We start from the raw sequence: 57,671 nt of genomic DNA on the forward strand, positions 1-57,671 counted from the left end.
AATAAATATCAAGTTAGTCGTGTCAGCAAAAATACCATCAAGAAAAATAAAGAAGCTAAAACAAGTTTTGACTTCGCTGGTGTAAATGCAGTTGATACGCAAACTGTTGTTGAAGCTCAAATGGCCGCACAGAAGCTTCCAGTAATAGGTGGTATTGCGGTACCAGATGTTAGAATTAACCTACCTATTTTCAAAGGGCTTGGGAATGTTGAGTTACTTTATGGTGCTGGCACCATGAAAGATGGTCAGATTATGGGTGGTGAAAACAACTACTCATTAGCAAGCCATCATATTTTTGGAATGGTTGGTTCTTCTAAAATGCTATTTTCTCCGCTGGAAAATGCTAAAATTGGAATGCCAATCTATGTGACAGATAAAGAAAAAATTTATCGTTACGATATTAACTCAGTTAATCGCGTAACACCTGACCGAGTTGATGTCATAAATGACACACCAGGGTCAAAAGATATTACCCTAATTACTTGTACGGATGCTGAAGCAACGGAGAGAATTGTTGTTAAAGGACTCTTGAAAGAAGAAATGACTTATAATGGGGCCCCTGAAAAAATTCTTAATTACTTCAGTAAATCTTATAACCAAGTAGCTATTGAATAATCAATTTGAATTACAAATATACTTTTCACCACTGTGAGAAGTATTTTTATTTGATAAATGATAATCATACTACAAGTAATTCAATAGGAACAAAAGAAAGAGAAAGTACATTTTATGAAATTAACTGCTATTCATCATGTGGCCATTATTGTTTCTGATTATGATAAATCTAAAGACTTTTATGTTAATAAGCTTGGTTTTGAGATTATCAGAGAAAATCATCGTCCTGAGCGTCATGATTATAAATTGGACTTGAAATGTGGTGACATTGAATTAGAGATTTTTGGTAATTCAAAATCAGATCCTGAATTCACGGCGCCACCAAAACGAGTTGGTCGTCCGGAATTTGACCGCGAAGCCTGTGGCCTTAGACATTTAGCCTTTTATGTGAAAGATATTGAGTCATATATAGAAGAGTTGAAAGTGCTAGCCATTCCTGTAGAGGAGCTACGTTATGATGACTATACTGGCAAGAAAATGACCTTTTTCTTTGATCCAGATGGCTTACCACTGGAATTACATGAATAACAAACGCCCTATGCTTAGGGCTTTTGTTATGGGATTGACTCATTTTGTCATCTGGTAGTCGCAGGTTTTTAATCGTCTTCTAAATGGTAAGGTGATATAATAGTCACACGGGATTTTGATTAATTAGGAAATGACTCCAAAGGAGAAAAATAATGAAAAAAAGTAAAAAACTAATGCTTGCAGGACTAGGTCTTGCTTTAACCTCGGCTATTATTGCCACGCCAGTTTATGCGGCAACTAGTGATGTTCAGCAGGTTATCAATGAGGGCTATGTTCAGCCTGATTACGTGCTCGGCTATTCCCTTGATGAATCACAAAAGCAAGAAACACTTAATCTCTTGAACTATGATAGTGCTAATGATAATCAGGTAAAAACATTGACAACGGCTGCCTATGCTAAAATCATGAACGTAGCTGATGATGCTAGCATCCAACTTTATTCATCTGTTAAAATCAAGAAATTGGGTGCAAATGATGTGCTCAAAGTGGAAATTGTGACGCCTGATAAAATTACCAAGGTAACTCAGGACATGTACCGTAATGCGGCTGTGACGCTCGGAATTGAGCATGCTGACATTAGTGTTGCAGCACCAATTGCTGTTACGGGTGAATCAGCTCTCGCGGGGATCTATTATTCTCTTGAAGAAAACGGAGCACAGATTCCACAAGAGAACAAAGAGCTGGCGCAGGATGAATTGAAGGCCTTATCAGACATCGATGCAGCGAACCAAGGTAAAGATGGTTACGACACTGATAAATTGAATGTTGCTTTGACAGATATTAAAGCGCAAGTAGCTAAAGGTGGGTCTGATTTAACGAAAGAAGATGTTGAAAAGATTGTTACAGATACCCTTACTAAATACAAATTAGATAATGTTATCTCACAAGACCAAATTACAATGATTAATAATTTTGCCTTTAACTTATCAAACTCAGGTGTCATCACAAATGGTGACTTCACGAAGACATTGAATTCATTGAAGGATTCAATTGTTGCAAAATCGGGTAATGCCTTTAAAGGAATCAACTTAGATAGTTTGAAAAATGTTGATACAACAAAAGCAGTAGAGACAGGAAAAAATATTTGGCAACAAATCGTTGATTTCTTTAGAAATTTAATTGGATAACTAAAAAGAGGATAAGGAGACTTATCCTTTTTTTAGTTCTTAAATTATTATTTTAAAAGATTAACTTTATTAGTAGCTTTATTTCAAAACATATTTTTTATATAAGCACTTGACTAAAATAAAATTACTTTATATACTTAACTGGTTAAGTTAAATTAGTAAATGTTGAAAGGAGAACAATTGAAAATTAAAAAAATTTTTTATAGCTTATTATTTTGTATATTGTTACCGATTTGCTTAATACTTACTGGTTGTCACTCAGAAAAGCAAGAAAAGGTGGAAGGATTAAAAATTGTAACTAGTTTTTATCCAATCTATGCCATGACCAACTATGTCTCTGGTGATCTGAATAATATTAAAATGATTCATACAAATTCTGGTATTCATGGTTATGAACCGTCAGCCAATGACGTTGCTGCCATCTATGATGCCGATGTCTTTTTCTACCATTCACATACTTTGGAATCTTGGGCGGGCCAACTGGATGCTAGCACCCACCACTCAAAGGTTAAAATTATAGAAACATCAAAAGCATTGCCTTTAGACAAGGTACAAGGACTAGAAGATATGGAGGTGGGTAAGGGGATTGATCCAGCTACCCTTTATGATCCACATACCTGGTCTGATCCCATTATGGCAGCACAAGAAGTACATGATATTGCTGATAAGCTCTGCAAGTTGGACCCTAAACATAAGGATGTCTATCAGAAAAACGCCAATAGCTTTACTGAAGAAGCGGAAGCGATTGCCAAAGACTATAAAGTAAAATTTAAGTCTTTGAAAAAGAAAACCTTTGTGACGCAACATACTGCTTTTTCATATTTAGCCAAACGCTTTGGTTTAGTCCAACTTGGCATTTCAGGTATTTCTCCTGAACAGGAACCAACTGCAAGACAACTTAAGGAAATTCGGGACTTTATCAAAACTTATAAGGTCAATACTATTTTTGTTGAGAAAAATGTGTCACAAAAAATGGCCAAAACAGTGGCTAAATCTACGGGTGCAAAACTGAAAGAATTGAGTCCTTTAGAAATTGATCCAGGAGAAAATAAAGCTTACTTGAACTATATTGAGCAAAATTTAGAAATTTTATATCAAGAATTAAAATAATAGGAGTAAAAAATGAATAAGAAGAAAATGATTGGCACCGGTGCTGTTCTTGCTTTGTTATTTAGTGCTTGCGGCTATGAACTTGGTCAATTCCAAGCTCAACATGTTAAAGAAAACTCAGTGTCTTATGTTGACGCTGATAAAGCAAGTAAAAATTACAAAATCAAGCAAGCTGCAGATAAGAGTCCAGATGATATCAGTAATGAAGAAGGAATTTCAGCTGAACAGATTGTCGTTAAAATTACGGATAAGGGCTATGTCACTTCTCATGGTGATCATTATCATTATTACAACGGAAAAGTGCCATATAATGCTATTATCAGTGAAGAGTTGCTGATGAAAGACCCAAACTATGTTTTCAATAAAGCAGACGTTGTAAACGAAGTTAAAGATGGCTATATTATAAAAGTAGATGGAAAATATTACTTGTACCTGAAGGAAGGAAGTAAGAAGGAAAATATTAGAAGTAAGGAACAAATAGCAGAACAATCTAGAAAAGGAAGAAAAGAAGCAGAAAAAAATGGTTACGGATCAGCTTCAGAAAATGCTTCTAAGTCTGGTGGACATGTTGCAGCCTCTAGACAAGAGATTAAAGCTGCTAAAAGCCAAGGGCGCTACACCACTGATGATGGGTATATCTTTAATCCAAATGATGTTTTGGAAGATACTGGCGATGCTTACATTGTGCCTCACGGAAATCACTTCCACTATATTCCCAAAGCAGAATTATCTGCAAGTGAATTAGGTGCAGCTCAAGCCGTTTGGGCTGCTAAATCAGGAAAAGGAGCAGGTCATAAGGCTGGTACAGGCGGTGCATCAATACCAATTCCTGTATCAAACGGTGGCAACTGGACTCCCACTCCAAGTGGTGGAGGTCATTCAAATGCCCCTATCTACTACCCAAGCGTTCCTAACTCACCAATTCCAGCCCCACACCATACTGGCGGTGATGATCATCGTCACAAACCAAATCAGCCAGCTCCAGTAGTTGATAAGAATCATGTGTCTTATCATGAGCTCTTGCAGAAACTCTACAAACAACCTGCAAATAAACGTCACCGTGAAGACGATGGTTTAGTATTTGACCCAAATCAAGTCACTAAATTAACCAGTCGTGGTTATGTAATTCCACATGGTAATCATTGGCACGTAGTACCAGAGAGTCAATTATCACCGCTTGAAATCTACTTGGCAAGGATGCACCTTGCCGGTCAAAGCCAGGTGGACAAAGCGACAGCTGAGAAACTTCTTGGGCTTGAAACTCCAAAAAAACCTGAATCACCAAAACCTGTTGACCACAAGCCTGAATTACCAAAAGGTAAGGACGGCAAGATTAATCTAGTGAATGGCTCTATTAAGAAAACCAAACAAGGAAATGACGGCAAACCATATACGACTGATGATGGTTATCAATTTTCTGTTGATTCAATTAAATCATATGATGAAGAAGGGATTATAGCAGATCATGAAGGGCATGAACATTATATTCCTTATAGTGAACTTGAAGACAGTGAGTTAAAACAAGTTCAAGATAGCATTAATGCTAAGAATAGTAAGATTGAAAAAATTGAAGCTGGTCACTATAGCAAAGAAGAGATTGCCAAAAAATTACAATTTCTCTCACTGCAAACTAATGTACCAATTGACAAGTTTAAGGTAACCGGAGATAAGATTATTATTCCTCATGGTAATCACACTCATACTGCTGAAATGAAAAATGTGCCATCGGCAATAAATCCAGATCAGTTTGACGATCAAGAAGAGTATAAGACAACCCTCTTGCAACTTAAAATGGGCAAAGCAAAATTGGATTATCAAACAGAAGATGTCATTCGATCTGGCTCTGATTTAATCATTTATTTAAAAGACGGATCCCAAAAAACCATCTCTTTAAATGATATTAAATTACCAATAGACTACAAAGAAGTAGACTTTGTTGAAATACATAATCAAAAACAATTAGAGCAAAAAAAATACGACTATATTGCTCAACAGTATCATGTAAGCTTAAGAGATTTACATGTTTCAGGAGATGTCGTCAGTGTTGCTAATAAACCGACGGTATCTCTCAAGCTTGTCAATATAAATGATCCTATCATTTACACATTAAAAGACGTTGCTCAGCCAATGCCTGAAAATAAGGAAGGCAAAGAAACCTCATTACCAAGTCAGCCAGAAGAAACATCACCACAAGAGACTCAAGATGTTCCAATAGCTGATCCAGTTGATAAAGCTGAAGTAGCGGAGGAGAAAGTTGACATCGATAATTATGATGCGCAGATGCAAGCATTAGCTAGTCGGTATGGAATAGATCAAGCAACTTTCCAAAATCGACTCACTCAACTAGCCTTTAAATATGGTGTTAGCATAGGAAATATTCAATTTAGCCAATATTTATTATTTAATTCAAATGGTAGAGCAGTTACATATGATATAATTAATCAACAAGAAGTACAATAATTCAGTTAACTATATCAAAAAATCTTATAATAGATAATATTATATTCCCCTTCATTAGATAGAAGATCTAATGAAGGGGATTTTTAATAGATTATAGCAATAAAATGATAACCTCTCAATCAAATAGCGGTATATCAGATTTGATTAGTCATTTCATAGAATTCATTTATTAGCGACATAAGATAATCAATCAAAGAAAAAGGATTAAGTTCTGCACTGAGTAGAACTTAATCCTTTTTTTGTAAATATAAAAATCGACTTATTTGAAACAGTACATAAATGGTATTTCAGTTGATTTAAAAGTATGCAACAGATGCTGCGAAGACTAAGGCTGGTAACATATTTGCTACACGTATTCGTTTGCCAAAGACAATATTCAACCCAACACAAAAGATAAGGATTGAGCCGACCAGTGAGATATTGGCTAGTGCTCCGTCAGTCATAATAGGTTTTAAAATATGAGCAAAAGCAGTAATAGCACCTTGGATGATGAGGACTGGAAAGGCTGAAAAAACGGCACCTTTTCCAAGCGATGATGATAAGACTATAACAATGATAAAATCTAGGACACTCTTGGTTAAGAGTAAACTGATATCGCCACTGATACCATCTTGAAGCGGTCCGATAACAGCCATAGCACCAATGCAAACCGTCAAAGTCGCCACAACAAAGGCATTTACAAAATCAGGATCCTTGGAATTGCCACTTTTGACTTTCAGCCATTGACCAAATTTCTCAAAGGAGCCTTCAATATTAATGACTTCACCAATCAGAGCGCCCAAAGCTAAGCAAGCAACAACTAACATGCTACCACCACTAATTAAAGACTCTTTAGACATCTGCAACATACCCGACATAGCACCAGAAATGCCAATGAAGAGGACACTGACACCAGTAGCCATACTCAAGCTTTCTTGATGGCGCTCATTGAGTTGTCGTCCAAAATATTTACCAACAATCCCTGCAAATAAAATTGCAGATGCATCAATTAATGTTCCTAAGGCAAACATGTTTTCTCCTTTTATAAGGTTATTCCCAAGCTTTATTATATCCATAAAGAAAACGCTGTCAAGAGCTTTTGGTAAAGTGTTATGATAGAGAAAATTCAGATTATTAAATATCCTATAATAAGTATACGTTTATACATTTTGTTATTAAAAAATGAGAAGTAAAATTGATGTGAATTGACAGAAAATCAAATGAATAGCACCTATAAACATTGATAAAAAGGAATTGTCAAAATCTTTCAATCAATTTGTCAAACTATTTTAAATTATCATAAATGTATAAGTATTCTATACAAAAAAATGAAAAAATATTTATAGAAATTATGAAATCATATCTTTTTTAGACTTGACTGAAATATATTATAATTTCATTTCATACTTTTCATAAAACTTGTAACAAACTATTATAATTAGCTTCGTATCGGATTTGTTGATGTTAAATAATCCAAACTATTAAATGATATAATGGAGTAGAGGTAATTGAAATGAAAAGAAGTCATTGATCATTTTATCGGCTCTTGTATTTTAACAACTTGTTCTAACAATAATAAAGAATTGGCAAAATCTACTTTAGATAATAATGATAAAAATGTAAAAAAATAACTCTCCATTTTGGAGAGTTATTTTAGTTTTTCTTGTCTTTAATTTTGAAGTGCAAGTCGTCTTCTGTTAGTTGGACTTTGATTTTCTTTTCGGAATTGATATTTAGGATGGAAGTTAGGGCTTTTTCTGAGGATTTGATAACGTCCTCTTTTTTATCACTGAGGACAAATGCAGAGGTGTTATAGACGGTTTCGTCTGTTTTTTCTGCTAAGAATTCTTGGGCTTTGACACTTGAGGTTGCTAGGTCAACAGCTTTATCGACTAAGCCACTGGATTGATTTTTGATTTTTATTTTGCCACTTTGTTGGGAGTCAACATAAACGGTTAGTGGTTTTTTGAAGGTCACTAAATTATCCTTAATTAGGATATCATTTTTACTGATTCCGGCTAAGTCAATTTTGAATTCAGTGGTAACTGGGATCAAAACTTCCATATCTCGACCAATAAAGAATCTGGTGATGGTTTCTGTCCAGCTCGGCCATTCTGTTAAATTGTCGTTTTGAAAGGTTTGCTTACGGGTAGTATCAGTCTCGGCGTCAGCGACAACCAACTGGATTTGCTTGTCAAATCGTTTGAGGACGTAATTGTAATCAGCGGTTGTTGTTCCGCCGAAGAGGTGGGTGAGTTGATCACGGAAAAAGAAGCCGAGGCCACAGGTAAGAGCGACAAGCACCAGTAGTGGCACCAAGATTTTGGTAAGACGGTTGCGAATTTGTTTCATATCAAATCTCCTATTTAATTTGTTATTAAGAGCATTGTAATTTTTGGGATACTTTCATTATACAGGAAAGGGGGAGAATACTCTTAGATAGACACTTTTAAAAGAAAAAAGATTTGACTATATCGGGGAATAATTGAAATTTCCGACTATTAAATGTGGTATAATAGGTATATTAAGCGCTTTTATCAGTTGTAAAAAAAGCAGACCTGGTCTTTTTTTTTGAGAACAATTCTGAACAGCTTATTTCTATATTATGTTATAATGCAAGCACAGCCTAAAGGAGGGATATATGACATCACTTTATGATTTTACAGTTAAAGACCAACATGGAGAGGACATTTCCCTTAGTCAGTTTCAAGGTAAGGCACTTCTCATCGTCAATACAGCAACGGGCTGTGGTTTGACTCCCCAATACCAAGGTCTCCAGGAACTTTACGATCAGTATGTCGACAAAAGTTTTGTGATTCTAGACTTTCCTTGTAATCAATTTGCTGGGCAAGCACCTGGTAATGCCGAAGAAATTAATAACTTTTGTAGTCTCAATTACCAAACAACTTTTCCTAGATTCGCTAAGGTAAATGTGAATGGTAAAGAAGCGGACCCAATGTATGTTTGGTTAAAAGCTCAAAAGAAGGGGCTACTAGGTAAAGCAATTGAATGGAACTTCGCCAAATTTCTGATTGACAAAAATGGCCAAGTCGTAAAACGTTATTCCTCTAAGACCGCCCCTCAAGAGATTCGTCAGGATTTAGAAATTTTATTAAAGGACTAGTTTTAGTAAAAAAATCAATAGATATATTAAAAAACACCTAGTATTTCAATACTAAGTGTTTTGTTTTAATTCCCAAAATAAAACTCTTCAAAACTCTGGCCTGCTAAGTCAGCCATTTCCTTTAGGATAGTTACATTTGGTTTTGAGCGACCAATTTCCCAGTGACTAACAGAGGATAAGGAGATGTTGAATCGTTCAGCAAACTGACGATCTGTTTCGCCAAGTTCCATTCTTAAGTTGAAGATTCGATTATTAAGTTTTGATGGATCGCGTCTTTCTTTTATTTCAAAAATTGGGCCAGGACTCAACTCGAATCCTTGAGTTACTTTTTCCAGGGCCTCGTCGCGTGAGATATTCAAACGATTAGCCACTGTAATGACTTTCTTCGGTGTTGCATTTAGCTCCCGACAAGCTGCAGTGAAATTAGAATAAAGTTTCCCTAAAACTCTCACTTCACGGGACTTAGTTGGAGATGTCTCTCTCTTGCTTGGCATCTACACATCCTCCTAATTATCAAATAGTTCTCCTTAACTATATCGTAATTAAATAATCATTTCAAGCAAAAGTCGGATATTTATGAAAATAATGACTTAAAACGTTCATATAAAGGAGAAGTTAGTTTTTAGAGAAATATCATATCTAAGCACATTTTATCATTTGATAAATGAGTATGATGAGAGACAGAATGACTTAGTCGGAAAAGGTTTACAAATTAATTGGATGATGATAATGTAATCATATTAGGTGATAGTTTAATTTAAATAGGGGTGACAAATGACACAGTATGAAAAGATTGCTAACGATATTCGGAAACAGATATTGAATGAAAGCTATAAAAAAGATTGTCTTATTCCGGACCAGTTTGAATTAGCCAACCATTATCAGGTCAGTCGAATGACGATTCAAAAAGCTATTAATCTGCTTAAGATTGAAGGTTTTTTGTATACCAAAAGAGGTAAGGGAACCTATGTAACCTTTCCACCGTTACAGCAAGATAAGTATGGTACTGATGTCGGAACGATCGTAGGCACATCAAGCTATTATTCCAATCAAGGTAATATGACAAGTAAAGTGATATCTTTTGAAACACGTTTACCAGTCCCTGAAGAAATGGATAAGTTAAAACTCTTATCAGATCAAACAGTCTTTGATATTATCAGATTAAGGTATTTAAATAATGAACCATTTCATTTAGAATATTCTATTTATCCATGTCATATAATTCTTGGACTAAATAGTCACATACTAGATCAATCTATTTACAGATACATTATTGAAGAATTAGATTTACAAATTGGCTCAGGCATTCGACAGATTAGAGCAGATAAACCCGATAATTTTGATCAGATATATTTAGAATGTGCCAAGGATGATCCTGTATTAGAAATCGAACAAGTTGTCTTTCTCAAAGATGGCAGGCCCTTTGAATATTCCCAAACACGCGCAAAATATACCAAAGCATCAGTAAACTATATTGATTTCAGATAGAAGGAGAAAAAATGTTAGGAGCAGTTGTAGGTGATGTGATTGGTTCACGTTTTGAATGGAACAATCACAAATCAAAAGATTTTCAACTATTTACAGAAGATTGCCATCTAACTGATGATAGTCTAATGACGCTAGCAGTTGCTGAGGCACTAATGAAGAGCAAAGAGGACTTTTCGGATTTATCAGAAGTAGTCATTCATTCGATGCAAAAACTAGGTCGAAAATATCCTCACGCCGGATTTGGTTCACGATTTTATCAATGGTTGAATGAACAGAATCCTCAACCTTATGGCAGTTTTGGTAATGGTGCAGCAATGAGAATTTCTCCTGTAGCTCTGGCTGCCTCTTCCTTAGAAGAAGCTATCATTCTGTCGAAAGAAGTAACAAAGGTCAGCCATAATCATCCTGAGGCAATTAAAGGGGCAGAGGCAGTAACTGCCGCAGTCTATCTAGCAAAAGCAGGAAAATCGAAAGAAGATATTTTAGAATACATTTTGGATCATTACTATCAGATTGATTTTAGTTTAGATGAAATTAGAGAGTCTTATGGCTTTGATGTATCCTGTCAAGGCTCTGTCCCACAAGCATTACAAGCCTTTTATGAATCCACTGATTTTGAAGACTCTATCAGAAATGCAATCTCGATAGGAGGAGACTCTGATACAATTGCAGCCATCACGGGATCAATTTCTGGAGTCTATTATGGAATACCTGATCAGTTAATTAGTCAAACTGAAACTTATCTTGACTCCTGCTTAGGGCATATAATGAAGCAGTTTGATGCTTATATTGCGACTATGTAAACTGAAAACTGTACATGAGAAGCTAAGGCTATATACAAGCCTAGCTTCTTTTATTATACTGTAAATGTAAACGATTTCAAAAAGGGGTATAACATGGAAAAATTCTTTTGGGGTAACTCAGTTTCAAGTATGCAAACTGAAGGTGGATGGAATCAAGGTGGCAAGAGTTTATCTGTCTATGATATTCGAGAAGCTACTGATCAATTAAGTGATTGGCATTTTGCCAATGACAACTATAATAATTACATTGAAGATTTTGACTACATGAAAGAACTTGGTATGAATATGTATCGATTCCAAATTTCTTGGTCACGTGTGGTTAAAGAAGGTGATGGTGAATTTAACGAGGAGGGTATTGCATATTATTCTCAGTTTATAGATGACTTACTTGCGCGTGGAATTGAACCGATGATTTGTCTCTATCATTTTGATATGCCATTACATTTAGCTAAAGATTACAATGGTTTTATGTCTAAATATGTAAAAGATGCATTCATCAGATATGGTAAAGAAATGGTCGATCGTTTTGGGGACAGGGTTAAGTATTGGATTACTTTTAACGAACAAAACATCTTCCATTTTAGAGAAGGCTTTCACATTTCTGGATATGATCAAGGTGATGAATCTATTCAGGATCTTTACCAAATTGCTCATAATGTCATGATTTGTCATGCTGAAATAGCCAATTATATCCACGAAACTACAGATGCTAAAATAGGTGGCATGTTAGCTTATTCTGAGGTGTACCCAGCTTCGCCTCGTCCAGAAGATATCAAGGTAGCAAGGGAATGGGATGAATTTGTTAATCAGACTTTAATTGAATGTTATGTCAATGGGAACTATTCTCGTCAGCATTTGGCCTATGCCAAAGCAAATGCTATTGATTTAGGTATTATCGACGGCGAAATGGAGAGTCTGGCTAAACTTAAGAGTGATTTCATGAGTTTTTCTTATTATAGTTCTACAACGATAAGTGCTAAGAATATCCCTGAAGGGACACCGCCAAACTTTTATCTGGACTTTGGTAAGGAGGCTAACCCTTATATTGAGTCTACAGAATGGGAATGGCAAATTGATCCACTTGGTTTCAGAGATGTCCTCAATAAACTCTATCAAAGATATAAAGTACCAGTTTTCCCAATTGAAAATGGGATTGGGGTTCGTGAAACTTGGGATGGTGAAAATCCAATTCAAGATGATTATCGTATTGATTATCACAAAGATCATATCAAAGCTATGTTTGATTCAATGACGGAAGATGGTGTCGAGGTAATTGGTTACCTTGGTTGGGGCTTGATTGATATTTTAAGTTCTAAAGGTGATATGGAAAAACGCTATGGCTTAGTTTATGTTAACCGTAGCAACCATGATTTAAAAGATATGAAACGAGTTCCTAAGAAGAGTTTTGATTGGTTCAAGAATATGATTGCTAGTAATGGCTCTTCAGTTTTTGAAGATTAAAGGAGTAGTGTTATGGAAGAAAGTAAATGGGGAAATTTTTTAGAAAAATTTGCTGAGTTCTCTGCAAGATTAGGGAATCAAATTCATCTAAGAACCTTACGCGATGCTTTTACAACTATTATGCCACTGTTTATTTTGGCTGGTTTAGCTGTTCTTTTAAATAATGTCGTGTTTACTGCCTTATTTAATGGAGATGTTTTAGCTAAATTTCAAACCTATGGGAACATGTTAACAAATGGCTCCCTAAACATTGCTGGTTTATTAATTACACCAGTTATTGCTTACTTTTTGTCACAACATCGTGATTTTGATAAGCCAATCAGTTCATCAGTTGTAGCGATATCATCATTATTTGTCATGTTGCCAATGATTAAAGAAGTGATTCCAAATGGAGCTGAAAAAGCAATAGAGGTTTCCGGGCTTGTCACTTTTAAAGAAATCGGAACAACTGGATTGTTTGCCGGTATTATTATTGGGATGCTAGCAACTGAAATGTTTATCAAATTAACCAAAAATAAACATTTGCGTATTAGACTAGGCGACGATGTTCCACCTGCAGTCGGTGAATCATTTTCAACAATGATTCCTTTGATGTTGACAGTTTCATTCTTTGCTTTAATCTCCGCATTGCTATTGAATTTGTTCAACACTGATATGGTGACCTTGATTACTAATTTGGTTCAAGAGCCGCTGCGCCGTGTCAATACTTCCTTATTTGGTTACTTATTAATATACTCTACTGGTAATTTCCTTTTCACCTTGGGGATTCACCAATCAGTAATCAATGCTACATTAACTGAACCCTTAATGCTTCTGAACATGAATGAAAATATGGCTGCTGTTCAGGCTGGTAAGGAAGCTCCGCACATTTTAAATTCTGCATTCCAAACATGTTATGCTCAAATGGGTGGTACAGGTGGAACTTTTGCATTGGTCATTTTAGTCATTTTGTTTATCAAATATAAACCATTTAAAGATATCATTAAATTATCTGTTGGCCCAGGCTTATTTGAAATTAATGAACCAATCATATTTGGTTTCCCAATTGTCTTCAACCTTCCAATGATGATTCCTTTTGTTCTTAGTCCTGTTATTGGTGCTTTAATTGGTTATTTTGCAACTGTGGTAGGATTTGTTAAACCTTTAACGGTAATGGTTCCTTGGACTACACCACCATTAATCAGTGGTTTCCTCGCATCGCAAGGTGATATTAAAGTTGTTCTTGTGCAAATCATTATTTTAATTGTTACAGCATTATTTTACTGGCCATTTGTCATTGTTGCTCAAAAAGCAGCTAAAAAACAAGCTGAAATAGAAGGAATTGTGGAGGAAATCTAATGAAAAAAGTAATGATATTTTGTAATGCCGGAATGTCGTCATCTTTGATGGCTAAGAAAGCAAGTGATTTGTTAAAAGTAAAGGGAAAAGATATTCATGTTGATGCTACAACAACAAGTGATTCAAAAAATATAGTGAATAAGGATGAATACGACTTATATTTGGTTAGTCCTCAAACCAAAATGTATTTCAAACCAATCACGGAATATGCTAAGCTTCATCATAAACCAGTCGATAATATTCCATTTAATGCCTATATACCAACACCAGCTGGTTTAGAAAAGCTAACAGGAATTATTCTTTCACATATTGATTAAGACAGAAAAGCTATAACACTAAATGTTATAGCTTTAAAATTATGTGGCTCTTAGTCCGTTCCACTCCAAAGGTGTGAAGCAATTAACTACCCGCTATGGGGGTGCGTATTGAAGGCTATACCCAAAAAAATCCTCTCGCGATACAATAAGGGTGTTCAAGCCAATTGTATTGCGAGAGGAGTTAGAGTATGTACAGAAAGGCATATAGCTTATCACACACAAAGTGGATGTGTAAGTATCACATTGTGTTCACCCCTAGGTATAGACGAAAAATAATCTATAATCAATATAGAAGCAGTCTTGGTGAAATTTTTCAGAGATTGTGTAGCTAAAAAGGCGTAGAAATAATCGAAGGACATTTGATGCTGGATCATGTCCATATGTTGGTGAGTATTCCACCAAGGCTTAGTGTCTCAAATTTTATGGGATATATAAAAGATAAAAGTGCACTCTTGATGTTTGATAAACACGCCAATCTCAAATCTAAGTTTGCTAATCAATGTTTTGGGGCGGAAGGATATTATGTAAGTACTGTAGGAGTATACGAAGCCACAATAAAAAAACACATACAATATTAGGATAAACATGATATCGCACTGGATAAATTAAGTGCAAAAAAATGTGAAGGTCCCTTTAGGATAGCGGCAAATAATACAAATGGCCTTTGAATGGCCTGTGACTATTCAAGAGCAATGAAGTTTGAACAAAGTGAAAGCCAGCGTCTAAAGGCGCTGGCTTGTATTCTGGGCTTATAGCTCTTGTTCGAACCACCCGTTATACGGATGGTTATTATTCATTAATTAAGTTATCAATTTTTGGGACATAAAATAGTAATAAGAAACCAAATAGGATGGTTATACCACCAACTATTGCAAAATAGGCTATCTCAGTGTGATCTGTATAGAATTTAACGAATTGAGCATTAAGGGCCTGAGCTGATGCATTACTCAAGAACCAAATCGACATCATCTGAGCTTTAAATGCTTTAGGCGCTAGCTTATTTGTAACTGACAAGCCAATTGGTGAGATAAGCATTTCACCGACAATAACAATTGCCCAACTCATAATTAACCACATTGGACTAACTCTGGCTTGGCTTCCAAAGAGCATAACCGGAATTGCCATCCAAACAAATGATAAGCCTGAGGCCATTAAACCAAAAGAGAACTTTTTGGCTGATGAGGGTTGTTTGCTTCCAAGTTTAGCCCACATCCACGCAAAAATTGGCACGTAGAGCATAATAAAGAGTGGGTTGATACTTTGGAAGTATGAAGATGGGAAGTTGATGTGGTGGCCAAAGAAGGTGAAGTAGAGGCGAGTTTGTTCATCAGCGAATAGGGCTAAGACAACGGCGCCTTGCTCTTCAATTGACCAAAAGAGAATTGAGGCAATAAAGAGTGGAATGTAGGCAAAGACGTGTGAACGCTCTTCACTTGTAATTTTCTTACTTTTGAGAATTGACACGAAATAATAAATTGGAATGACAATTGCGACAATAGTAAAGAAATTGATGACTAAATCAACTGACAATAAACCAGTCACTTGAAGTAGAAGTAGAACAAGTGTAATAGCAACCAGAGCAGCAACTGCTTTCTTGATTAAGGAAGATTTCTCAGTTGCTGATAAAGGGTCACTTGGGACCAAACTGTCTGGTGATAGGTATTTATTGCCATCACGGACGTACTGGATGAGACCAAGTAACATCCCAACGGCTGCTAGTGAAAAGCCAAGGTGGAAGTTAACTTCTTGCCCAAGATAACCAACTAATGCAGGAGCAATAAAAGCTCCTAAGTTAATTCCAAAAACAAAGATACTGAAACCAGCATCACGACGCAAATCCTTTTCGGCGTATAGACTCCCCACCATATCTGAAACGTTTGGCTTAAGTAAACCAGTCCCAAAAATGATTAAGGCAATTGAAAAGAAAAGGGCAGTTTTGCCGAATGGCGTTGCAAGGGCTATGTGACCAAGCATAATTAAAATTCCACCATATAAAACAGTTTTACGACTACCTAAAATACGGTCACTAATATAGCCGCCCAAAACTGAGGATAGGTAAACAAGTGAGCCATAAATAGCCATAATCGATGCTGCGGTCGCTTTATCAAATCCTAACCCACCATCCGCAACACTGTAGTACATGTAATAAAGCAAAATTGCTCGCATACCATAGTAAGAAAATCTTTCCCACATTTCAGTGAAAAAAAGAGTGGACAAACCACGAGGGTGTCCAAAAAATGTTTTTGTATCTATCTGATTCATTGAACTCTCCTTTTAATAACTATTTATTAGAATACATTAATATATCAGACATGTCAATAAGATTAGAATATAAAATCAGATAATAATACCATAAACTGTGTATAAATCAATTTTATTCATGTATAGATAATGACAAAGTACTCTTCATTAATTAGACCAAGGCTACTAGTGAATTCTTTCTGTGAAAAATGTAGTAAAAAAAGCCCTTAGGCTTTCTTTGTTTTAAAGGATTGCTTCAGTATAAATGGTGCAATAATTGTAGAGAGGATGACTACAATGACCAGTTCTGAATAGGTGTGGCTTGAAATCAGTTTATCAGCTAAGCCAATTTGTACAATAATCAAAGCCATTTCTCCTCGGCTGACCATCCCTCCACCAATTGTTAGAGCATCTATTTTCGAAAATTTAAAGGAGCGCCCAACCATATAGCAAGGAATCAGTTTAGTTGCGACGGCCAGGACTGTGAAGAGGACGATTATCGGTAAGTTGCTAATGATGCCGTCTAGTTTTAATGGCAGAGCAATTGAGGCGAAGAAAATCGGAATGAAAAAGATGTAGGCAAAAATTGAGGTTTCGTGCTCAATCTCAGTAGCATATTTAGTCTGTCCGATGGCAAGTCCCGCGAAGAAAGAACCAATAACTGCAGACATGCCAACGCTATTAGCAAGTAGTGCCGTAGTAAAACAGAGGAGTAAGGCTAAGAAAGTATTTTTCTCAAAGTTATCAAACTTGTTTACAAATTTAAAAATGGCTGGAACGATGTATTTGACCAAGGCAATTAGAAATAAAAGAAAAGCAAGTTGTCCTAGTACTTCAAAAATCAGTTGATTTGATGATCCAGAATCGGATTTACTACTTGAGATAAAGAAGCTAAGAAGTAGCACTGCAATGATATCATCTGCCACAGCAGCACCTAAAATAACTGCCCCTGTATTGGTCTTGACTTTGTTATATTCTTGTAGAACTTCCACAGTGATAGAAACACTGGTCGCCGCAAATACAATACCGTAAAATATTGCAGTATGTGATTGATAACCCATTGCTAAAATTACCAAGTAAAAGGCTGCAACAGGTATGATTACACCGGAGATAGCTACAACAAGACTTGGCTTGAGGTATCTTTTAAGTAATTCTAAGTTAGCATCCATCCCAGCCAGAAACATCAGTAAGATAACACCTAATTCAGATAAAAAATGAATTAATTCCCCTTGATGGACAAGATTGAGCACAGCTGGACCAATCAGAATACCAACAAGTAATTGCCCAACAACGGCAGGAATACCGATTCGACCTGAGAATTGGGTCGCTAGGAGACTAGCAAATAAAATAATCGTAATATGTAAAAGTTCTTGCATTATTCCTCCGAGATAAAAAATTTGAGTATCGATAATATTATAGCATGATTATGGTGATACTTGAAGAGATTCATTTGTAAAGGTCCCCCAGATATAAGAAAAAGGAAACATTACTGTTTCCTTTTGTTATTCCCCTCGCTTTTCAGTTTTAGGGCTCGGGCTAAACAAGTCCACCAGACTTGTTTACTCCCATTCAACCGTTGCTGGTGGTTTGCTTGTGATGTCATAGACGATGCGGTTGACGTGGTCAACTTCGTTTACGATGCGGACTGAAATCTTTTTAAGAACATCCCATGGTAGTTGTGCGAAGTCTGCTGTCATGCCGTCGATTGAAGTGATAGCACGAATAGCAATAGTATAGTCATATGTACGACCGTCTCCCATAACACCAACCGAACGAACGCCAGTATTAACAGTGAAGTATTGCCATATATCGCGGTCAAGTCCAGCTGCGGCGATCTCTTCGCGCAAGATGGCATCTGATTCACGGACTGTTTCCAATTTTTCTTCAGTGATAGCACCCATGACGCGAATGGCTAAGCCTGGGCCAGGGAATGGCTGACGCCAAACGATATGTTCTGGCATTCCAAGAGCGATACCAAGCGCACGCACTTCATCCTTAAACAAAGTGTTTAAAGGTTCAATCAATTCAAATTGCATATCTTCTGGAAGACCACCGACATTATGGTGTGATTTGATTGTTTGGGCTGTTTCTGTGCCAGATTCGATGATATCAGTATAGAGTGTTCCTTGTGCAAGGAAGTCTACACCTTTCAATTTACTAGCTTCATCGTCAAAGACGTAAACAAATTCATTACCGATAATCTTACGTTTTTTCTCAGGATCATCAACACCAGCTAGTAAATCTAAGAATCTATTTTTAGCATCCACACGGATGATATTAAGACCAAATTTACCACCAAGCATTCCCATAACTTGGTCACCTTCATCTTTACGAAGAAGACCGTGATCAACAAAAATACATGTTAATTGGTCGCCAATAGCTTTTTGTAAAAGAACGCCAACAACTGAAGAGTCAACACCACCTGATAAACCAAGAAGGACTTTTTTGTCACCAACTTGCTTGCGAATATTATCAATTTGCATATCAATGAAGTTATCCATTGACCAGTCACCACGCGCTCCACAGATAGAAACAGCGAAGTTTTTAAGGATATCGTTACCATATACAGAATGTCTTACTTCTGGGTGGAACTGGATGCCATAAAAGTTACGTTCAGTATTTTCAATAGCTGCATAAGGGCAATCGTTTGAATCTCCCACAAGGTAGAAACCTTCTGGAATTTCTGTAACAGCATCACCATGACTCATTAATACTAGTTGTTCTTCAGGAGTACCTGCAAAAAGTTTTGACTCAGCACGTAAGCGAAGAGTTGATTGTCCATACTCACGGTTACCAGCTTGACCTGCAGGAACAACTTTACCACCCAACGTGTGAGTAATTAATTGCATACCGTAACAGATTCCGAGGATTGGAATACCAAGTTCAAAAATTTCTGGGTCAATAGCAAAAGCATTCTCAGCATAAACGGAATTAGGCCCACCAGATAGGACAATACCGATTGGATTAATCTCTTTAAGTTCTTTAGCAGTGATTTTATGGCTCTTTAATTCAGAAAACACACCAAATTCACGAATACGTCGTGCAATTAATTGGTTGTACTGACTACCATAATCAAGAACAATAATTTTTTGAATATCATTCAAAATTGAAATTTCAGTCATTGTAATCCTTTCATTTATCTTAACGATCTGTTAAGAGTTTTACATCTCATTGTAGCATATTTTTTTCAAATATTCATTATAAATTTTCCATTTTTTCTCGTTAAAGCCTAACATTCTGATGCATTTATTAAAATATGTACGTAGATTTAAACCGTATTTATATCCAGTGTTTTAAGTTAATTGTAAGTTACGAATGTAATGCTACTTTAATAAGTAAAAGGAAAATTTTAATTTCATTAAGCTATTTATTTGTTGAAAGAGGCTCATATGATTAGTAATAAGAAAAAGAGGGCCGTATTATTTTTAGTTTTCTTCATTTGCGTGCTTTCTTTTTGCCTAAAACCAAACAATTTTTATCAGTCAATTAAAATTAAGAATATACCGACCAAAATAAAACAAAGCTATTCTGTACGTGATAAAGTTACATTTAATTTTAAAAACTCCTCTCCTAAATTGGGTACAATTTATAAGATTAGACGTGCGCATAGAAAAATTCATTATTCTATATTTTATAGAACTGGCATGCACATTGTTGAAACTGAGGTGGAACAAAGTTATATTAAAAATTTAACTGGTCATTCAGCATTCAAAAAAAATGAGTTAGTAACTATTAAGGATAAAGCAGTAATAAATGACGGTAAAATAAGTTATTTTAACTCTCATCAACTATACAAAATTAAGAATGTGCAAATATTTCTTAAACTAGGTAAAGTTTATACAACTTATCATTTGCTTGCTAAAAATAATAAAAAAACAAGAGTAATAGATGAAGAACAACTCTGTAAAACCTATTTTGTTCACTTCCATTCTAAAACTAATCAAAAAGCAAATAATAAAATACTAAATAAAGCTTTTTCATATGCAAATAAACATAAACAAACAGATATATTTCTACCAAAGGGTGAGTATATGATAGGTAGTAAGTATCCAAAGAAAGATTATTTTATTTTACCATCAAATTCTTCCATAATCGGAAATCATACTCAACTCATCATTGATAATTTCTCCTACTGGTTTGGATTGGAACAGGTCCTTCTCCACGAGATGGGGTTAGTAATTTTGAACTGTCACATATTCAATTTAGGGCTAACAATCTGAAGCTTGGAGCTCAGTTGTTAATTATGGCCGACCATGGAAATAACTGGTATATTCACCATAATACTTTTAAATTGGTCCAAAAGAAAGGAAATCATATTTTTGATTTAGGCTCTCTTCAAAATTCAATTTTTGAATATAATCAATTTGTTGGCTACGCCCCAGAGTTAACCTCAATAGCAAAAATAACAGTAGATAAGAATCTTCATGACTACTATGCTGAAGCTATCCAGCTTGATGCTGCTGAAAAAAATGGTATTTGGGATGCTGGATTAATAAAAGCTATTGAACCCAACTACAGCATATATAATAATTTTAGATTCCTTAGTGATCATATAGTTATTAAAAATAATCAATTTTTACCATTCATTAATCATCAGGGCAAACTGATTGCATATGAAGCATCAATCGGTCAGCATTCTTCAAAGGTTGGTCATGTAGTAATTGAAGGAAATTATTTCCATAAGAGCTTAGTTAATGGTTTTGCTCATAAACAAATCTGGGTATTAGAACCAATCCATTTTCCTCCATCAGCGAATACCTTGGTAAATAATAATGTTATTGATTAAATACAAAAAACTAGTTCCAATTATATTTAGTATTCTTTCATTTTATTTCTCATCCAAAATTGTCAGAATTATGTTAAAATAGAGTCAATAAAAGTCTTGAGGAGAATGGGATCATGCTACCAGCCTATATAAAAATCCATGATACAATAAGAAAAGATATTGATGACGGCATTTGGCCCATTGGTGATCGTTTACCAAGTGAACGGACGCTAGCTGAAAAATTTGCAGTCAGTCGAATGACCTTAAGACAAGCTATTACTTTACTAGTTGAAGAAGGCATCTTGGAAAGACGGATTGGCAGTGGAACTTATGTTGCCAGTCAACGTGTACAAGATAAAATGCGCGGAACGACCAGTTTCACGGAAATTGTTAACTCTCAAGGGAAAAAGCCGTCTTCAAAACTGATTTCCTATCAAAAGCAACTTGCCAGTGATACTGAAATTAAAGAATTGCAATTGGAATCGACAGATCACGTGATTCGAATGGAACGGATTCGCTTTGCTGATAACGTTCCCCTCGTTTACGAAGTGGCCTCTATTCCAGAGAAGTACATCCGTAATTTTCGACGTGAAGATATTACTGAGCATTTCTTCAAAACCTTGGAGACCAATGGTTTTGAAATTGGCAAAAGCCGACAAATCATTTATGCTAGATCAGCAAGTGAACGTGTTGCATCCTATTTAGGCGTTAGCAGAGGCCACGCTATTCTTGCTATGACCCAAGTATCATATTTCACCAGCGGGAATCCATTTGAATATGTGCGTAGCCAGTATGTGGGCGACCGTTTTGAATTCTATCTGGAAAACAATTAAGTTAAAAAAGGCTTGCTTATTAGTGGTAACCTTTTTCTTTTCTGCTCAATTTGGTTTTAAGGCCACAATCGTGATTAAGTATTGTTATTATCCCTGATTATATGGTAAAATTAAGGTTATGGAAATTGAAAAAACAAATCGGATGAACGCTCTATTTGAGTTTTACGCAGCACTTTTAACAGATAAGCAAATGAACTACATTGAGCTGTACTATGCAGATGATTATAGTCTTGCTGAGATTGCCGAAGAATTTGGTGTTAGCCGTCAAGCCGTTTATGATAATATTAAGCGAACTGAAAAAATTCTTGAGACCTATGAAATGAAATTACATATGTATTCAGACTATATCGTTCGTAGTGAAATCTTCGATGCCATTACGGCAAAGTATCCGGAAGATGCTTTTATTACAGAGCAAATTTCCATTTTAACAAGCATTGATAATAGAGATTAAGAGGAGTAGTTATGGCATTTGAGAGTTTAACAGAGCGCCTACAAGGTGTCTTTAAAAATATCCGAGGTAAAAAAAAGTTATCTGATAAAGATGTTCAAGAGGTAACAAAAGAGATTCGTCTGGCTTTACTTGAAGCCGACGTTGCTTTACCTGTTGTTAAAACTTTTATCAAACGTATTCGTGAACGCGCTGTTGGTCATGAAATCATTGATACCTTAGACCCAACACAACAAATTTTAAAAATTGTTAATGAAGAATTAACTGCAATTTTAGGGTCTGAAACATCTGAAATCGTTAAATCACCAAAAATTCCAACTATTATTATGATGGTTGGTTTACAAGGGGCTGGTAAAACAACCTTTGCTGGTAAATTGGCTAACAAATTAATCAAAGAAGAAAATGCTCGTCCTTTGATGATTGCTGCCGATATCTACCGTCCGGCTGCCATTGATCAATTAAAGACTTTAGGTCAACAAATTAATGTTCCTGTCTTTGATATGGGAACTGACCACTCTGCAGTAGAAATCGTCACAAAAGGGTTAGAACAAGCTCGTGAAAATCGTAATGATTATGTCTTGATTGATACGGCCGGTCGTCTACAAATTGATGAAAAATTAATGGGCGAGTTGCGCGATGTTAAGGCTCTTGCACAACCAAATGAAATCTTACTGGTTATTGACAGTATGATTGGTCAAGAAGCAGCTAACGTTGCTGATGAGTTCAACAAACAATTAGAAATCACTGGTGTTGTTCTTACCAAGATTGATGGTGATACTCGTGGTGGTGCAGCCTTATCAGTTCGTGAAATCACTGGTCGTCCAATTAAATTCACTGGTACTGGTGAAAAAATCACTGATATTGAGACTTTCCACCCTGATCGTATGTCCAGTCGTATCTTGGGTATGGGTGACCTCTTAACACTGATTGAAAAAGCTAGTCAAGATTATGACCAACAAAAATCATTAGAGTTAGCTGAAAAAATGCGTGAGAACACATTTGACTTCAATGACTTTATTGCCCAATTAGACCAAGTTCAAAATATGGGACCAATGGAAGATCTCTTGAAGATGATTCCTGGAATGGCTGGTAATCCTGCCTTAGCAAACATCAAAGTTGATGAAAAACAAATTGCTCGTAAACGTGCCATTGTCTCATCAATGACGCCTACTGAACGTGAAAATCCAGAACTCTTAAATCCAAGTCGCCGTCGTCGTATTGCCTCAGGATCTGGTAATACCTTTGTCGAGGTTAATAAATTTATCAAAGACTTTAACCAAGCTAAAACAATGATGCAAGGTATGATGTCTGGTGATATGAATAAAGCTATGAAACAGATGGGTATCAATCCAAATAACATGCCAAAAAATATGCCTAATATGGGTGGTAGTGGTATGCCGGATATGTCAGCCTTGGAAGGCATGATGGGCCAAGGTGGTATGCCTGACATGTCGGCATTTGGTGGTGATATGGATATGAGCCAAATGTTTGGTGGCGGGCTTAAAGGTAAAGTTGGTGAGTTTGCAATGAAGCAATCAATGAAACGCCAAGTTAACAAACTTAAAAAAGCGAAGAAAAAACGTAAATAAGTGCAAAACCTAAGAATTTCTTAGGTTTTCTTATTATTAAAATTTATAAATACGGTATGGTTTAATTAGAATAATTCCATTTAATACTTTTTGAGACCCGTCATCTGCGGGACTTGCCGACTTAGCAGCTAACTATTCCTTAATTTTCTTAGCAGGTTGGTTGACCAGTCGTAGTGGTGGCATAGGAGTCGTTTCCCTTTTGTCTATTGCCCAAGGAAATCGAAATCTAGCCACTCAGTTTTATTACACCGTATTCAGATCAAGAAATCTTAACACAATTACCTCCTAAAGATAGCAATTTTGTCATTATACTGGGTGGTCCTATTCACATGGGACGCCATTGGCAAAAAGTATTCACTGATCAAGGCATCAACTCAGAACGCATCTATTTTGAAGGATTTTCATAGTAACAAAAAAGGTCCTATGGACCTTTTTTAACTTGCTTTTTCCTTTAATTCCTGACTAGTTTCAATGTAGTAGTAAAAAGCATCCTCCGCATTATCCGGACTCGGGACAATTTTGAAGTAGAAGTAGTGATCCTTTTTATCCTTAGCATTTTCTTTATTTAATTTGAAATAGCTTTGCTGAGAACTAGCCATTGTGTAGAGAATGTCATCTGTTAAAAAGGTGAGAGGAATATGCAGCGCGGAAAATTGATAGAAGTCTTCTTCGAAACGCCGATAATTCCGACTGAAATAATCAAATTGGCACTTGCTCCTGTTAAACGGATGTCTCGTCATGATTTCTGTTTTCCTCCTCCATTTCAATCCTAATCAAACTCGCCATTGGAAAGGTTCGATAGTAATTGTTAATTTTAACTTGAAACTGCTTAGGTTGGATCTCACTAATTCTACCTTCTATTTCACTCATCTGATTATCTTGAAAGATACTTAACCAAATAGGAAGCTGTTGACTGTAAGCTTGTCCTAAGAGAAGATATTTTTCAGAGAGTGATAAGTCACTTGTTATATCAATCGTTTTGCGATCTTGGTCAAGAGAATTGGTGTGTTCTGATAAAAAGAAACCCATCCATTTAGCCATTTTACGGTCCTGATAGTCACGTGCTGATTGGAAAGGTAAATAAGAGCGATCAATCATGAGCAGGTTTCCTTTCTTTGATTTGTGCAGAATGCCCTCCAATCAATTGACTCCGTTCCGCAATTCGAGAAGATTGCAAAAGAGAGGTAGCCTTTTGCAGAGACATGATACCATATCTGTTTTGAATTAAATCAATGGTTTTTTCTAGTTGGCTTTCTTTACGAAGTGTCTCAAAATCATCAAAAAGGTTAATTACCTCTATATGATCATCCACAAGCCCATCACAACGTACCCCAATTTGACGAACGGCACCACCATAGTAATGTTTTCGAAAGAGTGACAAGACAGTGTTAATGACCTTCTTGGTAGATTGCGTTGGGTCAACTTTTTGCTGACTATTGATAGACTTTATATCTTGTCCCTTAGAAAATGAAACATGAATAGCAATGACGGTTGTTTTTTTCTTACGAGCTCGCAAGCGTTTAGCGACATGCTCAGCCATCTCTGAAAGGACTAATTCAATTTCTGATTGAAAAAGATAATCTCTCGGTAGAATTTGTGAATTACCAATTCCTGTTGATCTTGGTCGATAAGGATGGTGAATATTACTTTCATCCACACCATTTGCATGAAACCAGAGTTGTAAACCAATCACACCGAATTCTTTTTTCAAGAGATCGGGATTACTATTGGCAAGTTGTTTGATACTGGTAATCCCCATAGCAAGCAGACGTTTTTCAGTACGCGAGCCAATTCCCCAAAAATCAGTCATTTTTTTGATATTCCAAACTTTTGTCGGTACATCTTCATAAGACCAATTAGCTAACATGGTTTGTGTATGTTTTGCTTCATTGTCTAAGGCCAATTTAGCTAGAAGTGGATTAGCATTACTGAGACCAACGGTCGAAATAATCTTGGTTTCTTTCCAAACCCGATATTGAATCCGTTTAGCCACCGCATCTAATTTTTCACGATTACTTTGTTCTTTATCCTTAACAAAATAATTAAGAGAAGAAGTTAAGTCTAAAAAGCCCTCATCAATAGAGTAAGCTAGAATATCTTTTGGAGAGGCAAACTCTTGAAAGATGTGTTGAATAGCAATGTTCTTTTCAATATATATATCCATCCGCGGTGGGACAACATAGGTGTGTCTAGCCCAAGCTTCAATATACTTGACCAAGGCAGGTGTGACATCCCACCCTTCTCTCTTGGCAACATGATAGTTAAAACGTCTGGTCTGAATATCAAAGGGTAAATCATAAGATCGCCCAACATTAGACTTACCAAAAATCCGTTTAAAAGTTGGAGAAGAGGCCAAAATCAAACCATTGCTATTGTCTGCTCGACTCATGACACATAAAGAGGTTGTCAAGGGATCTAAGCCACGTTCCACGCATTCCACGCTGGCATAAAAAGATTTCATATCCACAAAAGCAATATCTGACTTTGGTTCTCGTGAATAATCAATATAGGACATGAGTAAAATTACACCTCTAATGGCATAAAGTTAGCAATGATTTTACCAATGATACGTGGACCTTCATCAAATGGAGCAAATTTGTCTGAGTATTTTTTATTCAAAGATACGAGACGTAATCCGTTTTCTTCACGGTAGACTTTTTTGACGTAAGTTTGTCCATCCCATTCAACGGCATAAATGGCACCATCATAGTCAAATCCTTCTTGTTTTATGAGAACGACTTCTCCATTGAGATAAGTTGGTTCCATAGAATCCCCAAAGACCCATGAAGCAAAGTCATAATCCATTTGTTCATCATAGAAAACCACATCATAGTTGCCATCACCGAAGTAAGAGTAACCAGTACCAGCAGATAAACTTTCATAAACACGATAAGAAAATAGTTCCTTTTTCTTAGTCGGCAAGGTAATAATTTTACTTTCTTGTGCTAGTAATTTCTCTGAATAGGTCACAACCTTAGATTGATTTTGTTTAGTTAGTTGTTTGTAGGGAATGATAATCTCTTGATAGTGATTGAAGTAGTCTTGATCTGTCTCAAAAATAGAGACTAAAGCATTTAAATGCTTTTGATTAGGACTGTTCTTATCCTTTTCCCAGTTGGAAATAGTCATCTTGTTTACTCCAAGTTCCTGACCTAATTGCTCTTGACTCATCTTGTGTTGTTGACGAATTTTTTTTAATTGTTTACCTGAAAACATACCTTAGCTCCTTTAGTAAAGTTATAACTTTACTAAATTATAACAAATCCATTTGACAAATTCAAGATTTTTGTCATGAAAATTATTAGATTTTTTGACATTTTTCATCAGATAGCGTATCATTGATTTGGCTTTAAATTGTAAAAATATTCATTTTTTGAATATATACAATTTGCCAATAAAACTCTAGGAGATGTAACCATGTTAACTATTGCATATATAGGAAATGGAAAAAGTGCTAACCGCTACCACATTCCATTTGTTAACCAATTGGATGATATTAAAATAAAAACAATCTATTCACCAGTACCAAGTCCTTGGGAGCCAATTGAAGGGGTTATTTATACTAATGATATTGCTGATGTATTGGAAGATCCAGAAATCCAATTAATTGTTCTATCCATTCCTCCATCAGCTCATTACTCAGTTGCTAAACAATGTTTACTTGCTGGCAAGAATACCCTAGTTGAAAAACCATTTACAGAGACGGCAACAGAAGCCAGAGAATTATTTGCTATTGCTAAAGAAAAAGGCGTTTTTGTTCAAGCTTATCAAAACCGTCGTTTTGACTCAGACTTCCTAACTGTTCAAAAAGTAATTAACAGTGGTGTTTTAGGGGATATCCTAGAAGTGGAAATGCACTTTGATTATTTCCGTCCGGAAATCCCTGAAAGTATTGATGAGTACTCTATCAATACAAGTTACCTCTATGGCCACGCTTGTCACACAATTGACCAAGTCATTTCATATTTTGGCATGCCAGAATCAGTTCACTATGACGTGCGCCAGCTATTAGGTAAAGGACGCATGAATGACTACTTTGATTTAGACTTCTATTATGGTGCTAAGAAAGTCTCTATTAAATCAAGTTATTTCCGTATCAAGGAACGCCCAAGTTTTGTCGTATACGGCAAAAAAGGGATGTTCGTGAAAGAAACTAAAGACCGTCAAGAAGATGACTTAAAACGCTTCTATATGCCAGATAATGCTGATTTTGGTGTAGATAGTCCAGAACACTATGGTACGTTGACTTATATTGATGACAATGGTCAATATCACGAAGAAAAAGTCATTTCTGAAAAAGGAAGCTATGCCCGTATGTACCAAGCTATCCACGATAGTATCATCTTAGGTAAAGAAAAAGTCGTTAAAGACGAAGAAACCATTCGCCAAATCGAAATCATCGAAGAAGGCATCCGCCAAATGGAAGCATGGCAAGGATAATTAACGGTTATTTCGATACTAAAAAGTCCATCATTTACGATGGGCTTTTTAGTAATTGTTAGACAAGTCTAACTTTTTTCAGAACTTTTAATGCCCTTACCGTTATAATATGAGTAAACAGTAAAGGAGACAAGACCATGCAATATCAAGTAGACAGTATCGAAGATTATTTACAGGCCTTGCCTGATGACCGTAGGGACGTAATCAATCAGTTGAGACAAGTTATCAAAGATAATTTGCCGGATAAATATGAAGAAAAATTACAGTATCAGATGATTTCCTATGTAGTTCCTCACGATGTTTTCCCAGAGGGCTATCATTGTAATCCTGAAGATAATCTTGCCTTCATTACCATCGGTTCTCAGAAGAATCATATTGCTATCTATCATAATGGCATTTATATGTTTGACCATGTTAAAGAATGGTTCTTGACCCAATACCCACTCTATATGAAGACAAAGCCGGATATGGGGAAATCATGTATTCGTTTTAAAAATATGAAGACAATTCCTTATGAGTTAATAGGTAAACTTTGCCAACAGGTCAGTCAAGATGACTTCCTGAAAGCCTACCAAAAGACACTTAAATAGGAGACTATTTGTTTAAGAAAAAACCTAGTAAATTTAAATTAGTTAGACGCTTCAAACATTTGAAAAAAGATTTACCAGCCGTCTTTTTGGCTATGAAGAATCCTAATACACCAATTTTAGCCAAGTTAATGGCTCTAATTATTGTGGTTTACGCTTTGTCACCAATTGATTTGATTCCAGATTTCATTCCATTTCTGGGATATCTTGATGATATCTTTATTTTACCAGCACTCATGTATCTTTTGATTAAAATGATCCCAGAAGATATTTGGCTAGAATCACAAAAACAATCAGAGAATATGTGGATTAATGGTAAACCTAAGAAATGGTATTATGCTTTACCAATTGTTATTTTTTGGATACTAATTATCATCTTTATTATTCATTTTATTCGTATGCAACAATCATAGAGGAAAAATCATGTTAGCACACAAACTTATCTTTATGGACCTTGATGGGACCTTGCTTAATTCAGAGAAAAAAATTAGTCCTAAGACACACTATGCCTTGATTGCTGCGCAGCAAGAAGGAGCCAAATTAGTTCTAGCATCTGGTCGCCCTCTTCCCGGAATCTTACCACTGGCCAAAGCTTTGCAGATGGACATTTATGAAGGTTTTTTGATCTCATTTAATGGTGCCCAGGTCATGGACTGCAAGACCGGCCAAGTCCTATACAACAAAACAATGACAGTCGAAGAGGGTCAAGCCATTTTACAGCATGTGGAGAATTTTGATGTGATTCCGATGGTGGTCAAAGATGACTATACTTATGTCCAAAACGTTTTTGCAGGGCATTTAGACTTGGCGGGCACTGATTTTAATGTCATTGATTATGAGGCGCATAGTAATGGCTATAAATTATGTGAAGTGGATAATATTGCTGTTTTTGCTGATTTCCCGCTCAATAAAATTTTGTTGGCAGGTCAGCCGGAATACTTGGACCAGCACTATCAAGAAATTTCAGCACCTTTTGGCGATGAGGTCAATGCCATGTTTACGGCACCTTTCTATTATGAATTTACGGCTAAGGGCATTGATAAAGCCAAAGCTATTGATACCATCTTTAAGCCAATGGGCTATCAGCCTGAGGATATGATTGCCTTTGGTGATGGTCAAAATGATGCAACTATGGTTGCTTATGTTGGATTAGGATTTGCTATGGAAAATGCTGTCGATATGCTCAAAGAAATTGCCGACAAAGAGACAAAATCCAACGATCAAGATGGCATTGCTTACGCACTAGAAAATTTAATTTAAGGAGAACCTATGTTCACAGAGACATTTTATGAAGTTTTAAAACACGAAGGACCAGTTTCTATCACCAGCTGGGGTAATGAGGAGCCACACGTCACCTGTACATGGAATTCCTACCTAGTTCCTAAAGACGATGACATTATTCTAATCCCAGTGGCAGGTATGCATTCTACACAAGAGGACATTGCTGTCAACAATCAGTTAATCCTGACCTTAGCTGCGCGTCAGGTTGAAGGATTTAATGGCTATCAAGGGACAGGTTTTAGAATCAACGGCAGTGGTAGTTTTCTATCTGAGGGAGACTGGTTTGATGAAATGAAGGAAAAGTACCCATTTATCAGAGAAGTTCTCCAAGTAAAAGTCAATGAATCAATACAATTACTTTAAAAACTCCTTTTGTAGTCTATTAGACATTGAAGCAATCGACTTTCACAAGTTTGATAAAAGCAAAACCTATCAAACTATTATTTATATTGGTTCGCACTATGCTTTTGGTATTAAAGGCCTGACCCATGCACTAGGAAAGATGAATTCTTTCCATTATAGCCACTTACTCGTCGCAACAGTTGGTTTATCAGACCCAAATGTTCCAGTCAATAAAGAAAAGCGAACAGAAAATATCAGATACTCCAGTTATTAAGAGATATCAAGAAATTACAAACAAGTAAAAGAACCTATTAAAAATAGGTTCTTTTTTTAACGATCATGTTCGAGAGAGGTGGAAAGGTTGATTTTTCGAACATAGTTTCTGAAATAATCTTGTTTGAAATAGAGGGCGTAAATTGTATTGAGAATAAAAAGGATTGATTCTTCTGTGGAGAAGTTTCCGATTTTCTTTTGTTTATCTTCTCTGGTACAAATAGTAAAGTAAGCATCAGCTTGTTCTTGTAAATAGCGCCCTTTTTCACTGGTTAAACCAATAATATTAACTTTTTGTTGATGTAATTGCTCTAAATGGCGTAGTGCATCATTCTTTTTTGATTTACCAGAATAGGAAATAATTAAAGCGACATCATTTTCGGTTAAAGAGTTAGCCATCAAACCAAATTCACTACTGCTAGCAATCTCGATACTTTTACCAATAGTTAACATATTACGCTTGAAAAGATGAGCGATATAATCATTAGGACTGAGTCCAAATACAACAACACGTTTAGCTTTTCTGAGGAAAGTAACGGCTTTATTTAATTCATTCTCAGACAACTTATCAGCTGTATCTTGAATACTTTCTTTCTCAATTGTAGCTATTTTTTGAATGATATCACTGGCGCTGTCTTCTTCATTAAAAGGAAGGCTGTGATCAATATCAGAATAGTGGGTCTCAGAATAATAGCGTTCAGATAAAAGAACTGGTAAAAAATCTGTCCAACCTTTATAACCCAGAGCTTGCGCAAAACGCACAATACTAGACTTAGAACTAAAGCTAATTCGAGCAATATCATCAAGGGATAGTTGTTCAATAGTACCAAGGTTATCAAGAATCGATTGAGCTATTGTAGCTTTAGACGATTTCCCCATCTGCGCCAATTCATTTATATCATCCAGCATAAGTTTATTTATCCTTTTCACTCTATTTCATTTTTGAAGAGAAGGTTCACTAGAATGTGAAACCGTATACCAAGTGTATCTGAAATTTTAATATTTGTCTAGACAGCAGTATATAATTGACTTATATATCAAGGCCCTGATAATAAAAAAATTAAAGGAAATGGGATATGTCAAAAAAATACCATGAATTAGCACAAGCTATTATTGATAATTTAGGCGGAAAAGAGAATGTACAAGATGTCTACCATTGTCAAACGAGATTACGTTTTAAATTAAAAGACGGTCAATTAGTTCAAAAAAGTCAATTAGAAGAACTAGAAGGCGTTACTATGTACCTATTTAATGCAGGTGTCCACCAAGTTGTAATAGGTACTCATGTAAAAAATGTTTTTGAAGAAATAGAACCTTTAGTCGATTTAAACAAAGATGAAGACGGAAAGTTAGAAACAGAAAAATTATCTCCAGTACAGACTCTCATTAGTTTTGTAGCAGCGGTCTTTCAACCAATCATTCCAGCATTATCTGGAGCTGGTATGGTAAAGGCAGTACTTGCATTATTAGTCGTTTTTAAATTAATTTCTAATACCTCTCAAACTTACGTCATGCTTAATACATTTTCAGATGGTGTCTTCTACTTTCTACCCTTACTATTAGCATTTACGACAGCTCAAAAATTAAAAACAAATCCCATTCTAGCAGTTGGAGTTATTGCAATGATGCTACATCCTAATTGGATTACATTTTTGACAGCGGGAGAAAAAGTTGCTTTCTTTGACTTAATTCCATTTACTATAGCAACTTATTCATCATCTGTAATACCAGCTATTTTGATTGTATTTGTTCAATCTTATGTTGAACGATTGTTGAAGAGAATAATTCCTAAATCAGTCGAATTAATTTTTGTACCTATGTTTATTTTTCTTATTATGGGTACACTAGCTTTTTCTATCCTAGGTCCAATTGGTGCCATCATTGGGAACTTACTAGCGGATGGATTCACTTATTTATCTGAAACAATAAGCTGGTTACCTCCAGTCTTAATAGGTGCTTTATTACCAATTATGGTTATGTTTGGTATCCATAATGCAATAGCTCCTCTTGGAATTATGCAAATGTCTCAACTAGGATACGACTCTATCTTTGGACCAGGAGCATTGGTTTCAAATATTGCACAAGCTACAGCAGCTTCAATTGTTGCTATCAGAACAAAAGATAAAAAACTAAAACAAGTGGCTTCATCAGGTGCTTTGACAGGTTATATGGGAATTACAGAACCTATTTTATATGGAGTAAACTTGCCAAAAAAATACCCCCTTTATGCATCTATGATAGGTGGTGGTCTAGGAGGGCTTTATGCCGGAGTAATGCAAGTGCATCGTTTTGCTACTGGCTCATCAGGTCTTCCTGCTGTATTACTCTATATTGGTGATAATACCATGGAATTTTTCTGGAATATTATTATTGCAATTATTATTACAGTCATATCGACAGCTATAATAACTTATTTCTTATCATTGCGTTTTGAAGAAAAAATTCCTAGTGAGTTAGAATTACCGGCAGAGAAATTGATAGCCTTGTCAGATACTCTCATCACAGCTCCAATTTCAGGGCAAGTAATTGAATTGTCACAAGTTGCTGATTCAGTTTTTGCCTCAGAAAGTCTCGGAAAAGGTTTTGCCATACAGCCTAATGCAGAATTAGTAGTTGCACCATTTGATGGTCAAGTTATAACGGTCTTACCAACTAAACATGCGATTGGTTTATTATCTGATTCAGGCCTTGAACTACTTATTCATATAGGATTAGACACAGTTAATTTAAATGGTCAATTCTTCGAATCTTACGTTAAAGAAGGAGATAAGGTTGCAAAAGGTCAAAAACTGATTAGTTTTGAAAAAATGGCAATTGAAAATGCTGGCTACCAAACAGAAATTCCAATTGTCGTTACTAATACAGCAAATTTTGTTGACTTTAAGCTGATGGCAAATGGAACTATTGAAACAATGGAACCTGTTCTAAAGGTACAAATATAAGATAAGGAGACTATTATGACCTTACCAAATGATTTTTTATGGGGTGGTGCTGTTGCGGCTAATCAAGCTGAAGGTGGAATGCTTGCAGGAGGTCGTGGATTAACCAATACAGATGTGGTGCCGATGGGTTCTGACAGGATGGCGATTGCTAAAGGCGATCTGGACAACCTCGAGCGCAGAGCTGATTACTTTTATCCTAGTCAGGATGCCATTGAGATGTATGATCACTATTTGGAGGATATTGACCTCTTAGCTGGGATGGGCTTGAAGTGTTTTCGGATGTCCATTTCCTGGACCCGTATTTTTCCAAATGGTGATGATCAAGAACCAAATGAAGAAGGCTTAGCCTATTACCAAAAAATCTTTGAAAAATTACAAAGTTATGGGATTGAACCTTTGGTGACCCTTGCCCACTTTGATGTGCCCTTGGCTTTAATCAAAAAATATGGAGCCTGGCGTGATTCAAGAATGGTTGAGGCTTACGTCAATTATGCCAAAACAGTCTTTAGCAGGTATAAAGGCTTAGTCAAATACTGGTTGTCAATCAATGAAATTAATATTCTCTTACATCAACCTTTCCAAGGTGGGGGTATCTTATTTAAGGATGGTGATAATAAGGAAGAAGTCATATATCAGGCTGCCCATTATCAATTATTAGCTTCCGCACTGGCTACTAAATGGGCACATGAGATTGATCCTGAAAACAAAGTCGGTTGTATGTTAGCTGGTGGGAGCCATTATCCTTATACTTGTCGGCCAGAGGATTATCTGGAAGCAATTCATCGTGATAATGGGGAGTATTTCTTTATTGACATTCAAGCGCGTGGTTACTATCCGAATTATGCTTTGAAAAAATTCGAACGTGATAATTTGCAGATTATCATGACAGAAGAAGAAAAAGCAATTTTAAAGGAAAACCCAGTTGATTTTGTTTCCTTTTCTTATTATTGCTCGCGCACTGTTTCGGCATTTGAGGAAGACTACCAAATGTCAACTGGAAATCTTTTCAAATCCATTAAGAATCCTCATTTACAATCAACTGAGTGGGGTTGGCAAATTGATCCACTAGGCTTAAGATCTTCGTTGAATATGCTTTATAATCGTTACCAAAAACCATTGTTCATCGTTGAAAATGGACTAGGAGCAATAGATGTCCCTGATGAAAGTGGCTTTGTTGAAGACGACTACCGGATTGATTATACTAAACAACACATTATAGCACTTAAAGATGCTGTGGAAATTGATGGTATAGATTTGTTAGGTTATACAAGTTGGGGGATTATTGACCTAGTAGCTGCTTCGACAGGACAAATGAGTAAGCGTTATGGTTTTATTTATGTTGATAAGGATGACCAAGGAAAGGGTACCTTAAAACGGGTTCCGAAAAAATCTTATTATTGGTATAAAAATGTTATAAATTCTAATGGAGATAAATTTGACTTCTAATAAAATAGAGTTCTAACAAGGTTGAAACTGTTTATAATTCGTCAGATATTTTTACTATTATACAAATAATGGTATAATTGTAAAAGTTAGTATACTAACTATAAGTCTAATATAATTTTTAATAAAACAAGTTAAGGCTTACCCTAATAGGGGAGAGAAACTATGAAAGCAGCACAATTAATATCCTATACAAAGCAAGCTTCCTATTTACAAATTAATACTGTTGAGAAACCGACAATTCGTGATTATGAGGTCTTAGTAAAAGTCGCCTATGCAGGAATAAATCCTGTTGATAATATGATTGCAGAAGGAAAAGTGAAAATTATTTTGCCCTACAAACTTCCAATTATTGCTGGTCAGGAATTATCTGGTGTAGTTGAAGCAGTTGGCGAAAAAGTCAAACAATTTGCAGTTGGTGATAAGGTTTATACTAAAACACCTCTTGATCAAGCAGGTGCTTTCGCTGAATTTATTGCTTTGCCAGAGATTGATTTAGCACTTATTCCTGAGAATTTAACCTTGGAAGAAGCTGCAACTATACCTTTAACTGGCCTTACAGCTATGCAAGCCTTCGAAAAATTACGGGTTGAAAAAGATAAAACAATTTTTATTTCAGGCGCAAGTGGCAGTTTTGGTGCGCTAGCCATTCCCCTAGCTAAAGCAAAGGGTTTAACAGTTATTGCCAGTGGTAATGGTAAAAGTGAAGAGCGCTTGAAATCACTTGGCTTGGACTGCTTTATTGACTATAAAAAAGAAGACTATAGTAAAGTGGTCTCCAATGTCGATTATGTTATTGATACCTTAGGTGGAAAAGAGATTGAAAAACAATTTTCGATTTTAAAACGAGGCGGAAAGTTGGTCAGTCTAAAAGGGCTACCTAATCGAGAATTTGCCAAAAGTATGTTGCTTTCACCAATTAAACGATTTTTGTTTACATTAACCGGTCTACACTTAAATCGCCAAGCTGCAAAAAATAATCAATCCTATGATTTTATCTTTGTTGGCGCAAATGGAAAGCAATTAAAGGAAATTACTGATATCTATCAAGAAAAGCCCTTCCCAATTTCTCTAGATCAAGTTTATGATTTTGAAGATATTAATTTATCGCTTGAGAAAGTAAAAAAAGGCTATTCTGTCGGAAAAACACTAGTCAAAATATCCTCTTAAGCTCTCTGATTGGAGAGTTTTTTTCATCTTTAAAAAAACGGTAGATAATAATCTTTTTCTTTGCTTTGTAAACGGTTTTATGTTATTACTATAGTATAGATTAATTAATTAGAATTAGTCTAATTAAGAACAAGGAGGACTTTCTAATGACATTCGATTATAAAGATCATGGCAAAGAAAAATTTATCGTTAACATTGAGGATTATACCAAAGAAAACGAGAATTACCGTACAACAATTTGGACTGGTGAAAAACTTCAGGTTACATTAATGGCTATTGAACCCGGTGACGATATTGGTTTAGAAGTACACATGGGTATCGATCAATTCCTCCGTATCGAAGAAGGTAAAGGTTTATGCCAAATGGGAGATGCCGAAGATAATCTTACATTTGAACAAGAAGTTTCAGATGATGATGTAATTTTAGTACCTGCTGATACTTGGCATAATGTAACCAATATTGGTGACAAACCTCTGAAAATTTACTCAATTTATGCAGGTCCTGATCATGTCCCTGGTACAGTACATAAAACGCATGAGGAAGCTAAAAATGATCCTAATGAAGACTAATTTTAGTTATTTAAAAGCGCACTCAACTGAGTGTGCTTTTAAAATTTCTACATTTAGAAAAGGCTTTCACAAAAGAACTTAAACTTTATGAAAATTATTGCAATTTATTAGAATTTGGATTATAGTTAAGATGTAAAAATCTTTGGGAGGAAAATCACAATGAAAATAGTTGCAGTTGTCGGAACTAATTCTGACCGTTCTACCAATCGGAAATTGCTTTATTTTATGAAGGAGCATTTCAAGGATAAAGCAGATATTAGTATTTTGGAAATCAAAGATTTACCAGCTTTTAATGAGCCAGAGGATAAATTGGCACCAACAGCTGTAGCTCAGTACTCTGAAAAAATTAGTCAAGCAGATGCTGTTATTATTGCAACTCCCGAGTATAATCATACTATTCCAGCACCTTTATCTAGTGCCTTAGAATGGATTGCTTATACTAGTCGTGCTTTAATTAATAAACCGACGATGATTGTGGGAGCGTCTTTAGGTTCTTTAGGGTCATCACGCGCGCAAGCTCACTTGCGACAAATCTTAAATGCTCCAGAATTGAAAGCTCGTTTAATGCCAGGGACAGAATTCTTGCTTGGCCATTCTGAACAAGCTTTTGATGCGGAAAACAAGTTGTTGTATCCTGAAAAAGTTACTGAACTTGAAGATGTCTTTGCAGAATTTCTTGAGTTCTCTCAACTGGTCATTCAATTAGTCAATCAATCAGATACTGAACGAAAAAGACAGTTTGCTTGGGAAAAAGTAGAATAGAGAGGTGATATCATTATGAAATTTGTTGGAATTATTGGGACTAATGCAAAAACATCCTATAATCGTCAGTTATTAACTTTCATGAAAAAACATTTTGAGGACCAAGCATCAATTGAATTGCTTGAAATTGATCAAGTCCCGATGTTTAATGAAAGTGATGATCAAACCCATAGTCAAATTATTCAAGATATTACTAAAACAATTGAATCTTCTGATGGAGTTATTATTGCAACCCCAGAACATAATCATTCTATCCCTTCCTCTTTAAATAGCTTAATTGAATGGCTATCATTTAATGTTCATCCATTAGCTGGTAAGCCGGTTATGATTGTTGGAGCCTCATATAGTGAGCAAGGCTCTTCACGCGCACAATTACATCTTCGTCAGATTTTAGATGCTCCAGGTGTAAATGCAACTGTTATGCCAGGCAGTGAATTCTTATTAGGTAATGTTCATCAAGCTTTTGATCAAGATGGCAATATTAAGGATAGCAAAACAGTTGATTTCTTAGAATCTTGTTTCTACCGTTTTGCTCGTTTTGCAACCATCGCAAATCAACTTAACCAAAATGAAGAAATATTCTACGAACCGGGTACCTATCAAGTGACAACTGTTGGCCATAATGGTGACCTGCCAATGGCAGTTACTTTCTCACAAGATCGGATTGAAAAAATTGATATTGATTCTTCAGGTGAAACTGGTGGTATAGCTGATGTGGTCTTCACACGTATCCCAAATGAAATCATTGAAGGTCAAACCTTAAATGTTGATTCAGTTTCAGGAGCCTCAGTAACATCTAATGGTGTACTAGATGGTGTATCTAAAGCCATTAAAAAAGCAGGAGCAAACCCAGCGGCACTAAGAAGTCGTGCTAAAGCACCGTCAGCATTAGACCATGAAGATAAAATCTATCAAGCTGATTTGGTTATCGTCGGTGGTGGTGGTGCTGGATTAGCAGCAGCTGCACGAGCCTTGCAAGAGGATAAGAAAGTTATTGTGGTTGAAAAATTCCCATCAGTAGGTGGGAATACCGTTCGTGCAGGTGGGCCTATGAATGCACCTGATCCGGATTGGCAAAAAACTTTTGCAGCCAATCCTGGCGAAGCACATAATCTAGAAGGTTTAATGAATATGGATGATAGTCAAATAGATGCTGAATATTTAGACGATTTCCATGCTTTGAAACTTGAATTGGAAGATTATCTAAAACAACCAACTTATTTATTTGATTCTAAACTGTTGTACCGGATTCAAACTTATATCGGTGGTAAACGTAAAGACTTACAAGGTAATGAAATTCATGGCGACTATAATCTCGTAAAAATCATGACAGAACGTGCTTTAGAGTCTGTTCGTTGGTTAGAGGATGTTGGAGTAGAGTTTGACCACAGTGATGTCACAATGCCAGTTGGTGCACTTTGGCGTCGTGGGCACAAACCATTTATGCCAATGGGGGTTGCTTTCATTTCAGTTCTTAATAAATATGTCCTTGAACATGGTGGAATAATCTTAACAGATAGTCCAGTTAAAGAATTAATTGTTGAGGCAGGTCGAGTAAAGGGCGTAATAGCAAGAGGACGTAATGGTCAAACACTAACAATTAATGCCAATGCTGTTATTCTTGCTTCCGGTGGCTTTGGGGCAAATACGAAGATGTTGCAACAATATAACACCTACTGGACAGAAATTGCTGACGATATCAAGACTTCAAATACACCAGCTGTGACAGGTGATGGTATCCTATTAGGTCAAAGTGTAGATGCTGATTTAGTTGGAATGGGCTTCACCCAAATGATGCCAGTTTCAGATCCAGAAACAGGTGCATTATTCTCAGGTCTACAAGTACCACCAGCTAACTTCATTATGGTCAATACTGAAGGCAAACGTTTTGTTAATGAGTATGGCAGTCGTGACCAGCTCTCACAAGCAGCAATTGATAATGGTGGTTTATTCTACCTCATTGCTGATGATCTGATTAAAGAAACCGCCTATAACACTAGTCAAGAAAAAATAGATGCTCAGGTAAAAGCAGGTACACTTTACAGAGATGATACTATTGAAGGACTAGCTGTTCAACTTGGTATGGAACCATCAGTTCTTGCTGAAACAATTGCTAACTATAACAAATATGCCGATCAAGGATTTGACCCAGAGTTCAATAAGGGTGCCTTTGATTTGAAAGTTGTGAAAGCTCCATTTTATGCAACTCCTCGTAAACCAGCAGTTCACCATACTATGGGTGGTATAAAAATTGATACACAAGCCCATGTTCTTGATACTAAGGGACAAATTATTAATGGTCTCTACGCAGCCGGAGAAGTTGCAGGTGGCTTACATGCCGGTAACCGATTAGGAGGTAACTCACTAACTGATATCTTTACCTTTGGTCGAATTGCGACTGAAACAGCAATCAAAGAACATTGCTAAAAGAGAAATTACTATATAAAAAGGTGAGTATCTTACTCATCTTTTTATGTTTAAAAAAATATAGAAAAGAGATAACGATTTTAAGCCTCGACAACTGAAAATAAGAAATAAATGATATACTAGATATTAAGATTAGACTGGGTAAAGGAGAGTAATAATGGCAATAAAAGAGATATTAGAATCCTTAGAGGAAATCAAAGACTGGCAAGAAGAAACATATAAACATTTGCACAGTCATCCCGAATTATCAATGCAAGAAGTGGAGACTGCCCAATTTATCTTTAAAACACTAGAATCCTATGGTTACAAAACTCAAAAAATTGGTGGCGGAGTAGTTGGTATCTTGGAGAATGGTCAGGGTCCCAAAATCCTCTTTCGCGCTGATATTGATGCCTTACCTGTCAAAGAAGAAAGTGGCTTAGATTATGCATCGACAGTTGTGATGGAAGATTTAGAAGGCAACCAGGTCCCTGTAATGCACGCCTGTGGACATGATATGCATATCACAGCAGGACTAGGAGCAGCTTGGGCACTTGCACAACATCAAGACAAGTGGTCAGGAACTTACATTGCCCTTTTTCAACCAGGTGAAGAAACTGCTCAAGGTGCCAAAGCCATGCTTGCTGATGGACTGCTAGACAAAATTCCCCACCCTGAAATTGCGCTCGCTCAACACGTTTTAACTGAACCAGTAGCTGGACAGGTTGGCACTATGTCTGGACCATTTTTATCCACGGCAGCTTCAATTAAAATTATCATCAAAGGCAAGGGCGCCCATGGCTCAATGCCCCATTTAAGTATAGACCCGATTGTTATTGGTTCAGCAATCGTCTCACGGCTTCAAACAATAGTTGCACGCGAAGTCGATCCCTTTCAATTTGCCGTTGTCAGTGTTGGCGCTTTTCAGTCTGGTTTGAAAGCAAATATTATCCCAGATACGACGACTTTACTGCTCAATGTCCGAGCTTACAGTGATCAAATCAAAGACCAACTGATTAAGGCCATCAAACGTATAGCAGAAGCGGAGTGCCAAGCAGGTGGTTGTCAAGAAAAACCTGACTTTGAAGTCTATGATATCTTCCCTTTGACGGATAATGATGGTAAAATAGCAGAGCAGGTTAGTCAATCCTTTAAAACATATTTAGGGGAAGAACGCACTAATTCTTATCACCAAATGACTGCCTCCGAGGATTTTTCCTATATCCCAAGAGAGCTTGGTATTCCGTATTTTTACTGGGGATTTGGTGGCTTTACAGAGGATCAAACGGTTTATGCCAATCACAATCCAAAGTTTGCACCAGCCATTCAGCCGAGCTTAACAACAGGTACCCAAGCAGCAGTAGTTGCTATCTTAACTTATTTAGGTAATGAACATTAATGACAGAGAATTATAACAAGTATATCGTAAAGGTTGCCATGCAAGCAGGCATTGAGATGTTAGAATCCAATGCCGAATGCTACCGCGTTGAAAATACCGTCCAACGGATGCTTCAAGTTAGTGAACAACCAATTACAGAGGTCTTCGCCAATACAACAGGGCTTTTTATCACCTTAGACGGTCCTGACTTAGACGAGCCAATAACACTGATTAAACGAATTACTAAGCGTGATACCAATTTACGGAAGATTCATATCGTTAATCAGATTTCGCGTGATTTGACTTCGAATAAGATTACCTTTGAAGAAGCCTATGCCAAATTAATGCGCATGGATAAGAAGAATTACTCCAAGAATGTAGTCGGCGTATCGACCATCCTTTTAGTGATTTCATTTGCCATCCTGCTTGGTGGTGATATGAATGAAATCCTCCTTTCTGTAATTGCGGCCTTTCTTTTACTTTTTTCCTATAAATTAAAGGACTTCTTAGCTTTAAATGATTTCATTTTCGGAACGGTCGCAACACTCTTAGTAGCAACCATCATTCCTGTCATTATTCATCTCTCGCGAATGCCTAATCCGTCATTTGACATCGTCGTCATTTCTGTTTTGATGCCTCTATTCCCGGGGACAGCCTTTACCAATGGTTTTCGTGATTCTTTCAAAGGAGATTATGGATCAGGGATTACGAAAATTGTTGAAGCGTTGATTATTGCCGTTAGTTTAGGTGTAGGTGTTGCCTTAGGCCTCTTTATTGCGAAAGGAATTATCACATGGGTATGATTTTACAAATAATTGGTGCCTATGTCGCAACAGTGACTTCAGGCGTCCTTCTCGAAACTCCCCGACACGTTGCCTACCAAACTGGATTCATCGGTGCAGCAGGTTACTGGGTTTATCTACTCGTCTTACCTCATACACAGATTGGATTAGCAACATTATGTGGCGGCATTGTGATTGCTTTTATGTCGCAAATCGCTGCGCGTATACTTAAGTCACCAGTCACAGTCTTCTATATACCAAGTTATTTTCCTTTAGTTCCTGGAGCAGGGGTTTACCGCATTGCATATTACTATATCCAAGGAAATCCTAGTCTGTCAGGAAAATATTTTATTGAATCAATCTTCGTTTCAGGTGCCATTGCTTTATCAGTATTCTTAGTTGATTCCTTCCTGGAGATCTATAATTTCGTCAAGAAAGAAAAATTACATATTAATCATTAGACTTACTGTTGGTAAGTCTTTTTATTTTTATCCAGACAGCTAGATTACCGACTCTTGTTAATCCTTTAGTGTAGGAACCCCAGTATTGGCAAAGTTGACCACCAAATTGCTTTTTATAATTAAAATTACCTATGCCCTCTTTACTTTTATCCGTTTCAATGGTTCCACCAAAATTGAAGTAGTCAATTCTATGGTCGACTGCATAGGTCAACATTTCGATATTAATCATGGTAGTACCGCCAAAGACAAGATATTCTTCTAGATTACCTCCAAAATATGAGAGCAGTTGGTTGCCATGTTCAATGAAGAGATAGGAAGACAGTGGCAAAATATCTGAGTTTATCTGAAAGGAATGAAAATCTTGTAATCGTTTGTGATAACTATTTAATTTTTGTTTGGTGTTTTTGATAGCCACATTCCGCTTTTTAGAGTCTGGTTTTTGCTTTAGCTCTACAATTCTCTTAGTAAAATCAACAATTTGATCATTTAGGCTTTTTTCGTAAGGTTTGCACTCGAGATAGGCAAACATAAATTTGGCGCGTGAACCAAAATTTGTCTTTAATTGTTGAAAAAACTGTTTATCTGGAATTGAGAAGTTTCTTCGTTTGGCGGTTTTGGCAAGTATTTGATAAAAATGGTATATTTCAGATTCATCTAGTTCTCTTACTTTTACATAGGCTTCCTTGCTTTTCTTGATATTTCGTATTAAGACGGGCGAGAATGAGTCCACTAACTCTTTGTAAGAATTGTAGGAACTCAAGTCTTTGATGAAGTTTTGATTATCACCTTCTAAAAGAAAGTCGGTATCATAATAGTTCAAGTAACCCTTATCTAAAAGAAACTCGTTAATGTAAGCATGATTGTTCTGACTGATCACTTGTAGATTTTCATTATTGTGCGTGCGAATTTGATTAGGATGTATCATTAATGAAAGTGCCTTTTTGGTGCGGACATGCTCTTCTATGAGTTTTATAGCTTGCTGATACCGCTGCTCACTATTACCATTTTTAAGAAGAGGACCATGGATTAGAAAAGCCTGCTTAAAGTAGCGCCATTTTTTTGCATAATTTATTACTGCAAGACCGACGACTTCCTCATTTTCGACCAATGCTAGACGTTCACAGAACAAGTAATTATTTCTAGAGACTTGCAACTCATAGATTTCGTTTGATTGTAGAAAATTTGACCATTTAAATTCTTCTTGTAAATTTATAAATATTTCTTTCTTACAGTTTATTAGTTTCATAAATCTCATTATTCCTTTTTTTAGTGTGCAGTAAAAGAAAGCAATAGCAGTAGGTAGTAGGTAATAAATCCACATAACTAGAGCTCATTAGACTATTAAATAATTTAGATTACGTAATCATTTCTTATTGTTACGGTTATATTACAACCGTATTTCTAATATGTCAATGATGAAATTTAATAATTTTAATTAAATCAACATATAAATTATTACTTACTAGGTTTTTTGACAGCCAAGGTCAAAAAGATTTAAATTTTGTTATAATATATAGACAAAGAAAGTTCGATGAGGAAGATTATGAATTTATTAGATAGATTGAAAAAAGCAAATGATAAAAAAAGTAAAAATAGAGAGATCTATATTGAAAAAAATCGCAATTCTTATTTAGAGGAGTTACAAGAGTTACAAGCTAATATTAATCAACTGAAGGTTGCAAAAAATCCAAGCACGACTCGCTTATCAATCCTTAAAAAAAGAAAAGATCGAGTTGAAAATATTCTAAATCATGATATCTAATACGTAACATGAGGACTAATTATGAACACTGATAATATGGATTTACCTATAAACTTGTCACGAGTTAAAAAAGAAAAACATAGTATAGTAAAATTAATTACATAATTTGTTTATTTATGAACTTTTAAAAAATGCTTTCTTATAGAAATATAGTATAATGCTATTCAGGAGGAGATTATATGACAATTGTACAAAAAGAAACAGCCATGAAGGCTGTGCATACTGCATCCGTAGCTGCTGCCGGAGTGGCTTTAAGCCCAATTCCATTTTCGGATGCCATGTTATTGGTTCCTATTCAAACAATGATGATTACTAATATATTCAAAGCATATGGGCAAAGCACTACACGAGGACTTGTATCTGGGGTTGTTCAAGCTACAACAGCAACAACATTAGGAAGAACTGCAGTTACAAGTATCATCAAATTTGTCCCTGGAATTGGTACTGTAGTTGGCGCCCTTATTGGTTCTGGTGTAGCTGTTGCCATCACAGAATCGATTGGCCAAAAACTAATTAATCAATTTGAAGAACATGGTTCAGTTGATACAGAGAGTTTGAAATCAATTATCAAAACAGTTATTTTAAAGAAAATAAGAAAATAGGATTTTATATCGTGAAACAAAAAGAAGACAAGCCTTTGTCTTCTTTTTGTATTTGAAAAGGGTGGACATTTATTAAAGTTAATCCATAATTTCTAGCCAAGGGAAACATTTAAATCATTTATATACAAGAGCAATGCTATGGTAGGATATATCTAGAAATTTTTTGTTCATTATTTTTTTAAATCGAAGAACGATATAAATTATCATAATTATATTTATGTAAAATATCAAATAATTTATTTCAATATATACAATAATCTTTTTTAGAATTATCGTTATTATTCAGCAATGCTGAGATTGCCATTCTGAGACATTTTCAAGTGATTTTACCTATCAGTAACCACAAACAAGGTAAATATAAATTATGGTAAATTAACTTAAGGGCACCTCTAATAACTACCAATTAATTCACCTCTAAATGAAATTAGAAAAAAACACAGAAAACTAAGCATAGTCGGCACTGCACCCCAATAGTGGGACAGAAGAAAAACACTCTTATTGGAAAGTCAACGAAAAACTAGACACGGAGTTAAGAGAATTTAAGAATTATATTTTTCAAAGTCTTTTGGAGACTTGTAATCAAGACCTGAATGCATCCTTTTTGTATTGTAATAGGTCTCAATGTATTTAAATATTTCTTGAGTAGCCTCAGCTCTTGTCTCAAAATGAGTGAAAAGGCAACACTTTTCACTATTATACCTCTTTTCATACGTTTTTAGAGGTGCCCTTAAGCTTGTTTTATGATATAATTATTTAGATAACAATATAACGTTTAATAGATTTAAGGGCTAGTTTATTGTTAAATAATTTATGATAAATGGACAAGTTAGGAATAATAAGAAGTAGATGCGTAGAAAACTCGAGATTGCTAGTCTAATTGTCATGTTTATGGCAGTCGTTATTACCTTTTGGCCACAATCAAGCAAAAAGGTGACCAATTATAAACCGAACTCATCTTTAACCTATAGTGGTTTGCTAAAGAAAGGTAAGTTTTCAGGCAATGGTACCTTAACTTTTAAAAATGGGGATCGTTACCAAGGTAATTTTAAAGATGGACAGTTTGACGGTAAAGGTAAGTTTACGTCAGTTGCTAAATGGTCCTATGAAGGTGAATTTAGCAAGGGAAAACCCAATGGCAAAGGGAAATTGATTACCGTATCAGATAAAGTTTTTTCAGGTCGCTTTGTAAACGGAGGATTTGAAAAATGAGAATCAAATGGTTTAGTATCGTTCGGATAATCGGTCTCTTTTTTGTCCTCTATTACCATTTCTTTGAGAATCAATTTCCTGGTGGTTTTATAGGTGTAGATCTCTTCTTTACATTTTCAGCTTTTCTCATCACAGGTCTCTTTTTTGATGAGTTTGAGAAATCTGAGTCTTTTGATCTGACATCCTTTTTCCATCGTAGGTTTTATCGGATTGTTCCACCACTTGTTTTTTCGATTTTAATTGTCATGCCTTTTACTTTAATCATTAATCGTGATTTTTTGACAGCAATAGGTAAACAGATCACCGCGGCTTTGGGGTTTGTGACGAATTATTATGAGATATTCTCTGGTGGTTCTTATGAAAACAAGTTTATACCACATCTATTTATCCATACTTGGTCACTAGCAATTGAGATTCACTTTTATATCATTTGGGGCTTAATTCTGTTTTTATTGGCGAAAAGAATCAGAAAATCAGAAGGTACTGTGAATCAAAAAATAGCGATTTTAAGAGGACAAGTCTTTGTTGTTGCAGGGAGTCTATTCTTGCTCAGCTTTCTTGCCATGGTTATCGGGCTGATGATCGGAATGGATAAATCTGTGCTTTATTTTTCAGATTTGACGCATATTTTCCCATTCTTTATTGGCGTTATTTTAGCTTCAATTTCTGGTGTCCGCGGTCTGCCACGTAAATTTAAAGAAAAAATCGAGCAGCAATCTACTAAGCAAACCATAGGTATATTTATTGGTAGCCTAATCTTGCTCTTGGTTTTAGGTTTCAAACTTCATTTTGATAGTTGGGTAACGTATGTTTTTGGTATGCTTGTGGCTAGTATCTTAGCCGCAACTATGATTTTTCAAGCTCGTATCTTACATGAGAAAACACTAGATATTGTAGAGCCAAAGGGATTGACTTTCCTAGCAGATATTAGCTATGCGATGTATTTGTATCATTGGCCATTCATCATCATTTTTGGTCAATTTGTAGGTAAAGTACCAGCAGCCCTTTTAACAGTGCTCTTTTCGACCCTTTTCTCAACACTTTCTTATTACTATCTTGAGCCTTTGTTGAGAGGTAAGACGGTACCACTCTTTTTTGATCAATCTAAACAATTGCTTGGCAAATCAAAATTGACGCTCGAAGCCATTAAGAAGCCAGGGGGTGCTGTTTTAGGAATCTTATTAGTAGTCATGACGCTCCAAATTTTTAGAGCACCTCAAAATAGTCAACTTGAATCAAGTTTATGGCTAAGTGGTATACAACAAGATGCTGATGCCTTAGGTACGTTAGAGGCAACATTGACATCCGCTAAATCTAACCAGTATATGATTCCAAAAGGAGTTTCAGTGATTGGTGATAGTGTTACTTTGGGAACTAGAGAATATCTACTAGCACATGTGCCGAATAGTTCTGTTGATGCAGCTGGTAACCGGAAGATGAATGAAGCAATTGAAGTGATGAAAGCTGAAATTGCTGGCAAAACTTTACGTGAATATGTCGTGATTGCTGTTGGCACAAACTCTTTAGATGATTATAAAGAACAGACAGATCTATTGCTTCAAACTGTACCTGAAGGGCATCGCGTGATTTTGATGACGCCACATGACGGTAGTGCTGATGCAAGCTATAATTCAGAGAAATTAGCTGTCTATGAACGAAGTTTAGTCAATCAATATAAGTATATCACGCTGGCAGATTGGAACACTTTGGCAAAAGCGCATCCAGAAGCTTTTACTGGAACTGATGGCACCCACTTCGGCGGTAATGAAGTCGGAGGTGCTTTATATGCGCAATGTATCAATGATGCTTTGAAAGCAGCAGAGAAAACGCCCACGAAATAAATCAAAAAAAATCCTCAAACATTTGGGGATTTTTTTCGTATATAAAAGTAGGAGGAAATGACATGATAAAGGAAATAGCGCAAAGGATGTTAAAGAAAGCAAGCGATTTTGGGGCAAGTGATATTTACATATTACCCGCCAGAACAGGATTTTCGGTTGTTTTCAGAAAGTCAGCACATCGTGAATATGATCAGCTCCTGTCAGATGCTGAAGGTCAAAGTCTCATTTCCCATTTCAAATTTACAGCAGGGATGAATGTAGGTGAGAAGCGCCGGCCACAACTAGGATCTTGCTTGTATGAGCTTGCAGATAGAAAGTGTCGCTTGCGTCTATCCTCAGCGGGTGACTTTGAAAGTCGCGAAAGTTTGGTGATTCGAATTTTGCATGACACGAAACAACCACTCAAGTTTTGGATTGAGGCAGATTTACCTCAGGTAAAAAAGTTAGTAGCTAGACGCGGTCTTTAGGGCACCTCTAAAAACGTATGAAAAGAGGTATAATAGATTAAAAATAAGCTAACGAGGTATTGAAGATGAATTTATTTGGAGATAGCGACTATCTTGAAAAATTAAGTTTAAAAGGAGACCCTCTTGAGCGGCTAGAAAAAGTGGTTGATTTCGAGTGTTTTCGCCCAACTCTTAACCGGATTTTTAAGTATGATTTAAAAAACAAATCTCATGGTGGTAGACCGCCCTATGACCTTGTTTTAATGTTGAAAATTTTAATTTTACAACGCTTATACAATCTATCTGATGATGCAATGGAATATCAAATGATTGACCGGATTTCGTTTAGAAGATTCCTTAAGATTGATGACAAGATACCAGACGCAAAGACTATCTGGAACTTTAGAAATCAGCTATCAAAATCTAATAGAGGAAACTGGCTTTTTTCTGCCTTTCAAGAAAAACTTGAATCACAAGGGATGATCGCTCATAAAGGACAGATTGTTGATGCAACATTCATAGAGGCGCCTAAACAACGTAATCCAAAAGACGAAAATGAATTGATTAAAGCAAATAGGGTACCAGTGAATTGGACGAAGAACAAAAGAGCACAGAAGGATACAGCTGCTCGCTGGACAATTAAAGGTAATGAGAGACACTATGGCTACAAAAATCATATTGCTATAGATACCAAATCAAAATTCGTAAAGAATTATCAAACAACGCCTGCAAATGTGCATGATTCTCAAGTAATAGGCGTTCTTGTTGATCCCGATGAGATCACCTTAGCAGACTCAGCTTATCAAAATCAAGCAACACCTAAAGGTGCTGAACTTTTTACCTGTCTTAAAAACACACGTTCTAAATCTCTTAAGGTAGACGATAAAATGTTTAATAAAATCATTTCGAAAATACGTGTCCGTATTGAACATGTATTTGGCTTTGTTGAAAATTCAATGCATGGTTCTAGTTTACGTTCTATTGGATTCGATCGAGCTGTTTTAAATACTGACCTTACAAATCTGACTTATAACTTATTGAGGTACGAACAAGTTAAACGTTTAAATCTCAAAACATGGCGGTAATCTGTCTAAAATAAGAATAAACAGTCAAGTGGCGTCTGTAACATAAAGAAAAACACAGTAGACTATGCTTAGTTTTCTGTGTTTTTTTCTAATTTCATTTAGAGGTGAATTAATTGGTAGTTATTAGAGGTGCCCTTAAGTAGTAAATCAATAGATATGAGCTAAACAATTCTAAATGGAATAGGTTCATATCAGAAGCAATTTAAATTTCATTAGTAAAGAGCATCTTAGTTAAAGATAATTGGTGATGCTCAAATCAAATTCAACTTATATCAAAGAACAATGCGGGAGCTATTCAGCTATTCGAAAAAATATAAAAGCTAAAAGTAGGTAAGAATTTTCATAAAGTAGCTGTTTGCTGATTTGTTCAATAATAAATAAGTGAATAAATCATTATTTTATTTTAAATCAATGGAAACCATTGATATGACTAGAGAGAATGCTATAAAATAAAAAATATAATAATTTATTTTTGATAAAATTTAAATTTAAAAATTAACAAAATAAATTAAAATATAAAATTGTTTTTCAAATTTTAAAATTAAAATAAAAAAGCATTCGAAACTTAAGCTTATAAAAAAATGTATAAAATAAAAAATAAAGTGAGTTTAAAAAATGAAAAGTAGAAAGTCAAAAAAGACTCTCTACTTTTTACTTCGCCGATTGTAAAATTAAGCTAGACAAATAAAAAAGTCATTTGTGCTACACTCAAGATAGTTCCCGCAAAAGAATTATAAGGAGTGAAGACAAATGACCTATACCCATCTTACATCAAATGAACTTGCAATGATAGAGGCGTATTATAATAATCATCAATCTGTAGCTAAAACCGCAGTACTATTGAATAGATCTAGACAAACGATTCATAAAGTTTACCAATTTTTCAAAACAGGGCACAATGCTCTAGATTATTTCAATCAATACAAGAAGAATAAAACTCGCTGTGGCAGACGTCCTATTGTCTTATCAGATGAACAAACAGAATATATTCAAAAGAGGGTTGTTCAAGGTTGGACACCTGATGTGATTGTTGGCCGTGCAGAGTTTTCTATTTCTTGTTCTATGCGTACACTTTATCGTATGTTTAAACAAGGCGTATTTGAAGTGACTCACCTACCTATGAAAGGAAAACGTAAAGCCAACGGACACAAAGAAACTCGGGGAAAACAATCTTTTCGTCGATCACTTCGTGACAGAGGAAATGATTATTCTAAATTCAATCAAGAATTTGGCCACCTTGAAGGGGATACTATTGTGGGTAAAAAGCACAAAAGTGCTGTTATTACCCTCGTTGAGCGATTATCTAAAGTAATCATCACTCTTCAGCCAGAAGGCAGACGAGCTATAGATATTGAAAATCGTTTGAACCAATGGATGCAATCTGTACCTAAGCATCTATTCAAATCAATGACTTTTGATTGTGGAAAGGAATTTTCAAATTGGAAATCAATCAGTAATATAAATGATATTGATATCTATTTTGCAGATCCTGGTACACCATCACAAAGAGGGTTAAATGAAAACTCTAATGGTTTATTACGTAAAGATGGTTTACCAAAGCAAATGGATTTCAACGAAGTTGATGAATCTTTTATCCAATCTATTGCATCGAAAAGAAATAATATCCCTCGAAAATCATTAAACTATAAAACACCAATAGAAGTATTCTTGAGTCACATATGCAAAGAGGAATTGTCTAACTTAATTTGACAATTAATACTTTTTAATAGTTACTATGTTTAATAATAAATTCAATTTAAAAATTTATATACTGTTTTCTAGAATCATAGCGATTATGCTAAGTTTGAACATAAATCATTTATATAATTTATTTATTCAATTCTGTTGTTCAATTACGTCTTGTGTATAACAATTACTTCAAAACAAGCCATTGATTTATATACTTCTGGTGATATAATTATTTGAAAGCATTATTTTGTAGTGTGAAAAGGAACATAAAATATCAATGGATATATTTTATGCTAGCTTGTGTAATTGATGAATGTTGGCCTTCTGAGTTAGCAATAAATATATATTCGGTAAATTTCAGTTTTAAAAAAGAGGTCTATATGTATATAATTGTTTTAATGTTAATTATTTTGATTCTATTTATTGGTTATAAATTGCATGACCGTTATTTATATTTTTTATGGAAACAAAAAATAAAAGATAAACATGATTATGATGAAGATTCACTAAGGAGAATGTTAAACCAAATTGCCCATAATGCATTTATTTTTTCAGGACCCGAATTGCCATATGGGAGAGCAAAATGGTTTCTGGAAAGTGAAAAAGCATTCAAAGGTACTTTTAATCCGGATTTTGTGGAATTTTTTGGGTTTTCACCTATTAGAAACTTAGTAGAAATTGATTTTAGAGAATTTGGAATGTTACTTACACAAGATGGCATTTATTTTTCTGAACAATATATTTCTGAACGTCATTTAAATAAGAAAAATCAAAAATATGCAGTTGAAGCTTTATTTATACCATTTTCTGGACTTTGGAATGTTAAATATAATCCTACAGCAAAAAAGATTCAGTTCTTATACAAAGATTTTAGTACGAAGACAATATTTCCGAAATCAGAATTAGTAGATAAGAGCTTTTTAATTGAGGATCTAAATAATCTAATCAACACAGGTTACACAAATGATCTTACTACTGGATATTCTAACGATAAGAATATATCTAAAATAGACGATGCATTTAATAAGCTAAATCAGGAATTACTACTTGCTAATTCAATAAAAACTGGTTCTCTTGGTGGAATAAATACCATTGCAAAATCACATTATCATAATGAAACTCTTAATGGTATTGCAAATAGTCCTCAGGGACATGGTTTTGCAGCGGAATACGCGAATAATATCAGTGATAAAATTAGAAATCCGTTTAAAAATGTTACTCGGGTTGGTCAAGACAACCTTAAGAATGGTGCAGATAGAGTTGTTGGAAATATAAAAATTCAAACAAAATATTGTAGTTCTGGAAGAAATTCTGTCAATGCAGCATTTGATAAAAAAGAACTTGGCGGAATGTATAGATACAAAGGAATGCAATTGGAAGTTCCCAAAGATCAATATAATGATGCAACTGCCGTAATGAAACAAAAAATTAGAGACGGCAAAGTTGCTGGGCATTCTAACCCAAATGATGCGTATAGTATTATTAGAAAAGGTCATGTTACTTGGAAAGAAGCACATTTAATTGCAAAAGGTGGGAATGTTGTATCTTTGAAATATGATGCATTAGATGGTGTTATCCAAACTCTACCATATGCAAGTATTGGGTTTGTAATAACATTTGCTCAAGCAAAATGGTCAGGTGCTTCTAATGAAGAAGCTGCAAAACTTGCAGGTAAACAAGGTATTAAAACATTACTTGTTGGTACAGCAACCTTTGCTGGATCTCAACAGATTTCAAAAATATATTCATCGTATATGCTAAAAAGAAATGGCTCTAAAGCAATTGGAGACGCAGCTAAAAAGAAGATTGTTGCTGAGAATATTGCAAAGAATGCAACAAGAGTAATATCATTTGCGATTATTATAGGACCAGATATTTTTAATACTTTGACAGGTAGAATTTCAAAAGAACAATTGCTGAAAAATTCGGTTGTAGCTGGTAGTGGTTTTGCTTCAGGTGCTGTTGGAGGAGCGTTAGGAAGTGTTGTCCCAGTTGTAGGAACTGCCATTGGTAGTATTATTGGTGGTATTGTAGGAACAGTAGCAAGTAAGAAAATTTTAGATAAATTTATTGAAGATGATCATGTAGAAATGTTTGCAGAGCTAAAAGAAGAGTATATTGATTTAGTCATGTCAATAAATTTATCAGAAGAAGAGTTTAATAAGATTCAGGAATTAATTTTTGATAAAAAACTAGAATCAAAATTAAAAACGATGTTTCAACAGAAAGATTCAATAGGATCAAGAAATTATGCTAGACAAGAAATTGTTGAAAACTCAATATTACATGTTATTAAGGAACGAGAAATAATTACAAATAATGATATATTAGTTGGATTAGATGAAGTTCAAGTTAAATTTCAATAATTAATATTTACGATGAGAATTTACGTATATTGATAAAAGAACGGCTTTATATATATCTTGAGTGTGATAATAGATGTAATAAGATTTGAAAGAAAGGCCATAAAATGATAAGTGATAATTTAGTTAAATACCCTTACATTATATGTAAGGGTATTTATTTCAACAAAAATATTAAATTTCACAACAATTAAAACAGTATAAATATCAATAAATTTAATTTTAAGCTGAAGTTATATTGAAGTTTTTAAACAAATAAATTAAAAAGTATATAAAAATAGAATTCACTTTACACGAGTAACATCTTTCCGAAAAACTGTAATTTTCTTGAAAAACATATAAGGTTATGTTATACTTCTATTATAGACAATATAGAAAAAGGCCTTATGAAAAAAGGCAAATAAAGGTAAATATAAATGAGACGTGAATTACTTTTAAAAAAAATTGAAGACTATAAATCAATTATGCCTTGGTATGTTTTAGATTATTATCAATCTAAATTGTCAGTGCCTTATAGTTTTACAACCTTATATGAATATCTTAAGGAATATAAACGTTTCTTTGAATGGTTAATTGATGCTGACATCTCAAATGTTACTAAAATTGCTGATATTGATTTATCTACTTTGGAACATTTGACTAAGAAAGATATGGAGGCTTTTGTTCTTTATTTACGTGAACGTCCTTCTCTTAATACATACTCAACTAAGTCTGGTGTCTCACAAACGACCATTAACAGAACTTTGTCTGCCTTATCCAGTCTCTACAAGTATTTGACTGAGGAGGTTGAAAATGACCAAGGTGAACCTTATTTCTACAGAAATGTCATGAAAAAGGTCTCTACTAAGAAGAAAAAAGAAACTTTAGCCTCACGGGCTGAAAATATTAAGCAAAAACTCTTCTTAGGTGACGAAACCATGGAATTTCTGGAGTATGTTGATAATGAGTACGAGAATTTACTGTCAAATCGAGCTAAATCATCTTTCCGAAAAAATAAGGAACGTGATCTTGCTATTATTGCGCTTCTTCTTGCTTCTGGCGTTCGACTCTCAGAAGCTGTCAACCTTGATTTAAAAGACTTGAATCTAAAAATGATGGTCATCGAGGTAACGCGTAAGGGTGGAAAACATGATTCTGTCAACGTTGCTGGCTTTGCCAAACCATATATCGAGAATTATTTAGCCATTCGCAAGAACCGGTACAAGGCAGAAAAACAAGATCTTGCTTTCTTTCTAACTGAGTATCGCGGTGTTCCTAATCGAATTGATGCCTCTTCTATAGAAAAAATGGTTGCTAAGTACTCACAAGATTTCAAAATCCGGGTTACGCCCCATAAATTACGCCATACACTGGCTACCAGACTTTATGATGCAACCAAGTCTCAGGTCTTAGTTAGTCACCAATTAGGCCATGCCTCTACACAGGTTACTGACCTTTATACCCATATCGTCAATGACGAACAAAAAAATGCCTTAGATAAATTATAACATAATTATATTTATGTAAACTATTCTAATGTTTTAAAAGTGAACTGTCAATAGTTCACTTTTTTTCTGGCTTTATTTGATACTTTCACCATTAGGTAATGGTGGTAAGCTTGTTCCTTCAGGTGCTGTATAGACATTTTTTAATCCTTGTGTCCAGGATACTTTTTTCAATTGTTCAGGACTTATCTCATTGATAATGGTATTACCTCTGCCCTCTGAGATTTTTTTACCAAACTCTGGATCGACTAAGGTACCACGTCCTACTGCTACTAAATCAGTATAGTTTTCAATGGCATTTTGAGCACCTTTTTCATCAAACACGCCACCGACTAAAATTAATTTTGTCTGAGCATCTAGGATTTCTTTATAATACTCACCAAAACTTTTTTCTCCACCAGTTGGTACTGTTGCGTAGCCATTCCAAAGGGAGAGGTGAATGTAGTCTATTTCGCGTTTAATAACTTCTTTAATTAATTCGAGTCCTTCCAGATATGTATAGCCTACTGTTTCGCCATGGATTTCTTCAGGGCTGAATCGATAACCAAGTATAAAGTTTTCGGGTGCTGATTCGGCAATGACACGTTTCACTTCATCAACTACAGCTAGTGGAAAAGCCATTCTTTTTTCTAGGCTACCGCCCCATTTGTCTTCTCGCTGATTTGAAATTGCTGAAAAGAACTGTTGTAATCCATAATGGTTAGCGCCATGGATCTCAACCCCATCAAAGCCGGCTGTAATGGCACGTTTTGTTGCACGACCAAAATCTTTAATGATTTCTTCAATTTCTTTATTAGTCATTTCCCGAACAGGATAATCTAAAAAGTCAAAATCGATTGCTGATGGTGCTAAGACTTCCTTGCCTTTTGCAGCTCGTCCCATAGCTTCACGTCCACCATGATGGATTTGTAAGATTGCTTTGTTGCCGTCTTTCTTTAGAGCCTTAGCAATATTTGTGATTGACTCTAGGTGGTCATCGTCATAGATTCCTAATTGTTCTGGTACACCAGCTTTTGTACAAGGTCCACCATTTTCGGAAACATAATGAAATTCAACAATCATCATGCCTGCAGCTTGAGATCTTGCATTATAGTATTTTAGTGTGTCTTCAGAAGCGAAACCACCTTCTAAACCTGAAAAAGTTAGCATTGGCGGCATGACAATACGATTAGTAACACTTGCTCCATGTCTGAAAGTTACTTTATCTGTTAATTTATTAGTCATAAGAAACTCCTTTGTAATTTTCTTTCATTTTAACATTTTGGACAAAGTCACACTAATAAAAAAAGCAATCCTATTGGATTACTTTTTAAAATAATCAGTGCAATAATCAATCCATTTGCTTTGATAATCTGCATGGGATAAAACTGACATATCACTAATTGATTCTATCTGCCGGCTTTTTGCTTCTTGAACAAAATCGAAAATATAAGCATCAGCTTGGCTTTCGTAAACAAGTACAGTACTTATTCCCTTGTCAAAGGCAACTTTTAACCGACTGTGACCATCTATAGCTATATACCCTCCATGTTTATCCTTAGTGACTGGAATAATGACATCCTCTGCTGTATTGATGAATGAGTCTACAGCCAAATATTTATCTTGATTGATATAGAATTGAGAGGGTTGAATTTCTGATATTGGAATGGTACGAAGAACTTTAGTTTCAAACTGAGCTATTAGTTGTTCCTTATTATCATAGAATTCACTAATATGTTCTGCATTAAAACGGAATTCATCAATTACTGCTAAGTAATCATCTGGATTAGAACCAGTGATAATGGCACAGTTGCTTGAGATGATTCTAACTTCATATGGAACTTCTTGATTAACTAAAAAGCAACCATGCTGATTAAGTGATTCTTGAGAAAATCGTGAATCATTATAGGTGTTTATTCTTGAAATTTAAATATGATTAATCATTATTTTGTCTTTTCTAAATGGATAAATAAATTATTTGTTCTTCCGTACTTTAGAGATGCCTTTTCATCCTTTTCAAGAATGGCAGATTCTAGATCAATATTATTAATGGCTGCAATTGCAAAACTATAGTGAATAATGTCTGATAATTCTTCAGCCAATGCTTCAGTGGGATTAATAACTGAACTTTTCCGTCCATTTTGTATAT

At 35.4% G+C, this 57,671-nt stretch carries 54 protein-coding genes and 2 pseudogenes (2 of these 56 cut by a window edge); 40 read left to right on the forward strand and 16 right to left on the reverse strand.

Going from position 1 to position 57,671, the window contains the following annotated elements:
* The 5 genes from MKY69_RS05210 to MKY69_RS05230 all read left to right on the forward strand — a co-directional run.
* A protein-coding gene (locus MKY69_RS05210) for a class A sortase (RefSeq protein WP_340791104.1) crosses the window boundary here: on the forward strand, window positions 1-615 show its 3' portion. 129 nt of this gene lie to the left of the window's left edge; 615 of the gene's 744 nt are visible here — the last part of the coding sequence; the start codon falls outside the window, past its left edge; the stop codon is at window positions 613-615.
* 114 nt (window positions 616-729) lie between these two features.
* Window positions 730-1,143 carry an SMU1112c/YaeR family gloxylase I-like metalloprotein gene (gene gloA2, locus MKY69_RS05215; protein WP_003104317.1) on the forward strand — a complete coding sequence of 138 codons (414 nt, stop codon included), beginning with the start codon at window positions 730-732 and terminating at the stop codon, window positions 1,141-1,143.
* A 152-nt stretch (window positions 1,144-1,295) separates the two neighbouring features.
* Complete coding sequence (locus MKY69_RS05220) at window positions 1,296-2,270, forward strand: DUF1002 domain-containing protein (protein ID WP_340791105.1); 975 nt, start codon at window positions 1,296-1,298, stop codon at window positions 2,268-2,270.
* 162 nt (window positions 2,271-2,432) lie between these two features.
* Window positions 2,433-3,380 (forward strand): metal ABC transporter solute-binding protein, Zn/Mn family, encoded by a 948-nt coding sequence (locus MKY69_RS05225; RefSeq protein ID WP_445684231.1) that lies wholly within the window; start codon window positions 2,433-2,435, stop codon window positions 3,378-3,380.
* Window positions 3,381-3,392: 12 nt separating this feature from the next.
* Window positions 3,393-5,840, forward strand: coding sequence for a pneumococcal-type histidine triad protein (locus MKY69_RS05230; RefSeq protein ID WP_340791108.1), 2,448 nt, complete (start codon window positions 3,393-3,395; stop codon window positions 5,838-5,840).
* A gap of 296 nt (window positions 5,841-6,136) precedes the next feature.
* Here the strand turns inward: MKY69_RS05230 and MKY69_RS05235 are convergent, their stop codons facing one another.
* Both MKY69_RS05235 and MKY69_RS05240 read right to left on the reverse strand, forming a co-directional pair.
* Window positions 6,137-6,850: a DUF554 domain-containing protein gene (locus MKY69_RS05235; protein WP_003106839.1), complete on the reverse strand. Its 714-nt coding sequence runs from the start codon at window positions 6,848-6,850 to the stop codon at window positions 6,137-6,139.
* A gap of 622 nt (window positions 6,851-7,472) precedes the next feature.
* Window positions 7,473-8,171 carry a hypothetical protein gene (locus MKY69_RS05240; protein ID WP_340791109.1) on the reverse strand — a complete coding sequence of 233 codons (699 nt, stop codon included), beginning with the start codon at window positions 8,169-8,171 and terminating at the stop codon, window positions 7,473-7,475.
* A gap of 289 nt (window positions 8,172-8,460) precedes the next feature.
* Between MKY69_RS05240 and MKY69_RS05245 the strand changes: the two genes are divergently transcribed.
* Window positions 8,461-8,943, forward strand: coding sequence for a glutathione peroxidase (locus MKY69_RS05245; protein WP_116486351.1), 483 nt, complete (start codon window positions 8,461-8,463; stop codon window positions 8,941-8,943).
* A 65-nt stretch (window positions 8,944-9,008) separates the two neighbouring features.
* On the opposite strand, the gene MKY69_RS05250 is transcribed toward MKY69_RS05245, so the two are convergent.
* Window positions 9,009-9,437, reverse strand: a complete 429-nt coding sequence (locus MKY69_RS05250) for a helix-turn-helix transcriptional regulator (protein WP_003106845.1) — start codon at window positions 9,435-9,437, stop codon at window positions 9,009-9,011.
* Between the two features lie 280 nt (window positions 9,438-9,717).
* Between MKY69_RS05250 and MKY69_RS05255 the strand changes: the two genes are divergently transcribed.
* From MKY69_RS05255 to tnpA, 6 genes and pseudogenes are all read left to right on the forward strand, one after another.
* Window positions 9,718-10,431, forward strand: coding sequence for a GntR family transcriptional regulator (locus MKY69_RS05255; RefSeq protein ID WP_311981972.1), 714 nt, complete (start codon window positions 9,718-9,720; stop codon window positions 10,429-10,431).
* Between the two features lie 11 nt (window positions 10,432-10,442).
* A complete protein-coding gene (locus tag MKY69_RS05260) occupies window positions 10,443-11,234 on the forward strand; it encodes an ADP-ribosylglycohydrolase family protein (RefSeq protein WP_311981973.1) in 792 nt (263 codons plus the stop codon).
* Window positions 11,235-11,327: 93 nt separating this feature from the next.
* Window positions 11,328-12,695 (forward strand): glycoside hydrolase family 1 protein, encoded by a 1,368-nt coding sequence (locus MKY69_RS05265; RefSeq protein ID WP_003107990.1) that lies wholly within the window; start codon window positions 11,328-11,330, stop codon window positions 12,693-12,695.
* 12 nt (window positions 12,696-12,707) lie between these two features.
* Window positions 12,708-14,033, forward strand: a complete 1,326-nt coding sequence (locus MKY69_RS05270) for a PTS sugar transporter subunit IIC (RefSeq protein ID WP_003106852.1) — start codon at window positions 12,708-12,710, stop codon at window positions 14,031-14,033.
* Window positions 14,033-14,350 carry a PTS cellobiose transporter subunit IIB gene (locus tag MKY69_RS05275; protein WP_003104151.1) on the forward strand — a complete coding sequence of 106 codons (318 nt, stop codon included), beginning with the start codon at window positions 14,033-14,035 and terminating at the stop codon, window positions 14,348-14,350. Before MKY69_RS05270 ends, MKY69_RS05275 begins: the two co-directional genes overlap by 1 nt.
* Window positions 14,351-14,538: 188 nt before the next feature.
* Window positions 14,539-15,018 (forward strand): annotated as a pseudogene (gene tnpA, locus MKY69_RS05280) (IS200/IS605 family transposase).
* A 121-nt stretch (window positions 15,019-15,139) separates the two neighbouring features.
* Here tnpA and MKY69_RS05285 read toward each other — a convergent pair.
* From MKY69_RS05285 to guaA, 3 genes are all read right to left on the reverse strand, one after another.
* Window positions 15,140-16,612, reverse strand: coding sequence for a peptide MFS transporter (locus tag MKY69_RS05285; RefSeq protein ID WP_100084188.1), 1,473 nt, complete (start codon window positions 16,610-16,612; stop codon window positions 15,140-15,142).
* 206 nt (window positions 16,613-16,818) lie between these two features.
* Window positions 16,819-17,967, reverse strand: coding sequence for a cation:proton antiporter (locus MKY69_RS05290; protein ID WP_340791110.1), 1,149 nt, complete (start codon window positions 17,965-17,967; stop codon window positions 16,819-16,821).
* A gap of 183 nt (window positions 17,968-18,150) precedes the next feature.
* Window positions 18,151-19,713: a glutamine-hydrolyzing GMP synthase gene (guaA, locus tag MKY69_RS05295; protein WP_100084190.1), complete on the reverse strand. Its 1,563-nt coding sequence runs from the start codon at window positions 19,711-19,713 to the stop codon at window positions 18,151-18,153.
* 267 nt (window positions 19,714-19,980) lie between these two features.
* On the opposite strand from guaA, the gene MKY69_RS05300 reads away from it, so the two are divergent.
* From MKY69_RS05300 to ffh, 5 genes are all read left to right on the forward strand, one after another.
* Complete coding sequence (locus tag MKY69_RS05300; RefSeq protein ID WP_340791111.1) at window positions 19,981-20,811, forward strand: hypothetical protein; 831 nt, start codon at window positions 19,981-19,983, stop codon at window positions 20,809-20,811.
* 14 nt (window positions 20,812-20,825) lie between these two features.
* Complete coding sequence (locus tag MKY69_RS05305; protein ID WP_340791112.1) at window positions 20,826-21,377, forward strand: hypothetical protein; 552 nt, start codon at window positions 20,826-20,828, stop codon at window positions 21,375-21,377.
* Between the two features lie 113 nt (window positions 21,378-21,490).
* Window positions 21,491-22,189 (forward strand): GntR family transcriptional regulator, encoded by a 699-nt coding sequence (locus tag MKY69_RS05310; protein WP_340791113.1) that lies wholly within the window; start codon window positions 21,491-21,493, stop codon window positions 22,187-22,189.
* Between the two features lie 118 nt (window positions 22,190-22,307).
* Complete coding sequence (locus tag MKY69_RS05315; protein WP_003104908.1) at window positions 22,308-22,640, forward strand: putative DNA-binding protein; 333 nt, start codon at window positions 22,308-22,310, stop codon at window positions 22,638-22,640.
* A gap of 11 nt (window positions 22,641-22,651) precedes the next feature.
* Entirely contained in the window at window positions 22,652-24,226 is a 1,575-nt protein-coding gene (ffh, locus tag MKY69_RS05320; RefSeq protein WP_003102749.1) for a signal recognition particle protein, read from the forward strand.
* A 434-nt stretch (window positions 24,227-24,660) separates the two neighbouring features.
* Here ffh and MKY69_RS05325 read toward each other — a convergent pair whose 3' ends face one another.
* The 4 genes from MKY69_RS05325 to MKY69_RS05340 are packed head-to-tail and all read right to left on the reverse strand — an operon-like array spanning window position 24,661 to window position 27,442.
* Complete coding sequence (locus MKY69_RS05325; protein WP_013793917.1) at window positions 24,661-24,966, reverse strand: DUF5960 family protein; 306 nt, start codon at window positions 24,964-24,966, stop codon at window positions 24,661-24,663.
* Window positions 24,947-25,324, reverse strand: coding sequence for a hypothetical protein (locus MKY69_RS05330; RefSeq protein ID WP_340791114.1), 378 nt, complete (start codon window positions 25,322-25,324; stop codon window positions 24,947-24,949). The genes MKY69_RS05325 and MKY69_RS05330 overlap by 20 nt, the downstream gene beginning before the upstream one ends.
* Window positions 25,317-26,741, reverse strand: a complete 1,425-nt coding sequence (locus MKY69_RS05335) for a Y-family DNA polymerase (RefSeq protein WP_003106864.1) — start codon at window positions 26,739-26,741, stop codon at window positions 25,317-25,319. Before MKY69_RS05335 ends, MKY69_RS05330 begins: the two co-directional genes overlap by 8 nt.
* 8 nt (window positions 26,742-26,749) lie before the next feature.
* Window positions 26,750-27,442: a LexA family transcriptional regulator gene (locus MKY69_RS05340; RefSeq protein WP_003106866.1), complete on the reverse strand. Its 693-nt coding sequence runs from the start codon at window positions 27,440-27,442 to the stop codon at window positions 26,750-26,752.
* A 201-nt stretch (window positions 27,443-27,643) separates the two neighbouring features.
* On the opposite strand from MKY69_RS05340, the gene MKY69_RS05345 reads away from it, so the two are divergent.
* The 5 genes from MKY69_RS05345 (at window position 27,644) to MKY69_RS05365 (ending at window position 30,897) form a co-directional block, all read left to right on the forward strand.
* Window positions 27,644-28,666 carry a Gfo/Idh/MocA family oxidoreductase gene (locus MKY69_RS05345; protein ID WP_340791116.1) on the forward strand — a complete coding sequence of 341 codons (1,023 nt, stop codon included), beginning with the start codon at window positions 27,644-27,646 and terminating at the stop codon, window positions 28,664-28,666.
* A gap of 137 nt (window positions 28,667-28,803) precedes the next feature.
* Window positions 28,804-29,256, forward strand: a complete 453-nt coding sequence (locus MKY69_RS05350; protein ID WP_003106869.1) for a DUF1801 domain-containing protein — start codon at window positions 28,804-28,806, stop codon at window positions 29,254-29,256.
* Between the two features lie 8 nt (window positions 29,257-29,264).
* Window positions 29,265-29,666 carry a YkvA family protein gene (locus MKY69_RS05355; protein ID WP_003104357.1) on the forward strand — a complete coding sequence of 134 codons (402 nt, stop codon included), beginning with the start codon at window positions 29,265-29,267 and terminating at the stop codon, window positions 29,664-29,666.
* Window positions 29,667-29,676: 10 nt separating this feature from the next.
* Window positions 29,677-30,513 carry a Cof-type HAD-IIB family hydrolase gene (locus tag MKY69_RS05360; protein ID WP_003106872.1) on the forward strand — a complete coding sequence of 279 codons (837 nt, stop codon included), beginning with the start codon at window positions 29,677-29,679 and terminating at the stop codon, window positions 30,511-30,513.
* 9 nt (window positions 30,514-30,522) lie between these two features.
* Complete coding sequence (locus MKY69_RS05365; RefSeq protein ID WP_003104459.1) at window positions 30,523-30,897, forward strand: pyridoxamine 5'-phosphate oxidase family protein; 375 nt, start codon at window positions 30,523-30,525, stop codon at window positions 30,895-30,897.
* Between the two features lie 309 nt (window positions 30,898-31,206).
* On the opposite strand, the gene MKY69_RS05370 is transcribed toward MKY69_RS05365, so the two are convergent.
* Window positions 31,207-32,058, reverse strand: a complete 852-nt coding sequence (locus tag MKY69_RS05370) for a MurR/RpiR family transcriptional regulator (RefSeq protein WP_003106062.1) — start codon at window positions 32,056-32,058, stop codon at window positions 31,207-31,209.
* Between the two features lie 167 nt (window positions 32,059-32,225).
* On the opposite strand from MKY69_RS05370, the gene MKY69_RS05375 reads away from it, so the two are divergent.
* From MKY69_RS05375 to MKY69_RS05415, 9 genes are all read left to right on the forward strand, one after another.
* A complete protein-coding gene (locus tag MKY69_RS05375) occupies window positions 32,226-34,091 on the forward strand; it encodes a beta-glucoside-specific PTS transporter subunit IIABC (protein ID WP_340791119.1) in 1,866 nt (621 codons plus the stop codon).
* 15 nt (window positions 34,092-34,106) lie between these two features.
* Complete coding sequence (locus MKY69_RS05380; RefSeq protein WP_013793924.1) at window positions 34,107-35,537, forward strand: 6-phospho-beta-glucosidase; 1,431 nt, start codon at window positions 34,107-34,109, stop codon at window positions 35,535-35,537.
* Window positions 35,538-35,699: 162 nt separating this feature from the next.
* Window positions 35,700-36,704, forward strand: a complete 1,005-nt coding sequence (locus MKY69_RS05385) for an NADP-dependent oxidoreductase (protein ID WP_340791120.1) — start codon at window positions 35,700-35,702, stop codon at window positions 36,702-36,704.
* A gap of 146 nt (window positions 36,705-36,850) precedes the next feature.
* The gene (locus tag MKY69_RS05390; RefSeq protein WP_003108064.1) at window positions 36,851-37,273 is read left to right on the forward strand and encodes a cupin domain-containing protein; all 423 of its coding nucleotides are present in this window, start codon (window positions 36,851-36,853) and stop codon (window positions 37,271-37,273) included.
* Between the two features lie 159 nt (window positions 37,274-37,432).
* A complete protein-coding gene (locus MKY69_RS05395; RefSeq protein ID WP_003103016.1) occupies window positions 37,433-38,035 on the forward strand; it encodes an NADPH-dependent FMN reductase in 603 nt (200 codons plus the stop codon).
* A 15-nt stretch (window positions 38,036-38,050) separates the two neighbouring features.
* Window positions 38,051-40,462: a flavocytochrome c gene (locus tag MKY69_RS05400; protein ID WP_076751874.1), complete on the forward strand. Its 2,412-nt coding sequence runs from the start codon at window positions 38,051-38,053 to the stop codon at window positions 40,460-40,462.
* 157 nt (window positions 40,463-40,619) lie between these two features.
* Window positions 40,620-41,840, forward strand: coding sequence for an amidohydrolase (locus MKY69_RS05405; RefSeq protein ID WP_311981982.1), 1,221 nt, complete (start codon window positions 40,620-40,622; stop codon window positions 41,838-41,840).
* On the forward strand, window positions 41,840-42,622 hold the full coding sequence (locus tag MKY69_RS05410) for a threonine/serine exporter family protein (protein ID WP_003105439.1): 783 nt from the start codon (window positions 41,840-41,842) through the stop codon (window positions 42,620-42,622). Before MKY69_RS05405 ends, MKY69_RS05410 begins: the two co-directional genes overlap by 1 nt.
* Complete coding sequence (locus tag MKY69_RS05415) at window positions 42,613-43,062, forward strand: threonine/serine exporter family protein (protein ID WP_003106883.1); 450 nt, start codon at window positions 42,613-42,615, stop codon at window positions 43,060-43,062. Before MKY69_RS05410 ends, MKY69_RS05415 begins: the two co-directional genes overlap by 10 nt.
* On the opposite strand, the gene MKY69_RS05420 is transcribed toward MKY69_RS05415, so the two are convergent.
* Window positions 43,052-44,308 (reverse strand): peptidoglycan bridge formation glycyltransferase FemA/FemB family protein, encoded by a 1,257-nt coding sequence (locus MKY69_RS05420; RefSeq protein ID WP_340791121.1) that lies wholly within the window; start codon window positions 44,306-44,308, stop codon window positions 43,052-43,054. The two genes, MKY69_RS05415 and MKY69_RS05420, sit on opposite strands and share 11 nt — an antisense overlap.
* 297 nt (window positions 44,309-44,605) lie before the next feature.
* On the opposite strand from MKY69_RS05420, the gene MKY69_RS05425 reads away from it, so the two are divergent.
* The gene (locus MKY69_RS05425; protein ID WP_003102769.1) at window positions 44,606-44,824 is read left to right on the forward strand and encodes a hypothetical protein; all 219 of its coding nucleotides are present in this window, start codon (window positions 44,606-44,608) and stop codon (window positions 44,822-44,824) included.
* A 179-nt stretch (window positions 44,825-45,003) separates the two neighbouring features.
* The gene (locus MKY69_RS05430; RefSeq protein WP_003102761.1) at window positions 45,004-45,426 is read left to right on the forward strand and encodes a YcjF family protein; all 423 of its coding nucleotides are present in this window, start codon (window positions 45,004-45,006) and stop codon (window positions 45,424-45,426) included.
* Window positions 45,427-45,965: 539 nt separating this feature from the next.
* On the opposite strand, the pseudogene MKY69_RS05435 reads toward MKY69_RS05430, so the two are convergent.
* A pseudogene (locus tag MKY69_RS05435) lies at window positions 45,966-46,097 on the reverse strand (IS3 family transposase); the annotation flags it as partial.
* Window positions 46,098-46,272: 175 nt separating this feature from the next.
* Here MKY69_RS05435 and MKY69_RS05440 point away from each other — a divergent pair.
* From MKY69_RS05440 to xerS, 7 genes are all read left to right on the forward strand, one after another.
* Window positions 46,273-46,635 (forward strand): MORN motif family protein, encoded by a 363-nt coding sequence (locus MKY69_RS05440; RefSeq protein WP_003108462.1) that lies wholly within the window; start codon window positions 46,273-46,275, stop codon window positions 46,633-46,635.
* Complete coding sequence (locus tag MKY69_RS05445; protein WP_003108460.1) at window positions 46,632-48,476, forward strand: acyltransferase family protein; 1,845 nt, start codon at window positions 46,632-46,634, stop codon at window positions 48,474-48,476. Before MKY69_RS05440 ends, MKY69_RS05445 begins: the two co-directional genes overlap by 4 nt.
* A gap of 62 nt (window positions 48,477-48,538) precedes the next feature.
* Window positions 48,539-48,943, forward strand: coding sequence for an ATPase, T2SS/T4P/T4SS family (locus MKY69_RS05450; protein WP_003108459.1), 405 nt, complete (start codon window positions 48,539-48,541; stop codon window positions 48,941-48,943).
* A 65-nt stretch (window positions 48,944-49,008) separates the two neighbouring features.
* Window positions 49,009-50,007, forward strand: coding sequence for an IS5 family transposase (locus MKY69_RS05455; RefSeq protein ID WP_340790845.1), 999 nt, complete (start codon window positions 49,009-49,011; stop codon window positions 50,005-50,007).
* Window positions 50,008-50,757: 750 nt separating this feature from the next.
* Window positions 50,758-51,717, forward strand: a complete 960-nt coding sequence (locus MKY69_RS05460; protein ID WP_002360751.1) for an IS30-like element IS1062 family transposase — start codon at window positions 50,758-50,760, stop codon at window positions 51,715-51,717.
* Between the two features lie 212 nt (window positions 51,718-51,929).
* A complete protein-coding gene (locus MKY69_RS05465) occupies window positions 51,930-54,062 on the forward strand; it encodes an N-acetylmuramoyl-L-alanine amidase family protein (protein ID WP_177216636.1) in 2,133 nt (710 codons plus the stop codon).
* Between the two features lie 413 nt (window positions 54,063-54,475).
* On the forward strand, window positions 54,476-55,546 hold the full coding sequence (xerS, locus tag MKY69_RS05470; protein ID WP_099567605.1) for a tyrosine recombinase XerS: 1,071 nt from the start codon (window positions 54,476-54,478) through the stop codon (window positions 55,544-55,546).
* Window positions 55,547-55,618: 72 nt separating this feature from the next.
* Here xerS and MKY69_RS05475 read toward each other — a convergent pair whose 3' ends face one another.
* The 3 genes from MKY69_RS05475 to MKY69_RS05485 all read right to left on the reverse strand — a co-directional run.
* On the reverse strand, window positions 55,619-56,767 hold the full coding sequence (locus tag MKY69_RS05475) for an NADH-dependent flavin oxidoreductase (RefSeq protein ID WP_340791123.1): 1,149 nt from the start codon (window positions 56,765-56,767) through the stop codon (window positions 55,619-55,621).
* A 78-nt stretch (window positions 56,768-56,845) separates the two neighbouring features.
* Entirely contained in the window at window positions 56,846-57,136 is a 291-nt protein-coding gene (locus MKY69_RS05480; protein WP_013793931.1) for a hypothetical protein, read from the reverse strand.
* A 329-nt stretch (window positions 57,137-57,465) separates the two neighbouring features.
* Window positions 57,466-57,671, reverse strand: partial view of a MazG nucleotide pyrophosphohydrolase domain-containing protein gene (locus MKY69_RS05485; protein WP_340791125.1) — the 3' portion only. Its footprint extends 148 nt past the window's final position; the window shows 206 of its 354 coding nt (coding positions 149-354); its start codon lies off the right edge, out of view; the stop codon is at window positions 57,466-57,468.

This window comes from Streptococcus sp. FSL R7-0212, assembly GCF_038007985.1.
GTDB lineage: Bacteria > Bacillota > Bacilli > Lactobacillales > Streptococcaceae > Streptococcus > Streptococcus parauberis.

Excerpts from the sequence above, each read along its gene's own strand:
- MKY69_RS05300 (WP_340791111.1), top strand. The coding sequence starts at position 19,981 with ATGATTAGTAATAAGAAAAAGAGGGCCGTATTATTTTTAGTTTTCTTC.
- MKY69_RS05325 (WP_013793917.1), bottom strand. The coding sequence starts at position 24,966 with ATGACGAGACATCCGTTTAACAGGAGCAAGTGCCAATTTGATTATTTC.
- MKY69_RS05450 (WP_003108459.1), top strand. The coding sequence starts at position 48,539 with ATGATAAAGGAAATAGCGCAAAGGATGTTAAAGAAAGCAAGCGATTTT.
- MKY69_RS05400 (WP_076751874.1), top strand. The coding sequence starts at position 38,051 with ATGAAATTTGTTGGAATTATTGGGACTAATGCAAAAACATCCTATAAT.
- MKY69_RS05345 (WP_340791116.1), top strand. The coding sequence starts at position 27,644 with ATGTTAACTATTGCATATATAGGAAATGGAAAAAGTGCTAACCGCTAC.
- MKY69_RS05380 (WP_013793924.1), top strand. The coding sequence starts at position 34,107 with ATGACCTTACCAAATGATTTTTTATGGGGTGGTGCTGTTGCGGCTAAT.
- MKY69_RS05285 (WP_100084188.1), bottom strand. The coding sequence starts at position 16,612 with ATGAATCAGATAGATACAAAAACATTTTTTGGACACCCTCGTGGTTTG.
- MKY69_RS05390 (WP_003108064.1), top strand. The coding sequence starts at position 36,851 with ATGACATTCGATTATAAAGATCATGGCAAAGAAAAATTTATCGTTAAC.
- MKY69_RS05265 (WP_003107990.1), top strand. The coding sequence starts at position 11,328 with ATGGAAAAATTCTTTTGGGGTAACTCAGTTTCAAGTATGCAAACTGAA.
- MKY69_RS05360 (WP_003106872.1), top strand. The coding sequence starts at position 29,677 with ATGTTAGCACACAAACTTATCTTTATGGACCTTGATGGGACCTTGCTT.
- MKY69_RS05250 (WP_003106845.1), bottom strand. The coding sequence starts at position 9,437 with ATGCCAAGCAAGAGAGAGACATCTCCAACTAAGTCCCGTGAAGTGAGA.
- MKY69_RS05430 (WP_003102761.1), top strand. The coding sequence starts at position 45,004 with ATGACAATTGTACAAAAAGAAACAGCCATGAAGGCTGTGCATACTGCA.
- xerS (WP_099567605.1), top strand. The coding sequence starts at position 54,476 with ATGAGACGTGAATTACTTTTAAAAAAAATTGAAGACTATAAATCAATT.
- MKY69_RS05245 (WP_116486351.1), top strand. The coding sequence starts at position 8,461 with ATGACATCACTTTATGATTTTACAGTTAAAGACCAACATGGAGAGGAC.
- MKY69_RS05315 (WP_003104908.1), top strand. The coding sequence starts at position 22,308 with ATGGAAATTGAAAAAACAAATCGGATGAACGCTCTATTTGAGTTTTAC.
- MKY69_RS05425 (WP_003102769.1), top strand. The coding sequence starts at position 44,606 with ATGAATTTATTAGATAGATTGAAAAAAGCAAATGATAAAAAAAGTAAA.
- MKY69_RS05260 (WP_311981973.1), top strand. The coding sequence starts at position 10,443 with ATGTTAGGAGCAGTTGTAGGTGATGTGATTGGTTCACGTTTTGAATGG.
- MKY69_RS05460 (WP_002360751.1), top strand. The coding sequence starts at position 50,758 with ATGACCTATACCCATCTTACATCAAATGAACTTGCAATGATAGAGGCG.
- MKY69_RS05255 (WP_311981972.1), top strand. The coding sequence starts at position 9,718 with ATGACACAGTATGAAAAGATTGCTAACGATATTCGGAAACAGATATTG.
- MKY69_RS05275 (WP_003104151.1), top strand. The coding sequence starts at position 14,033 with ATGAAAAAAGTAATGATATTTTGTAATGCCGGAATGTCGTCATCTTTG.
- MKY69_RS05335 (WP_003106864.1), bottom strand. The coding sequence starts at position 26,741 with ATGTCCTATATTGATTATTCACGAGAACCAAAGTCAGATATTGCTTTT.
- MKY69_RS05440 (WP_003108462.1), top strand. The coding sequence starts at position 46,273 with ATGCGTAGAAAACTCGAGATTGCTAGTCTAATTGTCATGTTTATGGCA.
- MKY69_RS05310 (WP_340791113.1), top strand. The coding sequence starts at position 21,491 with ATGCTACCAGCCTATATAAAAATCCATGATACAATAAGAAAAGATATT.
- MKY69_RS05290 (WP_340791110.1), bottom strand. The coding sequence starts at position 17,967 with ATGCAAGAACTTTTACATATTACGATTATTTTATTTGCTAGTCTCCTA.
- MKY69_RS05410 (WP_003105439.1), top strand. The coding sequence starts at position 41,840 with ATGACAGAGAATTATAACAAGTATATCGTAAAGGTTGCCATGCAAGCA.
- MKY69_RS05455 (WP_340790845.1), top strand. The coding sequence starts at position 49,009 with ATGAATTTATTTGGAGATAGCGACTATCTTGAAAAATTAAGTTTAAAA.
- MKY69_RS05395 (WP_003103016.1), top strand. The coding sequence starts at position 37,433 with ATGAAAATAGTTGCAGTTGTCGGAACTAATTCTGACCGTTCTACCAAT.
- MKY69_RS05340 (WP_003106866.1), bottom strand. The coding sequence starts at position 27,442 with ATGTTTTCAGGTAAACAATTAAAAAAAATTCGTCAACAACACAAGATG.
- MKY69_RS05330 (WP_340791114.1), bottom strand. The coding sequence starts at position 25,324 with ATGATTGATCGCTCTTATTTACCTTTCCAATCAGCACGTGACTATCAG.
- guaA (WP_100084190.1), bottom strand. The coding sequence starts at position 19,713 with ATGACTGAAATTTCAATTTTGAATGATATTCAAAAAATTATTGTTCTT.
- ffh (WP_003102749.1), top strand. The coding sequence starts at position 22,652 with ATGGCATTTGAGAGTTTAACAGAGCGCCTACAAGGTGTCTTTAAAAAT.
- MKY69_RS05375 (WP_340791119.1), top strand. The coding sequence starts at position 32,226 with ATGTCAAAAAAATACCATGAATTAGCACAAGCTATTATTGATAATTTA.
- gloA2 (WP_003104317.1), top strand. The coding sequence starts at position 730 with ATGAAATTAACTGCTATTCATCATGTGGCCATTATTGTTTCTGATTAT.
- MKY69_RS05270 (WP_003106852.1), top strand. The coding sequence starts at position 12,708 with ATGGAAGAAAGTAAATGGGGAAATTTTTTAGAAAAATTTGCTGAGTTC.
- MKY69_RS05235 (WP_003106839.1), bottom strand. The coding sequence starts at position 6,850 with ATGTTTGCCTTAGGAACATTAATTGATGCATCTGCAATTTTATTTGCA.
- MKY69_RS05230 (WP_340791108.1), top strand. The coding sequence starts at position 3,393 with ATGAATAAGAAGAAAATGATTGGCACCGGTGCTGTTCTTGCTTTGTTA.
- MKY69_RS05365 (WP_003104459.1), top strand. The coding sequence starts at position 30,523 with ATGTTCACAGAGACATTTTATGAAGTTTTAAAACACGAAGGACCAGTT.
- MKY69_RS05370 (WP_003106062.1), bottom strand. The coding sequence starts at position 32,058 with ATGCTGGATGATATAAATGAATTGGCGCAGATGGGGAAATCGTCTAAA.
- MKY69_RS05415 (WP_003106883.1), top strand. The coding sequence starts at position 42,613 with ATGGGTATGATTTTACAAATAATTGGTGCCTATGTCGCAACAGTGACT.
- MKY69_RS05420 (WP_340791121.1), bottom strand. The coding sequence starts at position 44,308 with ATGAAACTAATAAACTGTAAGAAAGAAATATTTATAAATTTACAAGAA.
- MKY69_RS05240 (WP_340791109.1), bottom strand. The coding sequence starts at position 8,171 with ATGAAACAAATTCGCAACCGTCTTACCAAAATCTTGGTGCCACTACTG.
- MKY69_RS05475 (WP_340791123.1), bottom strand. The coding sequence starts at position 56,767 with ATGACTAATAAATTAACAGATAAAGTAACTTTCAGACATGGAGCAAGT.
- MKY69_RS05445 (WP_003108460.1), top strand. The coding sequence starts at position 46,632 with ATGAGAATCAAATGGTTTAGTATCGTTCGGATAATCGGTCTCTTTTTT.
- MKY69_RS05405 (WP_311981982.1), top strand. The coding sequence starts at position 40,620 with ATGGCAATAAAAGAGATATTAGAATCCTTAGAGGAAATCAAAGACTGG.
- MKY69_RS05350 (WP_003106869.1), top strand. The coding sequence starts at position 28,804 with ATGCAATATCAAGTAGACAGTATCGAAGATTATTTACAGGCCTTGCCT.
- MKY69_RS05225 (WP_445684231.1), top strand. The coding sequence starts at position 2,433 with ATGTTGAAAGGAGAACAATTGAAAATTAAAAAAATTTTTTATAGCTTA.
- MKY69_RS05220 (WP_340791105.1), top strand. The coding sequence starts at position 1,296 with ATGAAAAAAAGTAAAAAACTAATGCTTGCAGGACTAGGTCTTGCTTTA.
- MKY69_RS05385 (WP_340791120.1), top strand. The coding sequence starts at position 35,700 with ATGAAAGCAGCACAATTAATATCCTATACAAAGCAAGCTTCCTATTTA.